Raw genomic sequence first — 57,671 nt, 5'->3', positions numbered from 1 at the left:
GGTGTACGAGTTCACGGTCCGCTACCCGAGCGCCCCGACCGACGGTTTCGAGGCCTTCGCGGCGCGCTTCGCCGCCGCCGTGCGGGCGCTGTGGCACGGACGGACCGAGCCGGACGCGCTCGGCGAACTGGTGGCCCGCGCCGGACTGCACTGGCGACAGGTGACCGTGCTGCGCGCCTGCGCCGAATACCTCCGTCAGGGCGGACTGCCGTACAGCAGCGCCTACGTCGCCGACGTCCTGCGCCGTCACCCGGACATCGCCGCGGGGATCGTCGGGTACTTCACCGCCCGGTTCGACCCGGCCGCCGCGACCGGCGACGGGGGCGAGGCCGCGGCGGCCGAGGTATCGGCGCTGATCGAGACGGTGCTCGGTCTCGACGAGGACCGGATCCTGCGCGCATTGGTCGACGTGGTGCGGAACACCGTGCGCACCAACTACTTCGCCACGCCCGAACGCGAGGCGCTGGCACTCAAACTCGATCCGCGCGCCATCGCCGAACTGCCGCAGCCGCGCCCGCGACACGAGATCTTCGTTCACTCACCGTCGATGGCGGGTGTGCACATGCGGTTCGGGGCGGTCGCCCGCGGCGGGCTTCGCTGGTCGGACCGGCGTGAGGACTTCCGCACCGAGGTCCTCGGTCTGGTGAAGGCACAGGCGGTGAAGAACGCGGTGATCGTTCCGGTCGGAGCGAAAGGCGGGTTCGTGCTGCGCCGCCCGCCCGCCGCGACCGGTGACGCCGAAGCCGATCGTGCGGCGCTGCGCGCGGCGGGCGTTGCCGGTTACCGCCTGTTCATCCGCTCGCTGCTCGACGTCACCGACAACGTCGACCGTGCCACCGGTGCCGTGATTCCGGCCGCCGGCCTGGTCCGGTACGACGGTGACGACGCCTACCTCGTGGTGGCCGCAGACAAGGGCACTGCGTCGTTCTCCGACATCGCCAACGAGGTGGCCGCCGAATACGGCTTCTGGCTCGGCGACGCCTTCGCCTCCGGCGGCTCGGTCGGCTACGACCACAAACAGATGGGCATCACCGCCCGCGGGGCGTGGCAGGCGGTGACCCGCCGATTCCGCGAACTCGGCGTCGACGTCGGTGCCGAGGACTTCACGGTCGCGGGGATCGGCGACATGAGCGGCGACGTCTTCGGCAACGGGATGCTGTGCAGCGAACACATCCGGCTGGTCGCGGCCTTCGACCACCGGCACATCTTCCTCGATCCCGACCCGGACGCCGCGTCGTCGTACGCGGAGCGGCGGCGGCTGTTCGAGCTGCCGCGGTCGTCGTGGGCCGACTACGACAGTGCGCTCATCAGCGCGGGAGGCGGGGTGTGGGAGCGCGGCGTGAAGTCCGTGCCGGTCAGTGCGCCGGTGCGCCGGGCACTCGGCCTCGACGAGTCCGTCACCGAACTGACCCCGCCGGAGCTGATCCGGGCGATCCTGCGCGCACCCGTCGACCTGCTGTGGAACGGCGGCATCGGCACCTATGTGAAGGCGGGCACCGAGTCTCACGCCGACGCGGGGGACAAGGGCACCGACGCCGTGCGCGTGGACGCCGGCGACCTGCGCGCCCGTGTGATCGGGGAGGGCGGCAACCTCGGCCTGACGCAGGCCGCCCGCATCGAGTTCGCGCGCGGCGGCGGCAAGGTCGGCACCGACGCCCTCGACAACTCCGCCGGCGTGGACTGCTCCGACCACGAGGTGAACATCAAGATTCTGCTGGACGACCTGGTGGGCGCCGGTGAGATCGACGCCGAAGCGCGGGCGCGGTTGCTCGCGGCCATGACGGACGAGGTCGCGGCATTGGTACTGGCGGACAACGTCTCCCAGAACGCGGTGATCGGTACCGCCCTCACCGAGGCGCCGGCGCAACTCGGAGTGCACGCCCGGCAGATCGCGGCACTGGAGGCCGCAGGCGCGCTCGACCGCGCATTGGAAGTGCTGCCGGACCGCGCCGAGATCGCCGCCCGCAAGCGGGCGGGGGAGGGCCTCGCCGCCCCCGAACTCGCGACGCTGATGGCGCACGTCAAACTCGAACTGAAAGAGCAACTGCTGGCAGGCGACCTCGTCGACCACGGCGTCTGCGTGCCGATCCTGCGCGAGTACTTCCCCCGGCCGCTGCACCGCGCGCACGCCGACGCGATCGATCGGCATCGGTTGCGCCGCGAGATCATCGCGACCGAACTGACCAACCGCGTGGTCGCGGGCGGTGGCCTCGCCTACGTCTTCCGGCTCGCCGAGGAGGTGGGGGCGTCCACGGACGACGCCGCGCGGGCGTTCGTCGTGGTGACGGAGGTGTTCGGGTTGCCGGAGCTCTGGTCGCGCATCGGTACGGCCGATGTCCCCGCCGCGGTCGCCGACGAACTCGTGCTGGTCTCCCGGCGGCTGCTCGACCGGGCGGCGCGCTGGATGCTGAATCGTCGTCCCCAGCCGCTGGCGGTCGGTGCCGAGATCGCGCGGTTCCGCGAGCGGATCGCGAGGGCGTCGGAACTGCTCGGCGGCTGGCTGGTGGGCGCCGACCGCACCAACCTGCACGACCGTACGCGCGCGATCGCGCGCCGCGGTGCGCCCGAAGAGCTGGTGCGCGACGTGGAGTTGGTGCTGGATCGGTTCGGTCTGCTCGACGTCGTCGAGATCGCCGACCGGTCCGGATGCGAACTGTCCGTCGCGGGGGAACTGTACTTCCGACTGTGCGAACACGTGGGCCTGGTTCCGCTGCTCGGCAGGGTGTCGGCGCTGCCGACGGAGAGCCGGTGGGACACGCTGGCGCGGCTGGCGCTGCGGGATGAGTTGTACGACAGCGTGCGCGTCCTGACCCTCGACGTTCTCATGCACTCGGTGGCCGGCGACGGTCCCGAACGGATGATCGCGGACTGGGAGGAGCGCAACGGGTCCCGGCTGAGCCGGGCGCGGGCCGTGCTCGACGAGGTCGCCCGGATACCCGTCTCCGCCGACCGCGGGCTGGCCGCGCTGTCCGTCGCGTCGCGGCAACTGCGACGGATGGCCGGCTGAGGTCGGTAGACTTCGTGGGCCGGTGAGATCTCGAGGAACAGGGGCGGTCGATGGCAGTGGTCGAACTCGACGCGGACCTCGCGGCTCTGTTCGACGAGCCCGGCGGCGAGTCGCTTCCCGCCTACGAGCGCGTCAAGCGGTTGGTCTCGGCTCAGATCCGGTCGGGGCGGTGGTCCGAAGGCGATCAACTGCCGTCCGAGAACCAGTTCGTCAACGCGCTGGGGCTCTCCCGGATGACGATCAACCGGGCACTGCGCGAACTCACCGGCGAGGGGCTGATCGTCCGGATGATGGGCGTGGGTACCTTTGTGGCGGGAACGAAGGCGCCGTCGCCGCTGTTCGAGGTGAAGAACATCGCCGACGAGATCCAGCAGCGCGGGCACCGGCACCGCACCGAGGTGGTGCTGGTGCGCGAAGAGAAGGCCACTACCGCATCGGCGCCGTTGAGCGACGCCGTCGGGGTCGCCACGGTGTTCCACTCGGTGCTGGTGCATTTCGAGGACGAGACGCCGATCCAGGTCGAGGACAGGTTCGTCAATCCTGCCGAGGCGCCCGACTACCTCGCGCAGGACTTCACCGAACTCACGCCCAACGATTACCTCAGCCGTGTGGCTCCGCTGGTCCGGGGAGAGCATGTGGTGGAGGCGGTGCTGGCCAGTCCCGAGGAATGCCGGCTGCTGCAGATCGAACGGTCCGAGCCGTGCCTGCTGATCCGGCGCCGGACCTGGTCCGAGCACGGACTGGTGAGTGTGGCCCGGCTGATCCATCCCGGCTCACGCAATCGGCTGGAGGGCTCGTTCACCCGCTGACCGTTCGGCTGTGGGGACCACGGTGGAGAACCCGAGCGGGTACGCCGTCCGAATGGTCGCTCTCGCGGCGAGAGGTCCGTCCCGATTAGGTTCGGATCACCGCGATCGGCTACCCACCGGAGACTCGATGACTGAACCACCGCCCGGCGGCCACCCGTCGTGGGGACCCGGCCCGTCGCAGCTTCCGCGGCCGCTCGCATTCGGAATGCTGCCGCAGGGGCCGTACCTGAGCGAAGGGGTGGCGATCATGTGCGGCTTCGCGATCTTCAATCCCGTGCTCGCCTCCTCGGCGATCAGCGTCGAGGTCGACGGATACGAAATGGCACCGGTCAAGTGGGGCCGGATCGAAGTCCCCGTGGTTCCCGGAACGCATCGTTTCCGGGTGTTCATCCGACGCGGCGCCGAACGCAAGCACCTCGCCGAGTGCACCGGTGAGGTCCGTGCGGGCGAATTGCTGGAGCTGACCTACATGTTCCCCCGGTTCGGTGGCGTGCAACTGTATTCGACGCCGACCGCGGCGGAGTCGCGGCGTGCGCTGCTGGTGTACTTCGCTCTGGTGGCGGTGATCTGGGCGCTGCTCTGGGGCGTCACGCTGCTGTGAGTTGCTGCGAGACAGGCGCGGACACCGGGCGGTTCGGCGATTCTCTGCGCCTGGTCCGCCGCGCGTGGTGCGATTGATTCGATGAACGATTCCGGCACCGCGCCCCATCGAACGAGCCACGTGGCCGCGGCGTTGCTGCGGCCGCTCGGAGCCGCGGCGGTCCTCCTCGCGGGCTACTTCCTGCTGCCGATCGGCAGCGACAGCACCTGGCGGGTGCCCGGGATGATCGTCGGCGTCGCGCTGCTCGGCGGCTTCTGCGTATGGGAGGTCCGGCACTTCCTCCGGTCCGACCACCCGGTCGCGACGGCGATCGAGATGCTCGCCGCCGTGATCTGCTTCTACATCGTCTCGTTCTCGGCGACCTACTACCTCTTCAGCGAGTACGCGCCCGGTTCGTTCAACGAGGACCTGAGCAGAGTCGACGCCCTGTACTTCTGCCTGACGGTCTTCACGACCACCGGATTCGGCGACCTGGTCGCGGTATCGCAGAATGCGCGGATCGCCGTATCGGTTCAGATGGCGAGCAGTTTGATCGTGCTCGGTCTCGGTATCCGCTTCGTCAGCCTCCTGGTGCGCGACCGAGTCTCCGGCGGTCGCCGGCTCGACGAGTACCGGCGCCGGCAGCGGGACGAGCAGTGACGTCACCGCCGCCCGGTGCGCTCCGCACTCCCGACCCTCGATGAACTCGGCCTTCATGCTCTAGTCTGAGGAATCGTGCTGCTATCAGACCGCGACATCCGTGCCGAGATCGATGCCGGGAACCTCGGCATCGACCCGTTCGACCCGGGCCTGGTCCAGCCGTCGAGTGTGGACGTACGACTGGACTCGCTGTTTCGCGTCTTCAACAACACCAAGTACACGCACATCGATCCCGCGAAGCGGCAGGACGAGTTGACCACCTTGGTCGAACCCGCCGAGGGCGAGCCCTTCGTGCTGCATCCGGGCGAGTTCGTCCTCGGCTCGACCCTGGAGGTGTGCTCGCTGCCCGACTTCCTCGCGGGCCGTCTGGAGGGCAAGTCGTCGCTCGGCCGATTGGGCTTGCTCACGCACTCCACCGCGGGCTTCATCGACCCGGGCTTCTCCGGCCACATCACGCTCGAACTGTCGAACGTGGCGAATCTGCCGATCACGCTGTGGCCGGGAATGAAGATCGGCCAGCTCTGCCTGTTCCGGTTGACCAGCCCCGCCGAGAGCCCGTACGGCTCCGCGTCGGTCGGGTCGAAGTATCAGGGGCAGCGCGGGCCGACGCCGTCGAAGGCGTACCTCAATTTCCAGAGATGAGCCGGAGCCGGCACCGGCGGCACCGGTGCGGGTGACGGGTTCGAATCACCACTAGGAGAGTCGTCGTGACGGGTCCGCTCAGCCGACCGCCGGCCTGGCTGGCGGACTTCGACCTGCCCGGCGACCCGACGGGTGCGGTGATCGCCCTCGATCTGCGTCCCACCGGACTGTGGGCCGCGCGCATCGAGAACGGTGCGGTGATCGCGTCCGAGGTCGAGGAGCGCATCCACCCCGACGTGCTCGACGCCAGAATCGCCGCGTACCTGCGCGATACCGGTCGCGTCGACGCTGCGGCCCCGGAGGTCTTCGCCGAGCTCGTCACCCTGGTGGGCCGGGCCCGCGCCTCGCTCGCCGGACGCGACAGTGCGCTCATCCTCGGAGACGAGCACATCCGGGTGCTCACGCTGACGCTCGACGACGTCGTCGAGGCCACCGTCCCGGAGGCGAATCGCGCCCACGGAATGGTGGTGGAGCTCGCGGGCGCCCTGCCGGTCGATGCGATCGCGCTGGGGCCCGGCGACACCGCCTGGCCCGGGTTGTCCGAGTCGCTCACCGAACGCGGCTTCTCGGTGATCGCACCGGGCGACGACTTCCCGGCGACCTTCGGCGGTGACGACGAGCCGACCGAGACGCTCGCTCCCGTCCCCGCACCGCCGCCGATCCGCGCGTGGGATGCCGGCGCCGCGGACCCCGGGCTGATCGACCCGGCCGACTACGGACTGGATCGCTTCGGCAACGCGCTGCCGGACGTGTACGACGATGCCGAGGGCGCCGAGGAACCACCTGCCGAGGAGCCGGCGCCCGCGGACGCGGCCGTCGAACCGCAGCCGGGTATGAGGGGCCGGATGATCGTGGTGGCGGCGCTGGCGCTGCTCGCGATCGGGGGCGGCGGCGTGGCGCTGGCGATGAATGCTCATGAGACTTCGGGGCCCGACCGGAGCGCAGCGGAATCGGCGACCCGGCCGACTGCCCGGACCTCGAACACCGCGTCCGAGCCGGTCCGGGTGCCCGGCTCGGTGGATCCGCGCGATGTCGCCGCGGCGCGGGCGCCGCTGGCCAGGTACACCACGCCTCCGCCGCCTCCGCCGCCGCCCAAGACGACGCGGCGCACGCCGACGGAGGCGCAGACCGGCCCTGCGCCGCCGGCTCCGCCCCCGGAGAACCGGCGTCGGACGATCCCGAACCCGATACCGGGTCTCCCGCCGATCGTGATCGGGTAGCGCGGTCTCACGCGGCCCGATCCGAGACGGTCGCCTTCAGCTCTCGCGCTGGTCCCGGCGTTCGCGGGCGACGGCCAGGTAGTCGTCGAGCTGTCGTGCCAGTTCGCGGTCGAGCGCGCGGTAGAGCGTGTTGTGCGCCGCCACCCGGCCGGTGACCTTCAGCTCGCCCAAGAAGGTGGACGCCCAGTCCGACTCTGCTCCGCTCTCCGGGATCCAGCCGTCGAAGCGGCCTTCGGTGATGGCGCGGCGGCCGGCGCTGATCAGCGTCTTTGCGGCACGGTCCATGTCCTCGTCGAGCTGTCGCTGCAGGTCGAGGATGTACGGCAGCGGTATGCCGATCTGCATCAGACGCTGGTAGGCGTCGATGGTCTCGACGTCCTTGATCATGTACTGGCGGGGCGGGTCATCGTCGCCGATCGGCTCGATGAGCCCGAACTCGCGGACCCGGCTCAGCAGCTTCGGATCGCTGGTGTTGAGCTTGGCGTGCAGCTCGGCGGCGGTCACGGTGTCGGTGGGGGTCTGCGACCACGGCCGCGACACCACCTCGCGCAGCCCGAGCGACTCGGCGATGTCGTCGCCTGTCTGCACGCGCTTGAAGAAGTCGCCGATGTGCGTCATCGTGAAGCCGCGAGCCAGCAGATCGTTGATGACGCGCAGCTTCGCCAGGTGCTCGTCGCCGTAGATCGCTATCCGGCCGCGGCGGATGGGACGCGGGATGAGTCCCCGATCCTGGTAGCCGCGGACGTTGCGGGTCGTCGTTCCCGCGGCCCGTGCCAGATCATCGATTCGGTACTCGGTCATGGGGTGCATTGTTCCAAACCCCGGACCGGTGCCGGAGCCGTCCTCACATCTCGACGGTCAGGGAGTCGGAACGGCACCGGGACACGCACGGGAGGAACCAGCCATCCTCCCGTTCGGGTCCGGTCAGCAGCGTGTCACGATGATCCACCTCGCCCGCGCTCGTCTTGAGTCGGCAGGTGCCGCAGAATCCCTGCTGACAGGAGTACGGGACGGCCGGATCCACCCGCCGCAGCGCGGTGAGCACCGACTCGTCGGCCGCGACTGTCTCTGTGCGTCCGGTGGAACCGATCCGGACTGTGAACTCGGTGCCGTCGAGGATCGGCGGCGGCGAGAAGCGCTCGAAGTGCAGCTCGATATCGCTGCGATCGGCCAGATGCGTACGCAGGCGCTCGAGCATCGGGACCGGACCGCAGCAGTACACCGACAGCCCCGCGTCGCCGGCCGGGACCGGTCCCACCAGTTCGGCCATGCCCGGCAGCCCGTCGACGTCGTCGGTCCGGACCGTCACCTTGTCGCCGTACCGGCTGAGCTCGTCGATGAACGGGATCGAGTCGGCGGAGCGGCCGGAGTAGATCATCGACCAGTCGAGTCCGTAACGGTCGGCCATCGCGATCATGGGGAGGATCGGGGTGATGCCGATGCCCGCGGCGACGAAGCGCAGCGTGCGCGCCGGCGATCCGTAGCCGGGCAGAACCAGCGGGAAGGCGTTGCGCGGTCCCTTGATCTGGATCGAGTCACCGACCCGCAGGCCGTCGTGCACCTCGATGGAGCCGCCACCGCCGTCCGGGATGCGCCGGACCGCGATGCGGTAGGTGCGCCGATCGCCGGGATCGCCGCAGAGCGAGTACTCGCGCATGCGGCCCGACGGCAGGAGCAGATCCAGGTGCGCGCCGGGATGCCACTCGGGCAGGATCGAGCGATCCGGCGCGGCGAAAGTCAAGGCGATCACGTTCTCGTCGACGGCCACCACCTCGCGGTCGACGATGTCGAGGGTCATGACGCCGTCGTTCGCGGCCGGATCGCGCAGCGGCGAGATCGGTCGCCAGAACGGGAACCAGACCTTGCCGACCCCGGTGAGCAGCCTCATCAGCGGGTCGCGGCGGAACCGGCCGTACAGGTGCGGCGGTTCGGTGGAGAGGTCGGAGATGGGTCGTGCGGAGCCGTTCGTCATGATCGTCATGCCGCTCGACGAGCTCCGGGCGAGGAGGCCAGGAAGGCCACCGCCTGGGCGGTGTCGCCGATGTCGGTCGGCGCGAAGCCCGGTTTGAAGTAGGTGAGCGTCGCGAGCGCGAGCTTCGAGAGCTTCGGGAACACTCCGGCGCGTGAGTCGCGCACGTAGCTCCGGACGTACAGGCGGGTCTTCGCCACGACTGACTTGTCGGCGACCGTCGGATCCTGACTGTTGATGAACCGGAAACCGCGAGCCATCAGCCAGATCAGGAAGGGGAAGGCCAGCGCCATCGCGCGAGCGCGGCGGAGCGGACTGTCGGCGAAGTACGCGGCGGCGTCGTGCGCCACCGCACGGTGCTCCACCTCTTCGGCTCCGTGCCAGGTGAACATGTCGGTCATCGCGGGGTCGGCGCCGTTCTCGGCCCACGTGCAGTTCAGCGCGAAATCACCGAGGATCGCGGTGTAGTGCTCGATGGCGGCGATGAGCCACAGGCGTTCGATCAGGTGCTTGCGCTTCTGCTCGGCGTTCCCGTCGCGAGGTCCGAGCACCCGCCGGAAGATCCACTCCATCTGCTGCAGGTAGCCGGTGGGGTCCACGCCGTGTCCGCGCAGCCAGTTCTCGACGGCCCGGTCGTGGACCTCGGCGTGCATCGCCTCCTGCCCGACGAATCCGCGCATGTCGGCGGCGAGCGCCTCGTCCTTGATCAGAGGCAGCGCCTCGTTGAAGGTCTCGACGAACCACCGTTCGCCCTCGGGCAGCAGCAGGTTGAGGACGGTGATCATGTTCGACGACATCGGGTGGCCGGGGATCCAGTGCAGCGGAGTCTCCGACAGATCGAATGCGACGTTGCGCGCGTGGAGTTCGATCTTGCCGGGATCGGTGTCGGCGGTGGAGTGTGTGTGCCCGGTGTTCATCTGTCCCTCCGGTTCTAGAGAAGAGTCCTGTTCGAGGTGGATCAGCCTGCGATCTTCTGACGGGCGCCGATGCGCGCCGCCCACGGGAAGAAGCGGTAGACGCGGTAGCCGAACTCGGCTTCGGGCGTCACCGGCACCACGGCCTTGTTCTTCGCGATGGCGGCGACGATGTCGCGCGCGACCCGGTCGGGAGTGAAGTTCCGCTTCTGGTAGAACTTGTCGACCTTCTCGCGGGTCGCCGACTCGTCGGCGGCCCCGGCGTACTCGGTGTTCGCGGTGATGTTGGTGTGCACGATGCCCGGGCAGATCGCGGTGACTCCGACGCGGTGCTCGGCGAGTTCTGCGCGCAGCGACTCGGAGAACATCAGCACACCGGCCTTGCTCGCCGAGTACAGGCCGAGGTCGCGGGAGAGGGTGAAAGCCGCGGCGGAGGCCAGGTTGACGATGTGTCCGCCGACGCCGCGCTCGGCCATCTGCCTGCCGAAGGCGCGGCTGCCGCTGATGACCCCGCGCAGGTTGATGGCGAGGAGTCGGTCCACCTGTTCGTCGGACGCGGCCAGCGCCGATCCGGCGAGGGCCACGCCCGCGTTGTTGACGACGATGTCGGCGACGCCGTGGGCAGCGCGCACATCGTCCGCGAAGCGGGTCACCGCGTCGGTGTCGGAGACGTCGAGCCGGTAGGCGGTGGCCGGGACGCCCTTGGCCTTGCACGCGATCGCGGTCTCCTCGGCCGAATCCAGGTCGATGTCGGCGAGGACCAGTTCGGCGCCGAGATCGGCCAGGGCATACGCCGTCTCACGTCCGATGCCGCTGCCCGCGCCGGTGACGACGGCGAGTTTGCCGATCAGTTCGCGCGCCGGCCCGTCGACGCGGGCACGGTCGATGGTGTTGGGGGACACCGGTGCGCCGCCGGCGATGGTCTCGATGAACTCGATCGCCGTGTCCGCCAGGTAACCGGGGTTGGTGTACGGCAGCCAATGGCCGGTGGCGGTCCGCTTACGCCAGAGCCTGTCCGCGTGGGTGTGCGTGCGTTCGTAGATCGCCGGACGCAGCGCGATGTCGCGATCGTTCACGACCTCCAGCACCGGCACTCGGGTCGGCCGGGGCTCCGGATTCGCCAGCTTGCCGCGGATATTGGCGCGGTACAGCTTGAGCCCGCTGATCATGTCCTCTCGCAGCGTCGGGCCGAACCGCGCGTTCTCGCGCGGGGTCCCCTCCACGAGGTGGAGGAACTCCGTCCAGACGCGGTCGGATCCGAAGGTCCGGAAGAACAGGTCCGATGCGCCGGGGACCTGGAAGAACGCGGTGTACGCCGACGAGGCGACCTGGGAGAGCGCCTGTGCGACGCCCCGGGGCGTGGGCCGTGCCATCTTCGCGCGAGCCCACTCGCCGAGGTAGTCGAGGTTCGGTCCCGACACGGAGGTGAACGAGGCGATCACGTCATCGGCGCCGGCGGTGGTGACCGTCTCCCAGGCCTGGACCGAACCCCAGTCGTGCGCGACGACGTGTGTCTCGCCGTCGGGGTTCACGGCGTGGCACACCGCGAGCATGTCCTGCGCCAGGGCGTCGAGACGGTACGACTCCACCGCTACCGGACGTGTGCTGTCGCCGAACCCCCGGGTGTCGTATGCGTAGACGCGGAAATGCTCCGCCAGCCGCGGCGCCACCAGGTCCCACAGGTGGTGAGTGTCGGGCCAACCGTGCACCAGCAGCACGACCGGCTTGTCGGGCGTGCGCTCGCCGGGTGTGCCGTACGAGAAGGTCGCGAGATCGACGTCGCCGTTCGTGACGTTGAAGCGGTGCCAATCGGCCATGGGCGTCTCCATCTGTCGGTGTGACAGATTTGACGTTACCAGGTGTCACATCTAACTGCTAGCAGCAGTTAGCGTCTGTTTTTCCGCTGGTCAGGGCGCCGGAGCCGGTCATTGTCGGTACGACGAGAGGAAGTTGCCGATCCGTTCGATGGCCTCGGCCAGGTCCTGGGCCCACGGCAGTGTGACGATTCGGAAGTGATGGGTGTCGGGGAGATTGAAGCCCGAACCCTGAACCACCAGGATCTTCTCCTGCAGCAGCAGATCCTGGACGAACTGCTCGTCGTCGTGGATCTCGTGCACCTCCGGATCCAGGCGCGGGAACGCGTACAGCGCCCCCATCGGCTTCACGCAGCTGACGCCCGGGATCTCGTTGAGCTTCTCCCACGTCACATTGCGCTGCTCGAACAGCCGGCCTCCGGGGGCGGTGAGCGCGTCGATGCTCTGATAACCGCCGAGCGCCACCTGGATCGCGTGCTGTGCGGGGACATTGGCGCACAGTCGGGTGGAGGCGAGGATCGACATACCCTCGATGAAGCCCTTCGCGTGGTCCTTGGGGCCGGTGCGGACCACCCATCCCGCGCGGTAGCCGCACACCCGGTAGGCCTTCGACAGGCCGTTGAAGGTCAGCACCAGCAGATCGGGGGCGAGGCTCGCGATGTTGATGTGCTCGGCGTCGTCGTACAGGATCTTGTCGTAGATCTCGTCGGCCAGGATCAGCAGCGAATGACGGCGTGCCAGATCCACGAGGCCCTCGAGGACCTCTCTGGAGTAGACCGCGCCGGTCGGATTGTTCGGGTTGATCACGACGATCGCCTTGGTGTTCGGCGTGATCTTCGACTCGATGTCCTCGATGTCCGGATTCCAGCCGTTGTCCTCGTCGCACCGGTAGTGCACGGGCGTGCCTCCGGACAGTGCCGTCATCGCCGTCCACAGCGGATAGTCCGGTGCCGGGATGAGCACCTCGTCGCCGTTGTTGAGCAATGCCTGCATGGTCATGGTGATGAGCTCGGAGACGCCGTTGCCGAGCAGGACGTCGTCGACGTCGAAGTAGGGGAAGTCCGGGATGGTCTCGTAGCGCGTGACCACCGCACGCCGTGCCGAGAGCACGCCCGCCGATTCGGAGTAGCCCTGCGAGAACGGGAGGGCGTGGATCATGTCGCGCATGATGACGTCGGGCGCCTCGAAGCCGAACAGTGCGGGGTTGCCGATGTTCAGCTTCATGATCCGGTGTCCTTCGGACTCCAGACGGGACGCGTGCTCGTGCACTGGCCCGCGGATCTCATAGCAGACGTTCTGCAGCTTCTCGGACTGTTCCAAGGGGCGCAGGTTCAGATTCTGGTGCGACACGTGGGGGCGGCTCATGGACTCATTCTGTCAGCCCCGGGCAACCGAATAGAATTCCGCGCCCGGGGGCGGCGGATGCCGCCCGCGGAGAGCTCGGGCATTCTGGGGTCGTGGCATCCGAGGAACTGACCGTGGTCTCGTTCAACGTCAACGGCATCCGTGCGGCGCGACGCCGCGGCTTCGACACGTGGCTGGCGGAGCGGGCACCGGATGTGGTGGGACTGCAGGAGCTCCGCTGCCCGCCCGAGGAGATCGGCGAATTCCCCGGCTACACGGTGTCTTTCGACACGGGGACCATTCCGGGGCGCAACGGCGTGGCGATCGCGACCCGGCAGCCGCCGGCGTCGGTGCGGAGCTGGGCCACCGACCCGCCGCGGGCCCGCGGGCTGTCCGCGCACGCCTCGCACGGACGCTATCTGGAAGTCGACCTCGCCGATGAGCCGATCACGGTGGCCTGTCTGTACTTGCCGAAGGGCGGCTTGCCCGCGGAACTGCAGCGTCCCGGGAACGTCCGGGAGAAGCCCGACGGTGGTGCGAAGTACCGGCGCAAGATGGCGTTCCTGGCCGGCTTCGCGCGCGAACTGGAGCGCAACCGACTCGCCGCTCGCCGCGCCGGCCGGGAGTTCCTGCTGATCGGCGACCTGAACATCGCCCACTGCGAGCACGACGTCACCAACTGGCGCGCCGCACGCAAGATGGAGGGGTTTCTGCCGGAGGAGCGCGAGTGGCTCGATCGGCAGCTCTCGCCGCGCAGGCTGATCGACGTGGTCCGGACACTGTACGGCGACCGGCCCGGCCCGCTCACCTGGTGGAGCTGGGCCGGGCAGTCGTTCGTGAAGGACGTCGGATGGCGCATCGACCACCAACTCGCGTCACCGGGGCTGGCGTCCCGGGCGCGATGGGTGGCGGTCGACAAGGAGCCCTCGCCGGACGAGCGTCTGTCGGATCACGCGCCGCTGGTGGTCGGGTACCGGCGGCGGGCCTGAGACCGACACGCCGGCGCCGTGACGCGTCAGTCCTGCGAGGCCACCGCCGCATGCGCCGTCCGGAGGTCCTTCTTCAGGATCTTGCCCGACGGGTTCTTCGGCAGGGCGTCGGCGAAGATGACGTACTTCGGCCGCTTGTAACCGGCGAGGACGCCTTCGAGGTGGGCGTTCACGTCGTCCTCGGTCAGCTCGACGCCGTCCTTGCTCACGATCACCGCCGTCACCGCCTCGATCCACTTGGGATGGGGAACACCGAACACCGCGACCTCGGCGACGCCGTCGAGCAGGTAGATCGCCTCCTCCACCTCGCGGGAGGCGACGTTCTCACCGCCGGTTTTGATCATGTCCTTCTTGCGGTCGACCACCGAGAGGTAGCCGTCGGCGTCGATGATCCCGAGGTCGCCGGAGTGGAACCAGCCGTTTCGGAATGCGGCCGCGGTCTTCTCCTCGTCGTTGAAGTAGCCCAGACAGGCGTGCGGACTGCGGTGAACGATCTCGCCGACCTCGCCCGTCGGCACCGGATTGTCCTCGTCGTCGACCACGCGGGTCTCCACGTTGAGCGAGGCGCGGCCGGCCGATCCGGCGCGCTCGATCTGCTCGTGTGGTTGCAGGATGGTGGCCAGCGGACTCATCTCGGTCTGGCCGTAGAAGTTCCAGAGCCGGACGTCGGGCAGGCGCCGGCTCATCTCCCGCAGGACCTCGACGGGCATCGGCGAGGCCCCGTAGTAACCCTTCTTCAGCGAGGAGAGGTCTCGGGTGTCGAAGTCGGGATGGCGCAGCAGTGAGATCCACACGGTGGGCGGACAGAACAGTTTGGTGGCGCGGTGCGTCTCGATCGCGGCCAGCAGGGCCGCCGGTTCCGGGCTCGGCAGGATGATGCTCGTGGCGCCGAGGTAGACGTCCACCGACAGGAAGCAGTCGAGCTGGGCGCAGTGGTAGAGCGGCAGGGAGTGCACCTCGATGTCGTCGGCCGACATGCCGCCGTCGATGATGCACGAGACGTACTGGGACACCAGTGATTTCGAGGATAAGAGCACGCCCTTGGGACGAGACTCGGTCCCCGAGGTGAACATCATCCGCACCGGGTCATCGTCTTCGACGAGAACGTCGGGGACCGAGGCGTCGTCGTGGGCGATCCAGGAGGCGACATCCTCCCAGCCGGCTGTCGTACCGCCGGCGAGGTTGATGACGCCGCGCACCGCGTCGCCGCCGGAGGAGGCGTCGACCGCCGCGCCGACGGTCTCCGTGAGCGCGTCTTCGGAGACGACGATGCGGGATCCGGAGTGCGAGAGGATGAACGCGATCTCGTCGACGCCGAGGCCGAAATTGATCGGCACCAGAATCGCGCCGAGCCGGGCCACCGCGAAGTTCAGCACGGCGAACTGCCAGCAATTGTGACTCACCAGAGCGAGGCGGTCGCCCTTGCCGAGTCCGCGGGCGGTGAGGGCGTTGGCGCAGCGGTTCACCGCGTCGTCGAACTCGGCGAAGGTGAGCGTGGTGTCGCCGTTGACGACGGCGGTCTTATCCGGGCTGCGCAGGGCGGTGCGGCGGAGCAGTCCGCCGATGGTGTGCGAGCGGGCGACGTCGATCGCCCGCGTGGTCTCGACGCTGAAACCAGTGGTCACGTGTACTCCTCGGGAGGGTTACTGGGCATTCCCAGTAAGTGTCGCCCAGAAGTGACACGAATTACTAGGGCTTCCTACTAATTGTCTCGATCGCGGCGCTCGGCGTAGGCCTCGAGTTCGGCGACCTGCTGAGGATCCAGCGACGGCCGGACCGCTCGCCGGGCGGTCGCGACGTCGTCGGCGGTCACCGTCGCCGCGTCGATGTCCCGGCGCATGGCGGCCAGTGCCGACTCCCGCAGGACGGCGGCGCAATCGGCTGCCGAATACCCCTCCAGTTCGGCGGCGAGAGCCTCGAGGTCGACGTCCGGCATCGGAATGCTGCGGGCCGCGGCGCGGAGGATGTCGGCGCGGGCGGCGGCATCGGGCGGCGGCACGAAGACGAGGCGTTCGAGGCGTCCGGGCCGCAGCAGTGCGGGGTCGACGAGGTCCGGCCGGTTGGTGGCGCCGAGGACGACGACGTCGGTGAGCGGCTCGGCCCCGTCCAGTTCGGTGAGCAGCGCGGCCACCACCCGATCGGCGACGCCGGAGTCGGTGGACCCGCCGCGGCGGGGCGCGAGGGCGTCGACCTCGTCGAGGAAGATCATCGACGGCGCGCTCTCGCGGGCGCGGTCGAAGAGGTCGCGGACGGCGCGCTCGGACGATCCGACCCACTTGTCGAGCAGTTCGGCGCCCTTCACGCTGTGGACCGACAGCCGGCCCGACGCGGCCAGTGCCCGGACGACGAAGGTCTTGCCGCAGCCGGGCGGTCCGTACAGCAGGACGCCGCGCGGCGGCTGCACACCCAGGCGGGTGAAGGTGTCGGGATGCTGCAGCGGCCAGAGCACCGCCTCGGTGAGGGCCTGCCGGGTCTCCACCATGTCGCCGACGTCGTCGAGCGTGATGGATCCGAGTGCCACGTCGGGGGATTCGAGTCGGGACGCCGGGCGGATCACGCCGAGCGCGGCATCGAGGTCGTCCGTGCGCAAGGCGGCGGGAGAGCCGTCGCGCGTGGCGCGCGCGGCCGCCCGCAGCGCGGCGTCGCGGGTCAGGGCGGCGAGGTCTGCGGCCACGAAACCGGGAGTGCGTGCGGCGACGGAGTCGAGGTCGAGGCGGCCGTCGGTGGGTGCCTGCGAGAGGATCGCACCGAGCAGTTTGGCGCGTTGGGCGGCGTCGGGCAGACCGATGGCGAGTTCGCGGTCGCACAGATCGGGCTCGCGGACCCGGCTGTCGAGGCCGGACGGGTCGGACGTGGTGGCGACGAGCGCGACGGCACCGTCGGCGACGGCGGCGCGCAGGTCCTGCAGGATCAGCGTCGACACCGGGTCGGCCTGTGCGGGCAAGAGCTTGTCGATGTCGGTCACCAGCAGCACACCGCCGCCGGTGAGCCGGCTCAGAGCGCCGGTGACGGCGGCGCGTCGGTCGTCGGCGGCGAGAGCGCCGGTGGAGGGCCCGTCGACCTCGACCAGCGGGCGGCGGGCGCACACGGCCCGGACCACCGTCGCCTTTCCGACTCCGGCGGGCCCCGAGACGAGGACGCCGAGTCGAGGCTGTGCGCCGAGGGCGCGCAGCACGTCCGGATTGTCGAGAGTCACCTGGAGCCATTCGCTCAGCCTGGCGACCTGCGTGTCGACCCCGACCAGTTCCGACACCGGTCGGACGTGCGCGTCCGGCTCCGCGGCGGTCGCGCTCGGGGCAGTGAGGGTGCTCGGAGTGGCCGGCGTCGCCGCGGCGGTCGGGGCCGGAGGCACCGCGCCCGGAGTCCGGGCGTCCGTCTCCCACAGGACCGCGGTGTTGGTCTGCACGCTCACCGTGCCGGCGGGGGCGGTGGCCGTCACGGTCAGCAACTCGTTGGTCCAGGTGATCCCCACCGAACGCGCGAGGGACCGGGTGGCCTCGGCGGCGGTGAGTTCGGGACCCAGATCGCGGGGCAGCAGCGAGACGGTGTCGCCGACGCTCACGACCTTGCCGAGCAGAGCCCGGCGCAGCGTCGCCTCGCTCACCGATGCACTCGCCAGCCGTGAGCCTCGGACACTCATGCGCGCGGCGCCGTGCACCACCACCGGTGCCACCGCGACCCCCGAGTTCTCGCGGATCCCCAGATTCGACAGCGTCAGGTCGTCGAGCAGGACCAGACCGGTGGGGGAACCGGGCGGCGCGGCGGCGACGACCGCCGCGCTCGTGCGCGCGCCGACCAGCGAGACAGCGTCCCATTCACGCAGCGACAGGGCGGCGAGCACCTCCGGATGCACCCGTACGATGCCGCGGCGCGAGTCGGCCGCGGAGGTGTTGAGCCGGGCGGTGAGCGTCAGCGTCGGGTTCACCGTCAGTCCTCGCGCCGCGCCGGGGGTCGGCGCAGACCCAGCCGCGCATTGGAACGCGCGGGGATCACTCGCCTGCGGGTGCCGTCCGCGACCGCCTGCCGGCGCTCGTCTCGGCGCTGGAGCCTGCGGTCGCGGGCGGGGGCCTCCCAGTGCTCCGGGTGCGCCGCCACCCAGCGCTGCGTGCGCCAGGCGAACGGGATGTGGATGAGGTAGGCGGCCACGCCGATCACCATCAGCAGATACGGGAACGTGAACAGCAGCGCTCCGGCCGCTGCCACCAGGAACAGCAGACCCGCCAGTGAACTCGGCCTGATCTTGACCGACTTGAGCGACAGGGTCGGGATGCGGCTGACGGCGAGGAACCCGATGAACAGCAGCCAGGCGCCGACCGCGGGCACCGACACCCACCATCCGTGACCGAAGTGCTGCTGCAGCCCGATCGGCAGCAGCGCCATCACCGCCGCCGCCGGCGCCGGCACACCGACGAAGTAGTCCTTGGTGTAGCTGGGCGCGCTGTCGTCGTCGAGAAGGGTGTTGAACCGGGCCAGTCGCAGGACCACCGCCACGCAGAACAGCAGCGCGAGCACCCAGCCGAAATCCTGCGCCGCGGAGCCCGCGTTGTCGCGCAAGACCACCGAGTACACGATCAGCGCGGGGGCGACGCCGAAGTTGATGGCGTCGGCCAGTGAATCGATCTCGGCACCGATCTTGGTCGAGGCGTCCATCATGCGGGCGACGCGACCGTCGAGTCCGTCGAAGACGGCGGCCAGGACCAGCAGACCCATCGCGAGGTCGACCTGGCCGGCATCGGCCGAACGCACGGCGGTGAGGCCGGAGCAGATCGCGAGGATCGTGAGCGTGGACGGGACCAGCATGCGTCCCGCGCGCGCCGACCGGGCGGCACGGGAGGCCCGGGAGCGGGCCTCGGGGTCGGACGACGGCGTCGACGTGCGGCGCCGCAGTCGTCTGCCGGACTTGTTGGTGGGATTACGGTGCGGACGGCTCCTGGCCATCAGGGCAGCTCCGCGACAACGGTCTCGGCGCCGACCGCGCGCTGGCCGAGCGCGACCCGGACGTCGCTGCCCTCGGGGAGGTAGACGTCCACACGCGAGCCGAACCGGATCAGTCCGTAGGTGTCGCCGAGACTCAGGACCTCGCCCGGGGCGGGTTCGCAGACGATGCGGCGGGCGAGAAGTCCGGCGATCTGCACCACGCCGACTCGCGGACCGGTTCCGTCTGGGCCGGTGGCGATGGTCATCGCGGTGCGTTCGTTCTCACTGCTCGCCTCCGGGAGGTCGGCGGACAGGAACTTGCCGGGGGTGTGCTGCACGGACAGCACCCGGCCGGCGATCGGAACCCGCTGGACGTGGACGTCGAAGACCGAGAGGAAGGTGCACACACGCGGTACGGGCCGGTCTCCGAGCCCCAGTTCGGGCAGCGGCACGGCCTCGTCGACGAGGGCGATGGTGCCGTCGGCGGGCGCGACCACCAGCCCGTCGCCGGTCGGAGGCACACGGTTCGGGTGCCGGAAGAACAGCGCGGAGGCGCCCGCGGCGGCCCACGCAGGTCGCGCGATCCAGCGGTGCCTGCGGCCCAGCAGCGCGAGGGCGGCCGGGGCGGCGACGAACGGCACGCCCGCCGGATGCAGCGGTGGAACCGTTTCGCGGATCAGGTCCACGATGTGGGCGAGGCCTTCGCGGTCGTCGGGTCGGGCGGGACGTCGGGCCACCGGTTCTGCGCTCCTAGTTCGAGGTCGCTGCGTCGGGTCATTCAGGTCGCAGCGCAAGTGCTTTCAGCTTAATCGTCCGCGGGCCGCGGGTCGCATCTCGTCGAGCACGCACACGGATCCCCGCTCAGCGGGCCGCCGCCGGGATCGGCGGGCGGTGGCTGAGCGGGGATCGGTGGGTTCGGTCCATGCGCGCCCGAGTGCGCGCAGATGGCGGTGGTCAGGCGGTCTGCGCAGCGCGCTTGATCTTGCCGAGGGTCTCGCGGATTCCCGCGGCCAGTTCCGCCTCGAACGACTTCTCGCCGCCCATCACCTTGTCGACGAGGGTGGAGGAGATCTTGGTGGTCTGCCCGCCCGGCACCGTGCGGCTCTCCGTGAGTCGCACGCCCGAGTCGGTCGGCTCGATCCGGAACGACCACACGGTCCGGTTGTCGAGCACGCGGAAGGCCAGCTCCTTGTTGGGCTCGAAGGTGACGACCTTCGATCGCGTGGGCCACACGAGCGGGCCGCGGCGGTTCACGTTCAGGGTGGTGGTGCCGAGCTTCACGTCACCGCCGAAGATGATCATCTTCTTGCACTGGGGGCTCCATTCGCCCATGCGGCGCAGATCGCTGACGACGGACCAGACCTTCTCCGGGCTGGCGTCGATCTCGATGGAGTCCTCGATGAGGGGTGCGGCCATTGTTGCCTCCGTTTCGATCGCGCCGAGCGGCTCGGCGCTGGGGTTTCGGTCACCTTAGTACATGTGACCGACGGTCACAGATTCGGTGGCCCGCCGTTCGGGCCGGGCGCAGGCTCAACCCACGGTGACCATGTCCCACTCGCCGATCGACGCCGAAAGCCGCTGGAGATGACTGTCGGCGTCGCCCAGGGTGTGCCCGATCGCGGTGAGCCGGCTGACGTAGTGCGCCACCGGATACTCGGCCGTCATTCCGATGCCGCCGTGCATCTGGATCGACTCCTGCCCGATGTGCCTGCCCGAACGGCAGATCTGCAGTTTGGCGCGGGAGGCGATGACGGGGTCCACGCGGCCCTCCGCGAGCGCCGCCGTCGCGTAGACGCTGAGGCTGGTCGCCAACTCGAGCGAGACGTACATGTCGGCGGCGCGGTGGGTCAGCGCCTGGAAGGTCGCCAGCGGAACGCCGAACTGCTTGCGGGTCTTCAGATATCCGGTGGTCATCTCCAGCGACGCCCGCATGGCTCCGACCGCCTCCGCGCACAGGGCGGTCTGGGCGAGCACCTCCACCTCGGCGATGACGGCGGTGGCGTCGCCGGAACCGAGGCGGGTGGCCGGCGCACCGTCGAATTCGATCTGTGCGCCACGGCGGCGGTCGTGGGTGCGGTAGCCTGTGCGCTTCAGGCCCTCGGCCGTCCCGTCCACCAGGTAGAGACCCACCTGGCCGGCCTCATCGCGGGCCGAGACCACCAGGGTGTCGGCGCAGTCGCCCGCGGCGACCAGCGACTTGGTGCCCGTCAACCGGCCGTCGGCGAAGGACGTGGCGATCGCGAACGCCGGCCAGCGATCACCGTTCTCGTGGTGGGCGAAGGCGCAGAGCCGCTCGCCCGACGAGAGGCCGCCGATGAGTTCGGCTCGGGTCTCGGGGTCGGCGGTACGGGTCACCAGCAGTCCGGGTACCACGACGGCGTCGAGGAACGGTTCGGGTGCGATCGTCGCGCCGAACTCGCCCATCACCGGTGCGAGTTCCTCGGGTCCGGCGCCGGTGCCGCCGTCGGCCTCGTCGAATACCAGACCCAGGATGCCGATCTCGGCGAGCGCCGACCACACGTCGCGGCTCCAGCCCAGTTCGGTGTCGGTGACCGCGCGCAGGTTCTCGATGTCGCCGTATTTTCTGCCCAGTACGTCGCGGACGGTGTCGCGCAACAGGACCTGTTCCTCAGAGAGTTCGAATTCCATTGTCTTCCTTGTGAAGTGGTATCGGAGTCGGGGTGTCTGCGCGATCAGAGGCCGAGTACGGCCTTGTCGATGATCTGCCGCTGGACCTCCGAGGACCCGCCGTAGATCGTCACCTTCCGGTGGTTGAGATACGCCGGGACGGTCAGCTGGGCCCAGTCGGGGCTCAGGATCTCCGCGGGGTCGCCCTCCGCGGCGGAGTCGATCGCCGACACCGGAAGCGAGTCGGGTCCGGCGATGTCGGCGAGCAGTTCGGTGGCGTCCTGCTGCAGCTGGGAGCCGCGGAGCTTCAGCAGCGACGACGCCGGATTCGGCTTGCCGTCGGCCGATCCGGCGACCACCCGGAGCTGGGTGATCTCCAGCGCCAGCAGCTCGTTCTCCAGGTTCGCGAGCCGCGCGGCGAAGAGCGGATCGTCCAGCAGCGTGCCGGCGGCGGTGCGAGTCCGGGCGGCGAGCTTCTTGGCCCTGGCGACCTTGGTCTTGGTCCATCCGACGCGGGCGATGCCCGACCGCTCGTTGCCGAGGAGGAACTTCGCGATCGTCCAGCCGAGGTTCTCCTCGCCGACCAGGTTCTCCGCCGGGACGCGGACGTCGGAGAAGAAGACCTCGTTGACCTCGTAGCTGCCGTCGATCAACTGGATCGGCCGGATCTCGACACCGGGCGTGTCCATGGGGAAGAGGAAGAAGCTGATGCCCGCCTGCTTCTTCACGTCCGGGTCGGTCCGGGCCAGAGCGAAGATCCAGTCGGCGTACTGCCCCAGCGTGGTCCACGTCTTCTGTCCGTTGATGACGTAGTGGTCGCCGTCCCGGACCGCCCGGGTCTTCAGCGATGCGAGGTCGGAGCCGGCCTCGGGTTCGGAGAAGCCCTGACACCACCAGATGTCGAGGTTCGCGGTGGCGGGCAGGAACTTCTCCTTCTGCTCCTGCGACCCGAACTGCGCGATGACCGGGCCCACCATGCCCGCGTTGAAGGGGAGCAGGTCGGGCACGAAGTTGAGAGACATCTCCTCGCGCCAGATGTGATGCTGGATGGGCGTCCAGTCCCGACCGCCCCACTCCACCGGCCAGTGCGGCACGGCGTAGCCCGCCTTGTTCAGAATCCGGGTGGTGGTGACGATGTCGTCGGGGTATTTCAGCGCACCGGCCTCACATCTCTGGCGGATCTCGGCGGGGATCTCGGTGGTGAAGTAGTGGTGGAGTTCTCGGCGGAAGGCTTCTTCCTCAGGAGTGAATTGCAGCTGCATCTCTGTAGTCTTACCCGCTCGGCCGGGTCGGGAGAAGGGCTCGCGCGAGTTGACTCGGGCAGGGGCCGGAGGCGGGCGGCCTCGGCTAGCGTGATCGGCATGAAACACGTTCACTCATTCGCCGACGACTGCCTCGGTGACCTCGACGCGGTCGGGCTGGCCGCGTCCATCGCCTCCGGAGCGATCTCGGCCGCCGAGGCGGCGCGTGCCGCGCTCGCCCGGATCGACGCGGTGGAGCCGCGACTGTCGGCGGTGGCCGTCGACGATCGGGAACGCGCGTTGGCGCGGGCGGAGGCCGACGACTTCACCGGCGTGTTCGCCGGTGTGCCCTCGCTGATCAAGAACAACACCGATTTCGCCGGGATCCCGACGCTGCACGGTTCGGCGGCGGTGGCGAACGTCCCCGCTCGCGCGGACGAGGCCGTGACGCGTGAACTCGTCGGCACGGGGCTGAACATCCTCGGTGCGTCGACGATGCCGGCCTTCGGTCTCACCGCGACCACCGAGTTCGCCGACCGGCCGCCGACCCGCAATCCGTGGGACACCGACTACTCCTGCGGTGCGTCGTCGGGCGGTGCCGCGGCGCTGGTCGCGGCGGGGGCGGTGCCGATCGCGCACGCCAACGACGGCGGCGGCTCCATCCGCATCCCCGCGGCGGCGTGTGGGCTGGTCGGTCTCAAACCCACGCGGGGGCGGGTGGCGCAGGCCAAGCAGATGCACGGCCTGCCGATCGACCTGGTGAGCAACGGCGTCGTCACGCGGTCGGTTCGCGACACCGCGCACTACTACGCGGATCTGGAACGGCAGCGGGAGGTCGCCTCGCTGCCGCCGATCGGCCTGGTCGAAGGTCCGGGCCGGGCGCGGCTCCGCGTCGCACTGATCAACACGCCCCTGACCGGCCGGCTCCTGGACGACGACACCGATCGCGAGCTGGCGGCGACCGTCGAACTGCTCGAATCGCTCGGGCACCGCGTGGAATCGGTTCCGATGCCCGTCGACCGCTCGTACATCGCCCAGTTCACCGACTACTGGGCGCTGCTGGCGTTCGGCATCGATCGCATGGGCGGCAGGTCGGTGGGCAAGGGATTCGACCGCTCGCGACTGGACCCGTTCACCAAGGGGCTGTCGGCGGCCTTCCTCAAGCACTTCTACCGCCTGCCGGCGTCGGTGATCGGGCTCAAGCGGGCGACGGCGAGATTCCGCAGCGCGTTCGAGGGGTACGACGTCATCCTCTCGCCGACGCTCGCGCACGCCGTGCCGGAGATCGGCTACCTGGCGCCGGACGGCGACTTCGACGAGATCTTCGCCCGGCTCGTCGACTACGTCGCCTTCACCCCCGCGAACAACAGCAGCGGCACCCCGGCCATCACGCTGCCGCTCGGCCGGAGTGCGAACGGTCTGCCGCTCGGGATGCACTTCTCGGCCGACCTCGGAGGCGAGCGCACACTGCTCGAACTCGCCTTCGAACTCGAGGCCGCCCGGCCGTTCGCCCGCATCCAGGACTGATCCACCGGGCGTCTCCGCCCACGCCGAACGCACTGTGCCCCGCCCTTGCGGACGGGGCACAGTGCGTATCGGGGGTCAGTGAGCGAGTGCGCCTTCGGCGCCCACTCCGGTGAGCGAACGGACCTCCATCTCGGCGTTGCGGCCGGGCCGGCCGCGGTCGGGCGACGTCAGCGTCCCGACGATGCCGAGCACGAAGGCCAGCGGGATCGACACGATGCCGGGATTCGACAGCGGGAACCAGGCGAAGTCGGCTCCGGGGATCATCGCCTTGGCGCCGCCGGAGACGGCGGGGGAGAAGACGATCAGGACGATGCACGAGATCAGGCCGCCGTACATGCTCCACAGTGCGCCGCGGGTGTTGAACCGCTTCCAGTAGAGCGAGTACACGATGGTCGGCAGGTTCGCCGACGCCGCGACCGCGAACGCCAGCGCGACGAGGAAGGCGATGTTCTGACCGTTGGCGAGGATGCCGAGGATGATGCTGACCACGCCGAGCACCACGATGCAGCGACGCGAGACTCGCACCTGATCGTCCTCGGATGCCTTGCCGCGCTTGATGACCGACGCGTAGATGTCATGGGCGAACGATGCAGAGGCGGTGATCGCGAGCCCGGCCACCACGGCCAGGATGGTCGCGAACGCGACGGCGGAGATCACACCCAGCAGCACCGTTCCGCCGAGTTCGAGGGCCAGCAGCGGAGCGGCGGCGTTCTCCTTGCCCGCGGCGGACAGGATCCGGTCCGGGCCCACGAGCGCGGCGGCGCCGTAGCCGAGGATCAACGTGAACAGGTAGAAGGCGCCGATGAGGGAGATCGCCCAGACCACCGAGCGGCGGGCCTCCTTGGCGGTCGGAACGGTGTAGAAGCGCATCAGCACGTGCGGCAGACCGGCGGTGCCGAGAACGAGGGCCAGGCCCAGCGACAGGAAGTTGACCTTCGACATCGTCGATCCGCCGTACTGGGCACCGGGCGCGAGGACGTCGCGCGAGGCGACGGCCTTGTCCGCCGAATCGCCCATGGCGTTCTGCGCCTGACCGAGGATCTCCGAGACGTTGAAACCGAACTTGCCCAAGACCAGGAAGGTCATCACCGCGGCACCCGCGATCAACAGGACCGCCTTGATGATCTGCACCCAGGTGGTGCCCTTCATGCCGCCGATCAGCACGTAGGCGATCATCAGCACGCCGACGACGGCGATGACGATGGACTGTCCGGTGCGGTCGTGGATGTCCAGGAGCAGTGCGACCAGGCCGCCGGCTCCCGCCATCTGCGCGAGCAGATAGAACAGCGACACCACCAGGGTCGAGAGTGCGGCGGCCATGCGGACCGGCCGCTCTTTGAGCCGGAAGCTCAGCACGTCGGCCATCGTGAACCGGCCGGTGTTGCGCAGCAGTTCGGCCACCAGCAGCAGCGCGACGAGCCAGGCCACCAGGAAGCCGATGGAGTACAGGAATCCGTCGTAGCCGTAGACGGCGATCGCGCCGGCGATGCCGAGGAAGCTGGCGGCCGAGAGGTAGTCGCCCGAGATGGCGATGCCGTTCTGCGGGCCGGAGAACCCGCCGCCGGCGGTGAAGAACTCGGAGGCCGAGGCGTTCTTCCGGTTGGCGCGGATGACGACGATCATGGTCACCGCGACGAATGCGACGAAGATCGAGATGTTGATGGCCGGGTTGCCGACGGTCTCGGCGGCGAGCACGTGGTTCATCGCTGAGCCTTTCCGGCCGTCGAGTAGGTGCCGTCCGCGAAGTTCTCGCGGATGGCCTCCGACTGCGGATCCAGATCGCGGTTGGCGAACCGGACGTACAGGAATGTGATGCCGAACGTGGTGACGAACTGCAGCAGTCCGAGGATGAGGCCCACGTTGATGTTGCCCCAGACCGGGGTGGCCATGAAGTCGTGCGCGAAGGCTCCGAGGATGACGTAGCCCGCGTACCAGAGGAGGAAGAAGGCGGTCATCGGGAAGACGAAGCGGCGCAGCGCGGTGCGCAACCTCTGGAACTCTGGGCTGGCCTGCGCGACGAGGAACTCGTCCTGGGAAGGACTGACGTCCTTCGGCGCGGCATGATCGGTGACGGTCACGATCACTCCTTTGCTGGTGTGCTGCGGGGATGTAGCTGCACAAAGCATGAGTGAGACGACAGTCACGGGTAATGTCGTCTGTGACCTGAGCGACGAGCCATGGCGGCCGTGCGGTGAACGGTCGCCGCCGCCCGATGAACGGTAGCGGTCAGTCCTGCGCCGACGGGGTCCGTTCCACCCCGAGCCCGAGCCGTTCGGGCACGTGCATCCGAGCGAAGGCCGCGCCGGTGACCGCCGGGATCCGCGACCTGGTGGCCAGGCTGACGAGGACCATCGTGGCGAAGGTCAGGGGAACGGTGACCGCCGCGGGGAACCCGGCGATCACCGACAGCCAGCCGGCGCCCGCACCCTCGTCGATCGCCCCGGTCACCGCTACTCCGACCGCCAGCGCGGACGTGGTCGCGCCCACGCAGAGTCCGGCGATCGCACCGGCGGCGGTGAGTCCGCGCCACCAGATTCCCAGCACCAGCAGTGGGCACAGCGTGGACGCCGAGACCGCGAAGACCAGGCCCACCGACCGTGACAACTCCAGTGTCCCGGCGTTGAGGGCGATCACGATCGGCACCGCCCCGCCGAGCAGAGCGCAGATGCGGAAGCTGCGGACTCCCGGGGGCATCAGGTCGGTCGACATCACGCCGGCGATGCTGACCAGCAGTCCGGACGAGGTGGCGAGGAAGGCGGCCATGGCGCCGGCGGCCACGAGCGCCGACAGCCCGATCGCCCAGGCCCCGTGCAGCGCGGAGGCGGGCAGCAGCAGGACGGCGGCGTCGGCGGTGCCGGTCGCCAAGACCTGCGGGACCCACGCGCGGGCGAGTGCGCCGAGGACGGTCGGGAAGAGGTAGAAGACCGCCAGCGCCGCGATCACGTTCAACGCCGTCCGCCGCGCCGCACGGCCGTCGGGATTGGTGTAGAACCGCACGAGCACGTGCGGCAAGCCCATCGCGCCCAGGAAGGTCGCCACGATCAGCGAGAGCACCTGATAGAGCGGATGGCCCCCGCCCAGGCCGCCGCCCGATTCCATCCAGGCCGACCCGGTCTGCGGCGCGTTCGCCACCACCGGGGTCGCGGCGCCCTCGGCGAGGTCGATGACCGCGCCGCGATCGAGACGGTGCGTGCCCGCGCTCAACGGCTGGTCGACGACCGCGACGCGGTCCACGTCGCCGGTCGCCCGAACGCCCGCCGGGTCGGTCACCGTCACCTCCACCGGGGTGTCGACCCGGACGGTGGTGTCCGCGGACACCCGCGGTGGCAGCGGATCGCCGAGGCGCTGCGGGCTGTTCAGAAACACCGCGGCCAGCACCAGCGCGGGGATCGCGACGGCGGTGAGCTTGAGCCAGTACTGGATCGCCTGCGCGAAGGTCACCGATCGCATGCCAGCGCCGACCACGTTCACGATCACCAGCAGTCCGGTCGCGGTGACCCCGACCCACGGCGGCACGTGCAGCAGGATGTTCAGGGTCAGCCCGGCGCCCTGCAACTGCGGCACCAGGTACAGCACGCAGATCACGATCACCACGACCATCGCGGCCTTGCGCGCCCGAGTCGAGGCCAGCCGGAACTCGGCGAAGTCGGGCACGGTGTACGCGCCCGACCGGCGCAGCGGAGCGGCGACGAAGAGCAGCAACGAGAGGTAGCCGGCGGTGAATCCGATGGGATACCAGAGCGCGTCGGCACCGTACTTGGCGACCAATCCGGCCACGCCGAGGAACGACGCCGCCGACAGGTACTCGCCGGCGATCGCCGCGGCGTTCCATCCCGCGCCGATGCTGCGCGAGGCGACCAGGAAGTCGGACGTCGACCGCGAGCCGCGTCCGCCGTAGGCGCCGACCGCGACGGTGCCGAGGGCCGCGAGTAGGACGGCGGCCACCGTCAGTGCCGCGACGTGCTCGGTTATCATCGCGTACCGCCGCCCGGGTCGTCGCCGCTGTCGGAGTCGGCGTCCACCAGCCGGACGAAGTCGCGTTCGGCCTGCTCGGCCAGCCGGATGTACAGGCGACCCGCCAGATACAGGAGCGGAAGGGGCAGCAGGCCGAGGATCAGCCAGTTCAGGCGCAGACCGAAGACCGTCGCGTCGGCGAACGGTTCGACGGTCGCGCCGATCAGCGGGATGGCGACGAAGATCGCGAGGACGGCCACGCCGAGCCGCAGCGCCAGCGCCAACTGGGCGCGGACCAGTCCGCGGACCAGATGCTCGCCGACGCCGGTCTGCTCGGCCACCTGCACTCGGGTGCGGACCATGCGCGCGCCTCGCCGCTCGGACAGGACGACGCGTTCGCGCTGTGGGGTCGGTTCACGGGCGGAGTCGGGCGCCACGGATCAGCCGTCCCGCCCGGAACGGAAGGTCCGCATCGGGTCACGGACCAATCGGTCCTTCAACTCGCGCACCTGCCTGCGGCTCACCGGCAGTTCCACCGCGGGCGAGGCGCCGTTGGCCCGGACCCGGACCATGGTCGACGCCCCGGTGGACCGCAGGCCGGTCACCATTGGCAGCGCCACCAGGTACGAACGGTGAACGCGTGCGAAACCTGCTCCTCCCCAGCGTGATTCGAGGGTCGAGAGAGTGACTCGGACGAGGTACGAGCCGGTGTCGGTGTGCAGTCGGGCGTAGTCGCCGACCGCCTCGATCCACGAGATGGAGTCGCGCTGTACCAGCGAGGTGATCCCGCCCGACTCCACCGGAATCACATCGTCGGCGGGTTCGTCCGGCTCCTCGGTCCGGACCGGACCCTCGCCGCCGGCGAGGGACGCGAGGATGCGGCCCACCGCTTGATCGAGCCGTTCGGCTCGCAGGGGTTTGAGCAGATAGTCGACGGCACCGACGTCGAAGGCCTCGACCGCGCGGTCGTCATGCGCGGTGACGAAGACGATCGGCGGCGGCGCCGAGTAGTTGGCCAGGACCGCCGCCAGCTCCATGCCCGAGAGTCCCGGCATGGAGATGTCGAGGAACACCGCGTCGATCCGGCGCTCGGCGAGTTCGCGCAGCGCCTGGGTCGCGTCGGACGCCTTGTGCACCGCCGACACCGCGTCGTGACGGTTCAGCAGGTAGGTCAGTTCGTCGAGGGCGGGGATCTCGTCGTCCACGGCGAGCACGGTGAGGTCGGTCATCAGCTGCTCTCCTCCCGTCCGTCAAACCGTAGCGCGGCGGCCGGGCCTCCGGCGTGGATGCCCGCGGCGAACTTCGGGATGCGCATGCTGACTTTGGTTCCCGCTCCCACCGCCGTCTCGACGACCAGGCCGTAGTCGTTGCCGAACGCCGCGCGCAGCCGCTGGTCGACGTTCGTCAGTCCGACGTGTGCGCCGTCGGACTCTCGCGGTCCGGCCGGGTCGAGCGCGTCGATCGCACCCGTGCGCAGCAGTTCCGGATCCATGCCGACGCCGTCGTCCTCCACGCTCAGCAGACAGTCGGGTCCCGCGTTGCGCGCGACGATCGAGATGGTTCCGTCCCGGCGCCCGGCGAGGCCGTGCCGCACGGCGTTCTCCACCAGCGGCTGCAGTGCGAGAAAGGGCACGACGACGCCGAGGACCTCGGGTGCCACCTGAACCTTCACCGTCAGCCCGGGCCCGAAACGCGCTCGTTCGAGCGTGAGGTAGCGGTCGATGTTGCGGAGTTCGTCGGCCAGTACCGTGTACTCGCCCGCGGCGCGGAAGGAGTAGCGCGTGAAGTCGGCGAAGTCGAGGATCAGCTCGCGTGCGCGGTCGGGATCGGTGCGGACGAAGGATGCGATCGTGTTCAGTGCGTTGTAGATGAAATGCGGGCTGATCTGTGCGCGGAGGGCGAGGACCTCGGCGCGATCCAGTCGCGCGCGGGAGGCGTCGAGCTCGGCGAGCTGCAGTTGGCTGGCCGCATAGCGTGCGACCTCGGTGATGGCGCCGATACGGCCGGGGCCGGGCTCGGTCACCGATGCCACGACCAGTGCGCCGATGCCGATGCCGTCGGCCATCAGCGGCGCGGCCAGGAGACTGCGCAGGGGACCGACGCCGTCCGCGGGATCTCGCTGCACGCAGTGGCGGCCGTTCGCGAGCGTGTCGGCGGCCAGCGCGGCGGCCGCCGAGCGCATCGGCGGGGTCCACAGCTGTTCGTCGCCGTCGAAGGTCAGGAGCGATCCCTCGGCGTCGTAGAGCGCGAGTCCGTCGGCGCCGGTGAGCGCCCGCAACGGGCCGGCCGCCTCTGCCGCCGACTCGGCGGTGAGACCGCGGCGGAGCGGCCGGGCGGCCAGCGCCGCCGTGTGCAGGGTGTCGTGCACGGCGCGCTCGTGGGGTGTGCTCACCACTCGGCGCGTGCGCAGTGCGACGACGATCAGGACCGTCGCCAGCGCGACGCCGAGAACGGCGATCGCGATCAACTCACCCGACATGCGCAATCACGAATCGACGCTAGCAAGCGTGTCTCGCGGTCGACGCCGGATCGCCGGGCCGCAGGCGGATTCACCGGGCGTTCGCCTCCGGTACGCCGGATCGACTCGGGCGGGCACCCGCTCGTCGAATGGAGTTCGGTTCGAGGCCGACGGCCGTTCATATGCGACTGTTGGCATACCTTTCATGGCTCAGAACCTGGAGAAGAAGGCCCGCAGAGCGGGCGCACTCGCGGCAGCAGCTCTCGGACTCACCGGAGTGCTCGGCGCGTGCTCGGTCGGCGTCGACGGCGACAAGGCCGCAGACGTCGACATCTCGCGCGCGGCCACCGGCGACATCACGGTGCACGGCGGTGCCCGGCGGCTGGCGGAGGATCAGACGCAGGCGATCGCCGATTCGATTCAGAAGTCGGGAGCCAAGAACGTCATCCTGATCATCGGTGACGGCACCGCGAACCAGGAACTGACCCTGGCTCGCAACTACCAGTGGGGTGCGGCCGGCGCGATCCCCGGTATCGACGAGCTTCCGCTGAGCGGTGACTACACCACGTACTCGTTGAACAGGGACACCCACAAGCCCGATTACACGACCGACTCGGCGGCCTCCGGCACGGCGTGGTCGACGGGGACGAAGACGTACAACGGCGCTGTCGGCGTCGACGTGAACGGGGTGCCGCAACGCACGATCCTGGAGATCGCCCGCGCCAACGGTCTGCGCACCGGAGACGTCACGACCACCGAGCTGCAGGATGCGACGCCTGCCGTGCAGGTGGCCCACGTGACTCAGCGCAAGTGCTACGGCCCGAAGGAGACCACCGAGAAGTGCCCGGAGAACGCGCTCGAGAACGGCGGCGCGGGATCGATCACCGAACAGCTCCTGGCGGCCCGCCCCGACGTCACGTTCGGCGGCGGGTGGGCCACCTTCGCGCAGACGGCCACGGCGGGCCGATACCAGGGGAAGACGCTCGAGGCGCAGGCCAAGGAGCGCGGCTATCAGATCGTCCGCTCGGCGGACGAGATGCACGATGTGACCGTAGCGGACCAGGACAAGCCGGTGCTCGGTGTCTTCGCCGACGGCAACCTGCCGCGCATCTGGGACAAGGCGACCGCCGTCAAGGACGGCATCGAGCAGCCGCCGGTCCGGTGCGCGCCCAATCCCGCGTTCACCTCGGCCACGCCCAAGCTCGGAGACATGACTCAGAAGGCGATCGACCTGCTGAAGAACGACAAGGGGTTCTTCCTGCAGGTGGAGTCCGGGTCGGTCGACAAGGCCAACCACGACGCCGATCCGTGCGGTCAGATCGGCGAGACGGTGCAGTTGTCGGATGCGGTGAGCAAGGCGCTCGACTTCGCGAAGAAGGACAAGAACACGCTGGTGATCGTCACCGGCGACCATGCGCACACCAGCCAGGTGGTGGAACCGCATCCGGAGCTGCCGATGCCCGGACTCACCCGGCTGCTGACCGGTCGCGACGGCGACCCGATCGCGGTCAACTACGGGACCTCGCTCGAGCCGGGGGAGGAGCAGCACACCGGCGGGCAGGTCCGGATCGCGGCGTACGGTCCGGGTGCGGCCAACGTCGTCGGCCTCAGCGATCAGACCGATCCGTTCTTCTACATCACCGACCAGCTGGGACTCGACCGCACCAAGAGGTAGCGGCCCGGGACGTGGTTGCTGACCTGCTTATACGCGCCGAAGCGGCGGCCGTCGAGCTCCGGGGCCAGACCTTGCACTCTCACCATGCGAGTGCTAAAACGGAGTCTGGCACTCACGGAGTGTGAGTGCCAGGTCGGAACGGTGAGATCGGTCCAACAGACACCCCGGTCGTCCGTCGCGGGCATCGAGTCCGGCCCAGAAGACTTAGTGTCACCCCCTACCGGAGGATCACTTACCAATGGCAAAGCAGATTGCTTTCGACGAAGAGGCCCGTCGCGGACTCGAGCGCGGCCTGAACAGCCTCGCCGACACCGTCAAGGTCACCCTTGGACCGAAGGGTCGCAACGTCGTCCTGGAGAAGAAGTGGGGCGCCCCCACCATCACCAACGACGGTGTCTCGATCGCCAAGGAGATCGAACTCGAGGACCCGTACGAGAAGATCGGCGCTGAGCTGGTCAAGGAAGTCGCGAAGAAGACGGACGACATCGCCGGCGACGGCACCACCACCGCCACCGTTCTGGCACAGGCGCTGGTCCGCGAGGGTCTGCGCAACGTCGCGGCCGGCGCGAACCCGCTCGGCCTCAAGCGCGGCATCGAGAAGGCCGTCGCGGCCGTCACCGAGTCGCTGCTGAAGTCGGCCAAGGAGGTCGAGACCAAGGAGCAGATCGCTGCCACCGCGGGCATCTCCGCCGGCGACCAGTCGATCGGCGACCTGATCGCCGAGGCGATGGACAAGGTCGGCAACGAGGGTGTCATCACCGTCGAAGAGGCTCAGACCTTCGGTCTGCAGCTGGAGCTCACCGAGGGCATGCGCTTCGACAAGGGCTACATCTCGGGCTACTTCGTCACCGACGCCGACCGCCAGGAGGCCGTCCTCGAGGATCCGTACATCCTGCTCGTCTCGAGCAAGGTGTCGACCATCAAGGACCTCCTGCCGCTGCTGGAGAAGGTCATTCAGTCGGGTAAGCCGCTGGTGATCATCGCCGAGGACGTCGAGGGCGAGGCTCTCTCGACCCTGATCGTCAACAAGCTCAAGGGCACCTTCAAGTCCGTCGCCGTCAAGGCCCCGGGCTTCGGTGACCGCCGCAAGGCCATGCTGGCCGACATCGCCATCCTCACCGGTGGCGAGGTCATCAGCGAAGAGGTCGGCCTGTCGCTGGAGAGCGCCGGCCTGGAGCTGCTGGGCACCGCCCGCAAGGTCGTCGTCACCAAGGACGAGACCACCATCGTCGACGGTGCCGGCGATGCCGACGCCATCTCGGGTCGCGTCGCACAGATCCGCGGCGAGATCGAGAACAGCGACAGCGACTACGACCGTGAGAAGCTGCAGGAGCGTCTGGCCAAGCTGGCCGGCGGTGTCGCAGTCATCAAGGCCGGCGCTGCCACCGAGGTGGAGCTCAAGGAGCGCAAGCACCGCATCGAGGACGCCGTCCGCAACGCGAAGGCTGCCGTCGAAGAGGGCATCGTCGCCGGCGGCGGCGTGGCCCTGCTGCAGTCGGAGCCTGCCATCGACGGTCTCGCTCTCGAGGGCGACGAGGCCACCGGCGCCAACATCGTGAAGGTCGCTCTGGAGGCTCCGGCCAAGCAGATCGCCGTCAACGCAGGCCTCGAGCCGGGCGTCGTCGCGGACAAGGTCCGCAACTCGCCGCTCGGCACCGGCCTGAACGCGTCGACCAACACCTACGAGGACCTGCTCGCCGCGGGCATCAACGACCCGGTCAAGGTCACCCGCTCGGCGCTGCAGAACGCGGCTTCGATCGCCGGTCTGTTCCTCACCACCGAGGCCGTCGTCGCCGACAAGCCCGAGAAGGCCGCTCCGGCCATGCCGGGTGCCGACGAGATGGGCGGCATGGGCTTCTGATCTGATTCAGAATCCCCTGCGATTCCACGCAGAACGAAGGCCGGTCACCCGAAGGGGTGGCCGGCCTTCGGCGTCGCGGGGTCAGCTCCGGTTCAACAGGCCGAGCATCGAGTAGGCGGCGACCTTGGCGCCGAAGGGGATGGCCGACAGGTCCACCAGGTAGTTCGGGTTGTGCGGAGCGAACGGGAACGGCTCGCCCTGCGCCTGGGCCGCCGCGAAGGTCTCATGGTTCGCGATGCCGACCAGGAGGTAGTTGAACGGCATCTCCGGGTACGGGCCCTTCAGCAGCTGGACGTCCTCCGAACCGGTGGCTCGCGGCATGTCAGTGACGATCTGCTGGTCGCCGAGGACCGCCGCGAGCGTTCGGGCCATGCGTTCGGACAACTCGAGGTCGTTCACCAGCGGACTCGACCCGCCCTTCAGGGTGATCTCCGGCAGCTTGTCCTCGGGCATCCCGTACGTCCTGGCGATCCCGTCGGCGACCGACTCGACCGCTGACAGCATGATCTCCCGGACCGCGGGGTCGTACCAGCGCAGATTCGCCTTGAGCAGGGCCTGTGTGGGGATCACGTTGTTGTCGGAGCCGGCGTGGACGGCGCCGACGGTGAGCACGGCGGTCTGCTGCGGATCGATCATCCGCGACACGATGGTCTGGAACTCCACGATGGCCATCGCGGCCATCAGCACCGGGTCCTTCGCCTTCTGCGGCATGGAGCCGTGGCCTCCGACACCGTGGAAGAGGATGTCGAGCTGATCGGTGCCCGCGAGCCGCGGACCCGGAGACGAGACGACCACCCCCACCGGGGCGGGCGCGGTGTGCATGCCGATGAACACGTCCGGTTTGGGGATGAAGTTGTACAGACCGTCGTCCACCATCGCCTTGGCTCCGGTGATCGGCTCCTCTGCGGGTTGACCGATCAGGACCAGGGTCCCGGACCAGCGGTCCTTGAGTTCGATCAGTGCGTGCGCCATCCCCAGCATCCAGGTGACGTGCGCGTCGTGGCCGCAGACGTGGGCCACCGGCACCTCGGTGCCGTCCTCGCGCGTGACCCGCTTCTCACTCGCGTACTCGACGCCCGTCTCCTCCTGCACCGCCAGTGCGTCCATATCGGCGCGGTACATCACCACCGGACCGTCGCCGTTGCGGTAGATGGCGGCCACCCCCGTGGTACCGATCCCGGTCGTGATGTCGAAGCCGAGGTTCTGCAGGGCCAGCTCGATGATGCGGGCGGTCCGGACTTCGGCGAATCCGAGTTCGGGATCGCGGTGGATGTCCTTGAACGTCTCCACCAGCCGGTCGGTGTCGGCGTCGATGATCCGGTCCACGTCGGCGACGAGGTCTGCGGGGAGGGAATCGGTCAGCGGCTCGCCGTCGTGGGCGTCTGGGAGAGTGCTCACATCCGCCATGTTAGACAGCGTGCCGAGCCTCGGCTGAGCATAATGAGACTTCATGACCGACCAGCAGACCCGGGTCCCCGGCGCCCCCAGTCCGTTCCCCGTGCTCCCCAATCTGCGTGATCTCGGCGGATGGGTCGGAGTCGACGGGCGGCCGGTCCGCCACGGAATGCTGTTCCGGTCCACCGATTTCCGGACCATCGTTCACGACTCCTCGGCGGTCGCCGAGATCGCCGCGACTCTCGGCCTCCGCACCGTCTACGATCTGCGGTCGGCCGGCGAGACCGAAGCGATGCCGGACCCGGTGTGGGCCGACGTCGCCGAAGTGCACCTGGACGTCCTGGCCGATGCGCAGACCGCCGTACCCGCCAACCTGGCGACCGTCCTGACCGATCCGGCGGGTGTCGCCGAGATCAATCGGGTGCTCGAGAGCGGCGGCGCCATCTCGACGATGGCGGGCACGTATCGCCAGATGATCACCCTCGACAGCGCGAAGACCGGTTACCGCCGCTTCTACGAGGGGCTCCTCGGCGAGGACCGATCGCCGGCCTTGTTCCACTGCACCACCGGCAAGGACCGCACCGGCTGGGCCTCGGCGTCCTTCCTGTCGCTGATGGGCGTCGCCCGCGACGACGTCTTCAGCGACTATCTGCTCACCAACGACCGTCTGGTTCCGGCCCTGGCCCCGGTGTTCGAGAAGTTCACGGCTGCGGGCGGCGACGCGGATGCGCTGAGGCAGGTCCTGGGTGTGCGGCCGGAGTATCTCGCGGCGGCGTTCGACGAGGTGGATCGGGTTCACGGCGGCATGGAGGCGTATTTCGCCGAGGCTCTCGGAATCGACTCCGCCGCGCAGTCCGAACTGCGAGAGCGGTTCCTCGAGGCCTGAGGCTGTGAGATCGCCGGAGCCGGACTCGCCGCGGGCCGCGATGGTTCGGTGCGCGGCCGACCTCATCGCCCGCCACGGAGTCGCGGGTACCTCGATCGGCGACGTACTGGCAGCTGCCGACGCCGCCCGCGGATCGGTCTACTACCACTTTCCGGGCGGTCGCGCTCAGCTGATGGCCGAGGCCGTCTACTTCGCGGGCGAGGTACTCGGGGCGGAGCTGAATCGCGCCCGTAGGCGGCCGCTTCCCGACGCGGTGGCCGCCGTCGCCGGCATCTGGCGCCGGAGGCTGATCGAAACCGACTTCGAGGTCGGCTGCCCGGTGGCGGCGGGTGCGCAGGCACGCGAGCGCGACCCCGAGGCGGCCCAGGCCGGCGAAGAGGTCTTTCTGCAGTGGACGCATCTGCTGGCGGCCCGGTTCCGTGAGGAGGGCTTCGACGACCGGCGCGCGGACGAACTCGCCGATGCGGTCCTGTCGGGCATCGAAGGCGCGGTGGTTCTGTGCCGAGCGCGGCGCAGCGTCGAGCCGCTCGACCGCGTCGTGCTCACGCTGAACGAGCTGGTTCGACGCCCCGTTCCCGAAACCGTGACCGATGCGGAACCGCGCTGAGGAGAGTGAAGATTCCGGCGGCGGCCGGGTCCATCGTCACCGGCTGGGGTAGGTTCTGTCCATGGCTGTCTCTGCATCAACAGAATTCGACCTCAAGGCCCCGCTCGCGCTGGTGATGGAGGTGCTGCTCGACGTCGAGTCCCTGCCGGAGTGGTCGGGCCCGCACAAGTCGGCGAAGATCCTCACCGAGGACGCCGACGGGCGGCCCGCTCGCGTGGAGGTCTCGGTGAGTGCGGTCGGCATGACCGACAACCAGACCCTCGACTACTCCTGGACCGACAACACCTGCACCTGGGATCTGGTCGAGAGCGATCAGCTCAGCGAGCAGCACGGCGTCTACACGCTCACCGAGAACGGCGATACGACGCACGTGAAGTTCGACCTCACCGTCGACCTGAAGATCAAGCTCCCCGGACTCATCGTCAAGCGAGCCCAGAAGATGGCGGTCGACACCGCCAAGAAGGGACTCACCGAGGAGGTCAAGCGCCGCAGCTGAGCGCGACTCGGACTCGAGACGCTCACAGTAGACGCGAACTTCGACGACAGAACCCCCGTCCCGGACGGGGGTTCTGTCGTCTCGCGTCGCGCCTGCGGGTGGGGCGACCACGGCCCGATGCCACGGCAGGAATCAGTCCGGTCACGATCGGCTGTGAGGAACCTGGAATCGCGAAACTCGCGAGTAGGGTGGCGGCTGCATCGTGCGCCGGTGAGCGGCCGCACAGTCGCGTCTTGTTGAGAGGGACAGTCATGCGAATCGGGTCGTTGTTCTTTCGTGTCGTGTTCGGGATCGCCGCCGTCGCCGCGGCGTTCGGACTGACGTCGTTGCTGGGCGGTGGTCACGCCGCGGCGTCGACCAACTGCACCGCGAACGACAACCAGCGCGTCGAGCGCGCCAACGGCCAGAGTCATTGCATCGCGAACGCCGGTCCGGGCAGCCGCGCCTCGGCGCAGGACACCACAAACAACGGTGCGGCGCTCGCCGTCGCGACGACCGGAGGGACGGCGACGGCGCAGAACAACGGCGTCAATTCGTCGGCGCTCGCGAGCGGCATCCACCGGGGCAACGGTTACGCGTACACGATGGGCCCGTACTCCACGTCGGTGGCGCAGGGCCGCAGCGGCGGTACCACGGTCGCGGTGTCCGGAGCGGCGGGCGGAGCGTTCGCCACCGGCGACGGCGTCGCGTGCCTGGGCAGCATGGCCGCCACCTACGACACGACCACCGGTCGGGGCTGCTTCCGGTGGGGCGAATTGTACGTGCACTGAGACGAAGTCGGCCGATCCGGCTTATGCTTCGCGAATGACGGTAGTGCGGATCGGTTCCTTCACTCTCCCTTCCTCTCTGCTCAGGCCCGCGCGGGCGGATGATCCGTCGGCGGCGCGGCCGTGACCGCCTCGACGGACTCCCGGCCGGGACCGGTGCGCCGTCTGCAGGCCCTCTGGGGCGGACTGTCGGCGCGCGACCGCCTGTCACTCGGCGGTATGACCGCGGTGGTGGTGCTCCTGCACGTGGTGGGCATCGGTATGCTCGTGGGTCTGGCGGCGCCCGAGCACTTCCAACTCGGGGGTGCCCACACCGAGTTCACCGTCGGCGTGGGCATGCTGGCGTACACCTTCGGCCTCCGGCACGCCTTCGACGCCGATCACATCGCCGCGGTCGACAACGCCACCCGGAAACTGCTGGCGGACGACGCCGATCGCCAGGCCGACGGACTGCCCGCCCGGCCGAAGCCCCTCTCGGTCGGGTTCTGGTTCTCGCTGGGGCACTCGACCATCGTCTTCGAGCTGACGGTCCTGCTGGCGGTGGGCGTTCGGGCACTCGCCGGGCAGATCGAGGACGATTCGTCGACCCTGCATTCGATCACCGGTGTGATCGGGGCGTCGGTGTCGGGAGTGTTCCTGTGAATCCTCGGGGCGGCCAACCTCGTGGTGCTCATCGGCATCGTCAGAGTGTTTCGCGAGATGCGGCGCGGTGAGTTCGACGAGGAGGCACTGGAGGAGCAGCTCAACAAGCGCGGCTTCATGAACCGACTGCTCGGCGGGCTGGCGAAGTCGGTGCGCAAGCCGTGGCACATCTATCCCGTCGGCGTGCTGTTCGGTCTCGGCTTCGACACCGCCACCGAGGTGGGCCTGCTGGTGCTCGCGGGCGGTGCGGCGGCGTTCTACCTGCCGTTCTACGCGATCCTCGTGCTGCCGATCCTGTTCGCCGCCGGGATGTGCCTGATGGACACCGCTGACGGGGTGTTCATGAACGCGGCATACGGCTGGGCCTTCGCACGGCCGGTGCGGAAGGTCTACTACAACATCACGATCACCTCGATCTCCGTGGCGGCGGCTCTCGGGATCGGCACGGTGGAATTGGCCGGGGTGCTCGCCGACGAGACTCACGTCGAGTCCGGGCCGCTGGCGTGGGTCGCCGGAATCGACTTGGACTACGCGGGATTCGTGATCGTCGGGGTGTTCGTCGCCGCATGGGCCGCGGCACTGGCGATCTGGCATTTCGGCGATATCGAGAACCGCTGGAAGCAGGAGGTCCGCAGTGAGTGACGTCGAGACGCGGACGGACGCTCCGGCCGAACCTTTCGGGTCGCCGCGCGACGCGGCGGCCACCGCACTCAACGGGATCGGTCAGATCTACTTCCAGCCGAACGTGTGGTGCGGTCTGCTGATCCTGGCGGGATTCGCGGTCGCGGACTGGGGAATGGCGCTGCTGGGCGTCATCGGGCTGGCGGCTTCGACCGCCGCGGGGGTCGCCCTGCGCGACCGCTTCCCCGGGTCGCCCGACGGTTCGGCGCTGCGCGCCGGAATGCACGGCTTCTGCGGGATTCTCGTGGGTGCGGCGGCCTTCACCATGCTCGGAGCGGGCTGGGCCGGTGTGATCGCCACGGTGGTCGGCGGATTGCTTTGCGGTCCGATCACCGTCGCCTTCGTCGCGCTGTTCGCCGCCCGCGGATTCGCGCAGTTCGCGCTGCCCGCGACGACGGCGCCGTTCTGCCTGGTGGCCGAGGCCGTCCACTACGCCACCGAGCCGCTGCAGGAGCCCGCGGGCGCGCTGGCGGAGATCGACGGCAACCGCTTCGAGGTCGCCGTGCACGCGATCCTCAGCGGGATCTCGCAGGTGGTTCTGATCGACGATCCGATCTCCGGTCTGCTGATCCTCGTCGGCCTGACCGTCGCGGGCTGGCGGGTGGGTCTGGCGGCGCTCCTGGGCAGCGCGCTGGCCGCCGGTTTCGCCGTCGCGATCGGATCCTCGCCGCTGCGCGACTATCACGGACTCGACGGCTACTCGTCGGTGCTGGTCGCGATCGCGATGGCGTGCGTGTTCCTCTCTGGACGGTGGATGCCGTGGGTGATGGCGGTGATCGGAGCACTGCTGGCGGTCTTGCTCGAGCGGCTCATGCTCGGAACCCAGGTGCCGCTCTTCACGTGGCCGTACGTCCTGATCACCTGGATCCTGCTGGTGATCGTCCGCTTCGTGCCGGGTGTGCACCGCGCGCCGGGCTGACCCCGACACGCTGCTGGTGCCGGAGCCGCCGAACCGGGCTAATCTGACGGACGTGGATGGAATCACCGGCGACAGCAACCCCGTTCAGCACGTGGGACCCGACCTCAGCCTGGTCTCCGGGCGCGAGGCTCTGCAGCACCTCGTGGACCTGCGGAACACCGCCGGGTTCGCCGTCGTCGACGATGACGACGACGATCCCATCCTGCTGACGCTCCCGACCCGGAACGTGGTGGACACCTGGCGCGAGGACTACCCGTACGACGAGCGGATGAGCCGCCGCGAGTACGAGGTCACCAAACGCCGTCTGCAGATCGAACTGCTGAAGCTGCAGAAGTGGACCAAGCAGACCGGGCAGCGGCATCTGCTCGTTTTCGAGGGGCGCGACGCGGCGGGCAAGGGCGGCACCATCAAGCGGTTCAACGAGCACCTCAATCCCCGCGGTGCCAGGACCGTCGCCCTGGAGAAGCCCACCGAGCGCGAAGCCACCGAGTGGTATTTCCAGCGGTACGTCCAGCATCTGCCCGCAGCCGGAGAGATGGTCTTCTTCGACCGCTCCTGGTACAACCGGGCCGGCGTGGAGCGGGTGATGAACTTCTGCACCGACGCGCAGTACGCGCAGTTCATGCAGCAGGCGCCCGCGTTCGAGAAGATGCTGGTCGACGATGGCATCCACCTGGTGAAGTTCTGGTTCTCGGTGACGCCGCTGGAACAGCGGACCCGGTTCGCGATCCGGCAGATCGACCCGGTGCGCCAGTGGAAGCTCTCGCCGATGGATCTGGCGTCGCTCGATCGCTGGGACTCGTACACCGAGGCCAAGGAGCAGATGTTCGCCGACACCGACACCGATTTCGCGCCATGGACCGTCGTGAAGAGCAACGACAAGAAGCGGGCCCGCATCAACGCCATGCGGTACGTGCTGAGTCTGCACGAGTACGACGGCAAGGACGAGGCGCTGGTGGGAGTCCCCGATCCGGCGATCGTGGGCCGCGCGCGCGATGTGATCGGTGAATGACCCCGGCCTCGTCGGCTTGGCAGTCCGCCGCGATCACCCGGTAGCCTCGGCACCGTGCGAAGCGTAGTTTCCGGCCTGTTCACCGTGGTCGCGATGATCTGCATGATCGTCGCGGTGCCGAGCATGTGGCTGTCACAGAGAGTCGTGTCGTCGGACGGGTTCACCTCTTCGGCGGCGGAAGCCGCGCACAGTTCCGAAGTGCAGGACTACTTCGCCCAGAAGGTCGCGGCGTCGGTGGAGGAGAACACCGGATCCAAGGTCGCGAGCGACCTGGTACTGCCCGCCGCGAAGAACTACGCGCGCAGCGACGGCTTCGTCGAGGACTTCTCCGAGGTCGCGAGGCAGCAGCACAGTTGGCTCTTCACTGCTCCGGCACCGGACGCCGACCTGCACATTATGGAACTCGACATCAGTCCGATGATCAATCGGGTGATCGCGTCGGCCCCCATCCCGGTGCCCGTGTCCATCGGTCATCCGGTGATCGTGACGATCGATCAGAGCCAGATCACGGCGGGGTCGCTCGAAGACAGCGGAAAGATCATCGACGTCGTGTCGTGGGTGACGGTGATCGGCGCCGTGATCGCGGCGGTCATCGCACTGCTCGTGGCCAACCGCCGCAGCACCGTCCTCGCGTGGCTCGGCGTCGGTGCGGTCCTGGCGGGCGTGGCCGGCTGGGGGCTGGCGGCATTCACCAAGCACATCGTGAGCGAGCGGCTGGCCGACACCGAGCAGGCCGCGCGCTCCACCATCGAGGTGGTGGTCGGGGTGATCGCCGATCACCTCACGACGGTGTCGTTGTTCGTCGGGGTCGCCGGCGCGGTGGTGGCGGTCGTGGGCGTCATCGCGCGCGTCGCGGCGGGACGACGCTACGCGTAGCGGTACCGGGGTCGGTCCGGCGGTTTCGACTCGCTCCGCTCGCTCAACCAGCGGAAAGGCGAGCCCGTGTCAGTCGAGTCGAGCCAGCCGCATCCCTTCCATGGGGTTGAGCGGGTCGTGTTTTGTTATTTCAGGCTTGTTGAGCGAGCGGAGCGAGTCGAAACCCCCGACCCCCCATCACGATCGCGGTCGCACGCCCATGAGTTGCGCGAGCTGAGTGGCGAGGGGGTTGAGGTTCAACTTGTCCGGGTCCTTCTTGGCCGTGTGATCCCACGGTTGCGCGTAGGCGGGATCGGCGAGTGCAGCGTTGTTCGCGCCGCGGACCGCCGTCGGGCTGCCGGTCGGCACCGTGCAGTGCACATCGGTGTTGAACGGGAAGTCGTCGTAGCGCTGGTCGAAATCCGGGTTCTTGCGCTTGATCTCAGCGATCATCTTCGCGGTGCTCTCGTAGCCGCGCGTGCACGACGGCGGGTTCCCCGTTTCGAGCACGATTCCGAATCGGATCGAACCGTCGGGCGAGGCCGCCGTATGGCTGCCCGCCGACAGTGCCGAGAGCACCCAGAACGTCGGCTCGGCGGCATAGGACGCCGGAGCGATCGCGTGGACCGTCCCGCCGAGCCGGCCGATCAGTTCGGTGGCCTCGTCGCCGGTCTCGTCGAGGAGACGGGAGAGCGCCGACGCAGCGCGCGGACCGTCGGTGAGGATCCGGCGGACCGCCGGATCCGATGACGCCAGCGTCGCGGTGACCGCGTCGAGATTCTTCGACCAGCGCAGAATCTCGTCGGACTGCTCGTTCTGGGTCGCCAGAACCGAGTCGGCGGAGGTGATGAGCCCGATCGTCTCGTCGAGGCTCTCGACGCCCTCCTTCGACAGACGGTCGAGGGAGTCGACGAGCCGGCTCATGTCGTCTCCGCGGCCGTTGAACGCCGCGCCCAGTTCGGTGACGGTTCTGCGCAGCGCATCGACGGGGATCGTGTCGGTCAGGTCGATGGCCGACCGCACCACTTCGTCGAGCCGAGGCGGCAGCCGGTTCTCGTCGATCACCGAGCCGTCGCGCAGGTACGGTCCCGCGTCGGAGGGCGGCTGCAGATCCAGGAACTGTTCTCCGATCGCCGATCGGTCGGAGACGACGGCGACCGCCGAGGCCGGAACCTTCGCCTCGCTCGAGTCGAGGGCCAGAGTGACGTCGATCCCGCCCGGGACGAGCGACATCTTCTGCACCCGGCCGATCTCGACGCCGCGGTAGGTGACCTGCGCTTGCTCGAACAGTCCGCCGGAGTCGGGCATGCGCACGGTCACGTGGTACACCCCGACGCCTGCCGCCTGATCGAGGCGCGCGTATCGGATGCCGCCGTAGACCGACGCCACCAATCCGATCAGCAGCACGACGATCAACTGGGTGCGCACGAGACGACTGAGCGGCGGCATGCAGTCCCTTTCCGGTCGGGCGAGTTCGAACGCCCGTGATTCATCCAGGAGCGTAGGAATTGACGGCAGAAGAATGCCGACGATCTGCGATGACGTCGTGACCGTCGGTGCTTGCTGATGTTAAACGCAGGGGTCGGAAGCGAGGCAAGCCCGGTATGTCGGGAGTGGGGCGGGTAACAGTGGTGATTCGGAGTGAGGCGGCGGGAGGAGAGGGCAGGGGGCGGGGTGTGTCACGGTGGGTGGGCATGCGGGTGCGGATGGTTTCGACTCGCTGCGCTCGCTCAACCAGCGGGCGGGAAGCTCGCTCGGTCGGCGGGGGAGAGGTTCGGTCAGCCGGCGGGCGGAGGCTCGACCGCCGGACGCTGCGACGAACCGTCCTTCACCTCGAAGACGAATCTGTCCGGGTCGAAGCGGAGCCGGCCTCGGTCGAAGGCGGCGGAGACGGCGCCGGAGGAGGCCACGTCGAGCGGGGTGCCGGTGTGCATCACGCCGCCGGGGGCGAGGAGCCAGATCGCGTCCGAGAGGCGCATCGCCAGCTCCAGTTCATGGGACGACACCAGGACGGTGAGACGCTGCTCGCGGGCCAGCGTGCTCAGCAGATCCAAGAACTCGACGCGCGACGGTGCGTCCAGGTGCGAGGTCGGCTCGTCGAGCACGAGGAGTTCCGGATCCTGCGCGAGGGCGCGGGCGGCGAGGACGCGCTGCGCCTCGCCGTCGGACAGGTCGTGGAAGGGGCGGTCGGCCAGCGCCGCAGCGCGAACGGCCTCCAGCGCCCAGTCGACGCGCAGGCGATCATGGGCGCCGAGCCGGCCGGTGGCGCCCAGGTAGGGAGTCCGGCCCAGCTCCACCACTTCTCGCGCGGTGAGCCGGCCCGGGTCGACGATCTGGGTCCCGACGGTCGCGATCCGGCGAGCCAGCCGGGCCGGCCTCATGCGTGTGACGTCGGTGCCGTCGGCGAGGAGAGCCGATCCCGACAGTGGTCGCTCCAGACCGCAGACGGTCCGCAGCAGTGTCGACTTTCCGGCGCCGTTCGGACCGATCAGCGTCGTCAACCGGCCCACCTGCGCCTCGGCGGTCAGATCGGAGGCGATGGTGACCGGCCGTCGGCCCCGGTAGCCGATGGTCAGCCCGGCGAGGGTGAGACCGGCCGTCATACCGCACCGCCGTTTCCACGACCGCGCAGCAGAACGGTGATGACCACCGGCGCGCCGATCAGAGCGGTGACCGCGTTGAGGGGCAGCGAACTGTCCTTACCCGGCAGATCTGCGACGATGCCGCACCAGATCGCGAGCAGCGCTCCCACGAGGACGCATCCGGGCAGAATCACCCGATGATTCGAGGTGCGGAACACTCCGCGCGCGAGATGCGGAATCACGAGACCGAGGAATCCGACGGGTCCGCAATACGCGGTGACCACACCGGTGAGAACCGCGGCCGACAGCAGCGTGACGGTGCGGGTGAGACGCAGGTCGACGCCCATCGACCGCGCGTACTCCTCGCCGAGCAGCAGGGCGTTGAGCGCTCGCATCGAGGTCGACGACAGCAGGACGGCACCGAGGATCACCGGTGCGGCGACGCGCAGGTCGGACCACGACGTCGCGGAGAAGGTCCCCAGGCCCCAGATCATGTACTTCTGGACCGAGTCGGGATCGGCGTAGACGATGAGGACTGCGACGAGCGAGCCGGTGACGGCACCGATCATCACGCCGATCAGCAGCAGGGTCACCGCGCTGCGGACCCAGACAGCGAACAGCAGGATCAGTCCCAGCACCGCCGCGGCACCGAAGGCGGCGGCCACCACGCTTCCCGCTCGTCCCCAGCCCGCGAGGCCGCCGGCGAAGGTCGCGGCGCCGGTGACTCCGCCGCCCAGTGCGACCAGCGCCACGCCCAGGCTGGCGCCGGAGTTGGCGCCGAGCACATAGGGATCGGCGAGGGGGTTCCGGAACAGGGTCTGCATCTGCAGCCCGGCCACTCCGAGCGCGGCGCCGACCAGCGCGGCGGTCGCGATCCGCGGCAGCCGCACCTCGCGCAGAATGAAGTCGCTCCCCGCGTCGAGCGCGTGACCGCCGGTCAGTACCCGGAGCGTCTCCGCGGGCGGGATCGCGACCGATCCGACCGCGGCGGCCACCAGCAGCGACGCGAGGAGTGCGACGGCGAGTCCGACCCAGACCCCGGATCGGGCGCGTGGTCGCCGGGCGGCCGCCGAGGTCCGGACCGGTGTCATCGCTGCGGCAGATGGATGTAGAACTCGAAGGCATGGCCCGGGAAGAGATCCGGGTGCGCAATTGCGGCGATGTCCGCCAACACGAGGTCCGGGCGCAGCACACCCGTCTCCCAGTAGTCGTTGCCGCCACCGGAATTGACGGCCTTGGTGCTGTTCCACGCTTGTTTCGCCGGACCGGCGAAGGCGCGGTACCGCGGATCCTGCTTGTCGAGATCGGCCACAGAGTTCACCGTCGGGTCGCTCAGCAGCCACACGGCGGAATCACGGGCGCGGGCGATGACCGATTCGATCGACAACTGCAGGCTGCCCGCGGCGCGATCGTCGATCCACGGATAGGTGGCGCCGGCGTCGGCGACGAGCTTGCCGAAGTAGCTGCCCCCGGAGGGCATGGTCCACGAGCCGTTGGCGATCGAGCCGAGCAGGACCGGCGTCTTCGGTACTCCCGACAGCCGGTCGGCGACGCTGCGGTACTGGGACTTGATGCTCTGGTAGACGCTCGAGGCCTGCTTCTCGGTGCCGGTGAGGGCGGCGAAGAACTTGAGCCATTCGGCGCGGCCGAGTGGGCTCTCCTCCAGCCAGTCGGCGTCGGCGAGGACGGGAACGCCCGCGTCGCGGATCTTGCCGAAGGCCGGACTGTCGTTGCCGTCGGTCACGAGCACGTCCGGGCGTCCGGCGATCACCTTCTCAGCGTTGACGGCGCCGGCGTCGGTGAACTGCTGCACCTTCCCTGCGTCGATCCGCTCGACGATCTCGGGAGTGGAGACGAAGCCGGTGGTCGCGACCCCGGTCACCGCATCGGCCGCGCCGAGAGCGGCGAGTCCCGGCAGATGCGTCGTCGAGCCCGCGTAGACGGTACGCACGGGAACCTCGACCTGAGGCGCGTCCGCGAGTTCTCCGGTCAGCTTCGGGGCGGGGGCGCCGCATCGCACCAGAACGTACGACGCCGGCGGCGCTCCCTGCGCCGGATGCGCCACGGTAACGACCTGGTACGAGCGGTGATACTCGATGGTCAGGCCGGTGGCGTCCTCGATCGTCGACTTCTCCGGGAAGTAGTCCTTCGACGGGTCGAAGTCGGTGATGCAGTCGCGGGCGGCTCCCGCGGAGTGGGGCGCCGGCGACGAGCAAGCGCTCGCACCGAGCGGAATGAGGACGGCGATGCTCGCGAGCAGGGCGCCGATGCGTGGTGATCGCACGTGCAGACCTCCCTCGGGGAGGCTCCGCCCCCGGGATATCGGTGGCGCGACGCAGGAGGGTCTGGCTGCCGCCCGCGGGGATCGTCTCCTGCCGGGCAGACCACAGTGGCGGGACCGCACCGGAATCGCACCGGATTTCCTCGTCTGGCATCGCGTGCTGGACGGCGCAAATCTAACACGCGCGGTTCTCGGGCAGATCTGGCGCGCGGTGGTCGGCGGGCCTACCGTGAGACGGTGACCAGCGTTCGGAGCAGGTGGCGCCGCGGCCTCGGCGCCGTCGCGCGATGGATTCGGAGCGCGCCGGTCACCTACGCGTGGCTGGTGATCCTGCTGGCCACCACCATCGTCGCGCACCGGGTGTCGCCCCAGCGGCTGGACCGGATCCTGGGCAAACGGTCGACGAACATCGACAACCTGCTGCACGATCCGGTCCGTGCGATCTTCGGCAGCCTGTTCTGGCTCGACGGCGCGTACTGGATTCCGTACGTCGTCGGATTCACGGTCTTCCTGGCGCCCGCGGAACGCTGGCTCGGCAGTCGGCGGTTCGTCGTCGTCGGCCTGAGCGGACACATTCTCGCGACCCTGGTCAGCCAGGGGCTCGTCGGCGCCGAGATCGCGCGCGGCGACGCCAATCCGTCGCTCACTTACGCCATCGACGTCGGGGTCAGCTACTTCATGGCATCGGTGATCGGCGTCCTGGCCTACCGGTTTCCGCGGCCGTGGCGGTGGGTGTACGTCGCCGGGGCGACGGTCGCCTTCTGCGCACCGCTGGCGGTGGCTCCCGTGACCTTCACGGCGATCGGTCACGCGAGCGCGCTGCTCATCGGTTTCGCGTGGTATCCGACGGCCCGGGGACGGCCGATGCTGGATGTCGAGGCGACGGTGCGCCGGCTCCGTCAGCGCTCCGGAGCCGCGGCTCCGACTGTGCGCCACAGGAACTCGTAGGCCAGCGCCGATTTGAACGCCGCCTGGCGGTTGTCGGCCGCGCCGCCGTGCCCTCCCTCGATGTTCTCGTAGTACCGGACCGGGTGACCCTGTTCCTCCATCCGCGCCGCGAACTTCCGGGCGTGGCCGGGGTGCACGCGGTCGTCCCGAGTCGAGGTGGTCACGAGCATCTCGGGCATGGCGGCGTCGGCACGCAGCCGCTGATACGGCGAGTACTTCGAGATGAACTCCCACTCGTCCGGATCGTCCGGATCGCCGTACTCGGCCATCCACGACGCTCCGGCGAGCAACAGGTGGTACCGGCGCATGTCGAGTAGGGGGACCTGGCACACCAGCGCGCCGAACAGGTCCGGATAGGTGGTGGCCATGACCCCCATCAGCAGACCGCCGTTGGAGCCACCCTGCGCGGCCAACCGGGCCGGGGTGGTCAGTCCGCGCCCCACGAGGTCGCGGGCCACCGCCGCGAAGTCCTCGTACACCAGGTGTCGGCCGGCCTTCTGCGCCTGCGTGTGCCAGGCCGGGCCGTACTCGCCGCCCCCGCGGATGTTCGCGATCACGTAGATGCCGCCCCGGCTGATCCAGCTCCGCCCGGCGATACCGAGATAGCTGGGCGTCATCGAGTTCTCGAAGCCGCCGTATCCGTAGAGCAGGGTGGGACCGGACGCCACGTCGTCGCGTTTGACGACGAAATAGGGGACGGCCGTGCCGTCGTCGGACGTGGCGAAGAACTGTTGCGCCGACACGGCGGACGCGTCGTAGAACTCGGGGGACGATTTGATGACCGACACCCCCTCGGACGTGGAACCCTGGAGCAGGCTCGGGGCCTGGACGAAGGTGCTGGCCGACAACCAGATCTCGTCACTGTGATCGGGGTCGGTGTCGAGCACGCCGATCGTCGCGAGGTCGGGCAGCCCGTTCAGCGGCTCGGACTCCCAGGTGCCCAAGCGGAGAAGCTCGACGCGGGTGGCCACGTCGTGCAGCGTCACCATCACCAGGTGCGAGCGGGTGTACGCGAGGTCCTGCAGGCTGGTGTGCGCGTCGGGAGTGAACAGCACGCGGTGGGTGCGGTCGCCCGACAGGTACGAGGGGTAATCGAAGAGCAGCAGCGCTCCGGCCGGATGCTCCTGGCCGTCGACCGTCCACGGCGACCGCGTCAGGACGGTCAGCCAGTCGTGCCGGACGTCGAAGTGCGAGTCGGTCGGCACGTCGATGCGGAGGAGTTCGTCGCCGCGCAGTTCGTAGGCGATCTCGTTGAAGAAGTCCACCGACCGGGAGACGAAGTGCCGCACATGGCCGGGCGTCCGGTCGCAGGCTGCGCCGACGGCGACGTCGGACACCTCGCCCGCGAAGACCGTCGGGGCGTCCGCCACGTCGGTGCCACGCGACCAGCGCCGGACGGTCCTCGGATAACCGGAGGAGGTCAGCGCGGGCAGCCCGTCCGGAGTCTCGCCGAAGTCGGTGCCGACGTACACCGTGTCGCGGTCGATCCAGCTGACGGACGACTTGGCCTCCGGCAGGACGAAGCCGTCGTCCACCCAGTCCCGCGCGAGTACGTCGAATTCCCGCACCACTGCCGCGTCGGCGCCGCCTCGCGACAGCGAGATCAGCGCGCGGTCGTACTCGGGCCGGTTCATGGTGGCGCCCGACCACACCCAGTTCTCACCCTCCGCCGCGGCGAGGGCGTCGACGTCGATCAGGACGTCCCATTCGGGTTCGGCGGAGCGGTAGCTGTCGAGAGTGGTACGCCGCCAGAGACCTTTCGGGTGCGCCGAATCGCGCCAGAAGTTGTAGAGGAAGCCGCCGCGCCGGCGCACGTACGGAATGCGTTCGTCGTTGTCGAGCACTTCGAGGGCGCCGGCTTCGAGTTCGGCGAAGCGCTCCGAGCCGGTCAGCTCGGCGACGGTGGGAGCGTTGTGCTCACGCACCCACCGCAGGGCGTCGTCGCCGGTCACGTCTTCGAGCCACAGGTACGGATCGTCGTCGGTCACGGTGTCCAACGTACCGGCGCCGGCGCGGCGGCCTTCCGGTGGCGGGCTACGCGCCCACCCGCGAGGTCTCGACAGCGTCCTCGACCGGCTCGGCACCCGGAGTCTTGGTTCCGGCGATCGAGCAACCAGCGGTCTCGCGCAGGAAGCTGAGGGCGATACCGCCCACCACGCACGCGGCCATCATGTACACGGCCGGGAAAAGGTTCCAGCCGGTCTGGTCGACGACGGCGTCGTTGACCAGGGGTGCCGTACCGCCGAAGGCGGCGGTGGACAGGTTGTATGAGATCGCGAAGCCCGCATAGCGCACGTGAGTGGGGAACATCGCGGGGAAGGTCGCCGAAATGGTCGCCAGCTGCGGGATGTAGAGGACGCCGAGCACGACGAATCCGACGATCGCCCATCCGAAACCCTGGCCCATCAGCCAGTACATCGGCAGCGCGAAGACGAACAGACCCACGAGGGAGACCCGCCACATCGGTTTGCGGCCGGTGCTGTCGGACCACATGCCGAACACCGGGATGAGCAGCATCATCACCACCTGGCCGATCAGGACCACCACCGAGGCGGTGTCCTCGCTCAGGCCGATGGTGCCCTTGAGGTACTGCGGCTGGTAGGCCAGCAGGGTGTAGTTCGCGATGTTGAGCGCGACCACCATGCCGAACATGATGAGGATCGGCTTCCAGTAGTGCACCAGCGTCTGACGCAGCTGACCGGTGATTCCGCCCGGATCGGCGACCTTCTTCTCCACATCGGTGTACAGCGGCGGATCGTCGAGCTGCGACCGCAGGTAGAGGCCGGCCAGACCCAGGGGGAGAGCGATCAGGAACGGGATGCGCCAGCCCCATTCCTGCATCTGCGACTCGCTCAGGCCGAGGTTCATCAGCAGGACGATGGCGGTTCCCGAGGCGAAGCCGGCCATGGTGCCGAACTCGAGGAAGCTGCCGTACCGTCCGCGCTTGTCGGCCGGCGCGTACTCGGCCATGAACGTGGCCGCGCCGCCGTACTCGCCGCCGGTCGAGAAGCCCTGCACCACTCGCAGTGCGATCAGCAGGATCGGAGCCCAGATACCGATCGACGCGTGGGTCGGCAGTACGCCGATCAGCGCGGTGGCCAGCGAGATCAGCAGGATCGTCAGCGCCAGGACGTGTTTGCGGCCGAGGCGGTCGCCGATCGGTCCCCAGACGAAGCCGCCGAGCGGCCGGAGCACGAAGGAGACGGCGAAGCCGAGCATGGTGCCGATGGTGCCGAGGTGGCCGGGGAAGAACGCCTGGGTGAGGTAGGTGGTGGTCGCGGCGTAGACGCCGTAGTCGTACCACTCGGTGGCGTTGCCGATCGCGGACGCCGCGATCGCCTTCCGGAGCGTCGCCGTGGAGGTGGCGTCGGTGGAGACGGTCGAGTCAGTCATCTGACCTCCGAATTGTCGATAGTCGTTTCTCGGGTCGGGCGAACTGGATTCATTCGACGGCGGCGACGTGGAGCGCCGCGGATCTGACTACCACTTCCCCCGGCCGGTAGGGCCCATCGACTCTCGGGTCAGTGACCCGAACGGACTAATCCTGCCTATCACGTTTCGCGGACCAGTGGAAACCGCGCGGACCGCGGGGCGGGTGGTCCCGCGGTCCGCGCGACGGCCGGAATCAGCCTGCGGCGGTCAGCGGATCGGGGACCTCTCCGGTCCGGATCGGGCAGCGGGTGTGGGAGTAGATGGTCGGCATGCAGAGGTTGCAATGCACGCACTTGCTGCGGGTGGACGGGTCCGCCTCGATGAGGTGCGGCAGATCCGGCTCGCGCAGCAGCGCGCGGCCCATCGCGACGAAGTCGAAGCCCTCGTCCATCGCCGTCCGCATCGATGCGTGATCGGTCACGCCGCCGAGCAGGATCAGCGGCAGGGACACCGCCCTGCGGAGTTCGCGGGCGAGCGGAAGCAGGTAGGTGTCGGTGTACGGATAGTGCTTCAGGAACAGGCGGCCGCCGAGCTTCATACCGGTCTTGACCGGTCCGGCCATCGCCTCGGCGAACGATTCCAGCGGCGGCTCGCCGTGGAACAGGTACATCGGATTCAGCAGCGAACTCCCTGCGGTGGGCTCGATGGCGTCGATGAACCCGTCGCTCTCGAACAGTTCGGCGTATTTGATCGCATCGTCGAGATTGGTGCAGCTCCAAGGTCTGCCACCGCGTCCGCGGGCGGGTTTGCCGAGGCCGTCGAACATGTTGAGCTTGGCCCAGACAGCGGCCTCGTCGCCGACCTCGTTGCGCACCGCTTCGAGGACTTCGCGGGCGAACCGGGCGCGATTCACGGCCGAGCCGCCGTATTCGTCGCGCCGGTGGTTCAGCAGCGGTGACATGAATGCGCTGAGCAGGTAGTTGTGGCCGCAGTGGATCTCCAAGCCGTCGAACCCGCTGTCGACGGCCAGCCGCGCGGCGGTGGCGAACTTGCGCACCAGTCCGGGGATGTCGTCGCGCGCTACCTTCGCGGTCAGCGACATGCCCATCGGCGCGGGGATCCGGCCCGGACCGAGCGCCGGAAGCCTGTTGGACACGGCGTTCGCGACCGGCCCGGCGTGCCCGAGTTGAGCTGCGGCCAGAGCGCCTTCGGCGTGGATCGCCGAGGTGAGCCGCTGCAGGCCCGGGACCGCCTCGGGCCGCATCCAGATCTGATGGCGGTCGGTGCGGCCTTCAGGCGCGATCGCGCAGTAGGCGACCGTCGACATCGCCGCGCCGCCCGCGGCCACCTCGCGGTGGAACTCGATGAGCTCGTCGGTCACCAGTGCGTCGGGCGTCATGGCCTCGAAGGTCGCGCACTTGATGATCCGGTTCCGGAGCGTGAGCGGTCCGAGCACAGCTGGGCTCAGCGGGTCGTTCCCGGCTCTCGGTGCGGGATCTTTCGGATTCGGGCTGGTGGTCATCGAATGCCTTTCGGTAGGCCGGCGAGGCCGGCGATGAGGAAGTCGGACAGGGCTGCGACGTTGTCGGGGGAGATCTCCCGGGGTGCGGCGAACTCGGTCATCATCAGGCCGAACGCGAAGCGCCAGCGGCGTCGTGCGACGTCGGGGTCCAGGCCGGGCACGGTGGCGGTGAGCAGTTCGGTCCACACGTCGAGCTGGAACCACCGGCTGTCCCACGGCGCTCGCGGATGAGTGAGCACGAATTGGGCGAGGGTGCGGACCAGGGGTGCGGTCTCGGGGGCGGCCTGCAACGCGATGAGCGGGTCGAGAATCGCCTCGACGATGTCGGTGACGGTGCGCGGACCCGCTTGGAGTGTGTCGAGCTGGTCGGACCATTCCGGTTCGAGGCGGTCTTGGAGCAGCGCGGCGACCAGCGACTCCTTCGATCCGAAGTGGTAGTGCACGGCCGCGGGGTTGGCGCCGGCCTCGCCGCACACCGCCCGCACCGACAGGTCGTCGTAGGGCACGGCGGTGAGGAGTCGTTCGGCCGCGTCCAACAGGCGCGAGCGTGTGGTGGCGGCAGTCGGGTCGACGGGCATCTGTTGAGCAGATCACATTTCAATCAGCGTTTCAATCACTGATTGAATTGTGATGCGTGACTGAGCGTGACCGGACACCTGCGTGGCACACAGGGGAGAAGTACGCTGAACTGCGTGGCTGAACATTTTCAAACAGTTGTCCTGGGAGCCGGTCCCGGTGGGTACGTGGCCGCGATCCGGTCCGCCCAGCTGGGCATGAAGACCGCCGTCATCGAAGAGAAGTGGTGGGGAGGTGTCTGTCTCAACGTCGGGTGCATCCCCTCGAAGGCGTTGCTGCGCAACGCCGAACTCGCACACGTCTTCAATCACGAGGCCAAGACCTTCGGTATCAGCGGTGAGGTGAGCTTCGACTTCGGAGCCGCCTTCGACCGCAGCCGCAAGGTGTCCGACGGCATCGTGAAGGGCGTTCACTTCTTGATGAAGAAGAACGGCATCACCGAGATCGACGGATACGGCGTCTTCCGCGACGCTGAGACGATCCTCGTCGGAGATCGGGAGATCACCTTCGACAACGTCATCATCGACACCGGTTCCACCGTCAAGCTGCTCCCGGGCGTCGCGCTGAGCGACAACGTGGTGACCTACGAGACGCAGATCCTCACCCGCGATCTGCCCGGCTCGATCGTCATCGTGGGTGCCGGCGCCATCGGCATGGAGTTCGGGTACGTACTCGCCAACTACGGCGTCGACGTCACCATCATCGAGTTCATGCCGCGCGTGCTGCCGAACGAGGACGCCGACGTCTCGAAGGAGATCGCGAAGGCCTACAAGAAGCTCGGCGTCAAGATTCTCACCGGCACCGGTGTGCAGAGCGTCGACGACAACGGCGACAACGTCACGGTGACGTACAAGGACGCCAAGGGCGCCGACGGAAGCATCACCGTCGACAAGGTCCTGATGTCGGTCGGCTTCGCTCCCCGGGTGGAGGGCTACGGCCTGGAGAACACCGGTGTCGCACTCACCGACCGCGGCGCCATCGCGATCGACGACCACATGCGCACCAACGTTCCCGGCATCTACGCGATCGGCGACGTGACCGCCAAACTGCAGCTGGCCCACGTGGCCGAGGCGCAGGGCGTCGTGGCCGCCGAGACCATGGCCGGCGCCGAGACGATGACGCTGGGCGACTACCGGATGATGCCGCGCGCCACGTTCTGCCAGCCGCAGGTCGCGTCGTTCGGTCTCACCGAGGAGCAGGCCGAGGCCGAGGGCTACCGGATCACCGTCTCCAAGTTCCCGTTCAGCGCCAACGGCAAGGCTCAGGGCCTGGCCGCCCCGGCCGGCTTCGTGAAGCTCATCACCGATGCCGAGACCGAGGAACTGCTCGGCGGCCACCTGGTCGGCGACAACGTCTCCGAGATGCTGCCCGAACTGACGCTGGCGCAGAAGTGGGACCTCACCGCTCGTGAACTGGCCCGCAACGTCCACACCCATCCGACGATGAGCGAGGCTCTCCAGGAGACCTTCCACGGCGCGATCGGTCACATGATCAACCTGTAGCGACACCCGCTCAGATCCGCTCGGCGAGGGCGCCGCACCGACACCCGGTGCGGCGCCCTCGCGTCTGCGGTCCGCGCGCACAATGGGTGGCATGCTGCAGCGCGAGTGGACGCCCGGATGGCGTGTTCCGGTGCGCGCGATGCTCTCACTGCACCGCCGGGGGCGGGCCGATCCGGCGTACCGGGTGGCGACCGACGGATCCGTGTGGCGCGCGGTCCACACGCCCGACGGTCCCGGCACGCTCGCGGTCGCGGGCCGCGCCGACGGTTCGGTGCTCGCCCGGGCGTGGGGGCCCGGCGCGGGCTGGCTCGTCGAGAACGTGCCGGCGATGCTGGGTGCGCACGACGACCCCGCGGCGCTGACCCCCCTCGATCGGGCGGTCGCACGTCTGGCGGAACGGGTTCCCGACCTCCGCATCGGGCGCACCGACCGCGTCTGGGAGGCCCTGGTGGCGGCGGTCTTCGAACAGAAGGTGGTGGGCGACGAGGCCTACCGGGCCTGGCGCTATCTGCTGACCCGATACGGCGACCGCGCGCCCGGGCCGGTCCCGGCCGACATGAGGGTGCCGCCGCCGCGCCCGAGGTGGCGGGAGATCACCGAGTCGGACTGGCACCGGAGCGGGCTCGAACCGGTGCGCGCTCGGACCGTCAGAGCCGCCGCGACGGTCGACGTGGAGCGGAAGGCGGACCGCCTCACCGCCCTTCGCGGCATCGGCCCGTGGACCGCCGCGCACACCCGGATACGCGCGGTCGGTGACCCGGACGCGGTCCCGGTGGGCGACTATCACACTCCGTCGGTCGTCGGACTCGCATTGATCGGCGAGCGGGTCGACGACGACGGGATGCTGGAGTTGCTGGAACCGTATGCGGGCCAACGCTATCGGGTGATCCGGTTGTGCGAGCTGGGTGCGGGGATGCCGGCCCGTCGCGGACCGCGGATGCCGGTGCGCGACTACCGCTCGTTCTGACATCCGAGTCAGCGTGCAGGGGTGCGAACTTCAGGTGGTGCGAACTGCAGGGGTGTGAACTCCGGACAACCGCAGCACGAGTTCGCAGTCGCCGGCCGAATCGGGCGAGACGTCGACGGCATAGGCGCCTCCCAGTGCCGGCGACGCCTGCTCGAGTGCGAACTCCACCGCGCCGCGGACGATGCCGTGGGCGATCTCGGGATTACGTGACGCGATGCTCTGCAGCGGGCAGCCGCAGACCGACAACTGGTGCTCGCCGAATGCGCTGAGCGCATCGGTCACCCGGAAGCCGAGCCGCGTCAGCATCGCCTCGACCACCGTCACCGGGTCGGGGACAGCGACCGCATCGACGTCGGCACCACGTCGGCCGCGTGCCCAGAGTCGGCCGGTCTCCGCGGCGACCCGTTCGCGTTCGGCCTCGGTCTCGCCGATGCGGCGCAGCAGCAGGTGCACGAGTTCGTCGGCGGACGGGGCGGGCACGATGCGGTAGACCACGCGCGGCCGCCCGACGCCGCGGGGTTCGGTGGTCTCGGTGACGGCCGAACCCTCGTCGACCAGGTTGTTCAGGTGGAACCGGGCGGTCGTGACGTGAACGCCCAGCGAATCGGCCACCTCATGCGCGTCCATTCCGTCCGGGGCGTCGGCGAGGAGCGCGCGGGCTCGGTCTCGAGGGCGCACGGGCATGGCGACCCCCTCCTGATGTCAGCTTCCGTGGATCATCACCAGTGTTACCGCACCGTCGGTGACCGCGTGCAGCGAGTGGGTCACCCGGGCGTCGACCCGGATCGCGGTGCCGGGTTCGAGCCGGACGGTGGCGCCCGCGACCGTGAAGTCCACGGCGCCCGACTGGCCGAGCACCACGATCGGGTGGGCGGCGAGGTGGTCGGGCATCTCCTGTCCCTCGCGGAAGGAGAGCCGAACGACGGTCTCGGTATCGCTCCGATGGATCCGCTTCACCGCCGGCTTCGACCCGGTGTCCCCCGTGTTGGGTGCGTTCAGTCCGGTCAGATAGGTGAACGGCGCCGCCGCCGTCTCTCTGCCCGCTGTCTCACTGCTCGACATCGGGTTTCCTCACGATCACTTCGATGGCGGCCATCTGGTCACGGTACTTCGCGAACACCTTGCGCATCCCCAGGATCCGCTTGCGCGCCGACCGGTTGCGGGCCACGTTGAAGGCGATCCTCAGTGTCCCGGCCACACCCTCGTCGGCGATCATCCGTGCGGGTTCCAGGAGCGCCATCGGCGCGAACCGCACGCGCTCGACGACGAACCCCGATCGCTCCAGAGCCTCGCGCCACTCGGCCTCGGTGAGCGGGCGGGCGTTCACCTTGATCGAGCGTGCCAGCGCTTTGCGGATCTCGGTCTTCGCGTCGTCCGGCAGGGTGTCGGGATGCAGCGACAACTCGTGCACGGCGTATCGGCCTCCGGGACGCAGCACTCGGAACGCCTCGT

The 57,671-nt window shown here is 69.1% G+C and carries 50 protein-coding genes, 1 pseudogene and 1 riboswitch (2 of these 52 running past the window's edge); of the genes and pseudogenes, 21 read left to right on the top strand and 30 right to left on the bottom strand.

The genetic code is table 11. The features are described 5' to 3' along the window. The 6 genes from ABFX36_RS12975 to ABFX36_RS12950 all read left to right on the top strand — a co-directional run. On the top strand, positions 1-3,007 hold the 3' portion of the coding sequence (locus tag ABFX36_RS12975) for an NAD-glutamate dehydrogenase domain-containing protein (protein ID WP_346076665.1). Its footprint begins 464 nt before the window's first position; only the last 3,007 of its 3,471 coding nucleotides appear in the window; its start codon lies beyond the left edge, outside the window; it ends in the stop codon at positions 3,005-3,007. A gap of 50 nt (positions 3,008-3,057) precedes the next feature. Continuing rightward, positions 3,058-3,816, top strand: coding sequence for a histidine utilization transcriptional repressor HutC (gene hutC, locus ABFX36_RS12970; protein WP_346076664.1), 759 nt, complete (start codon positions 3,058-3,060; stop codon positions 3,814-3,816). Between the two features lie 127 nt (positions 3,817-3,943). Then, the gene (locus ABFX36_RS12965; protein WP_346076663.1) at positions 3,944-4,417 is read left to right on the top strand and encodes a hypothetical protein; all 474 of its coding nucleotides are present in this window, start codon (positions 3,944-3,946) and stop codon (positions 4,415-4,417) included. An 81-nt stretch (positions 4,418-4,498) separates the two neighbouring features. Continuing rightward, a complete protein-coding gene (locus ABFX36_RS12960; protein WP_045539376.1) occupies positions 4,499-5,056 on the top strand; it encodes a potassium channel family protein in 558 nt (185 codons plus the stop codon). 75 nt (positions 5,057-5,131) lie between these two features. Then, the gene (gene dcd / locus ABFX36_RS12955; RefSeq protein ID WP_006896972.1) at positions 5,132-5,698 is read left to right on the top strand and encodes a dCTP deaminase; all 567 of its coding nucleotides are present in this window, start codon (positions 5,132-5,134) and stop codon (positions 5,696-5,698) included. Positions 5,699-5,763: 65 nt separating this feature from the next. Beyond that, complete coding sequence (locus ABFX36_RS12950; RefSeq protein ID WP_346076661.1) at positions 5,764-6,918, top strand: hypothetical protein; 1,155 nt, start codon at positions 5,764-5,766, stop codon at positions 6,916-6,918. A gap of 36 nt (positions 6,919-6,954) precedes the next feature. Here the strand turns inward: ABFX36_RS12950 and ABFX36_RS12945 are convergent, their stop codons facing one another. The 5 genes from ABFX36_RS12945 to ABFX36_RS12925 all read right to left on the bottom strand — a co-directional run bounded on the left by ABFX36_RS12945 (position 6,955) and on the right by ABFX36_RS12925 (position 12,980). Continuing rightward, positions 6,955-7,719 (bottom strand): MerR family transcriptional regulator, encoded by a 765-nt coding sequence (locus ABFX36_RS12945; RefSeq protein ID WP_039867658.1) that lies wholly within the window; start codon positions 7,717-7,719, stop codon positions 6,955-6,957. 43 nt (positions 7,720-7,762) lie between these two features. Further along, entirely contained in the window at positions 7,763-8,899 is a 1,137-nt protein-coding gene (locus tag ABFX36_RS12940; protein ID WP_411815729.1) for a PDR/VanB family oxidoreductase, read from the bottom strand. Beyond that, positions 8,896-9,804 carry a metal-dependent hydrolase gene (locus tag ABFX36_RS12935; RefSeq protein ID WP_006896968.1) on the bottom strand — a complete coding sequence of 303 codons (909 nt, stop codon included), beginning with the start codon at positions 9,802-9,804 and terminating at the stop codon, positions 8,896-8,898. The genes ABFX36_RS12940 and ABFX36_RS12935 overlap by 4 nt, the downstream gene beginning before the upstream one ends. 41 nt (positions 9,805-9,845) lie before the next feature. Continuing rightward, positions 9,846-11,618: an SDR family oxidoreductase gene (locus tag ABFX36_RS12930; protein ID WP_346076658.1), complete on the bottom strand. Its 1,773-nt coding sequence runs from the start codon at positions 11,616-11,618 to the stop codon at positions 9,846-9,848. A 108-nt stretch (positions 11,619-11,726) separates the two neighbouring features. Continuing rightward, positions 11,727-12,980, bottom strand: coding sequence for a pyridoxal phosphate-dependent aminotransferase (locus tag ABFX36_RS12925; protein ID WP_278125960.1), 1,254 nt, complete (start codon positions 12,978-12,980; stop codon positions 11,727-11,729). A gap of 92 nt (positions 12,981-13,072) precedes the next feature. Between ABFX36_RS12925 and ABFX36_RS12920 the strand changes: the two genes are divergently transcribed. Further along, complete coding sequence (locus ABFX36_RS12920; protein ID WP_346076655.1) at positions 13,073-13,948, top strand: exodeoxyribonuclease III; 876 nt, start codon at positions 13,073-13,075, stop codon at positions 13,946-13,948. A gap of 26 nt (positions 13,949-13,974) precedes the next feature. Here the strand turns inward: ABFX36_RS12920 and ABFX36_RS12915 are convergent, their stop codons facing one another. The 7 genes from ABFX36_RS12915 to ABFX36_RS12885 form a co-directional block, all read right to left on the bottom strand. Next, the gene (locus ABFX36_RS12915; RefSeq protein WP_346076653.1) at positions 13,975-15,573 is read right to left on the bottom strand and encodes an acyl-CoA synthetase; all 1,599 of its coding nucleotides are present in this window, start codon (positions 15,571-15,573) and stop codon (positions 13,975-13,977) included. Positions 15,574-15,650: 77 nt separating this feature from the next. Further along, a complete protein-coding gene (locus tag ABFX36_RS12910; RefSeq protein ID WP_428832058.1) occupies positions 15,651-17,873 on the bottom strand; it encodes an AAA family ATPase in 2,223 nt (740 codons plus the stop codon). A 2-nt stretch (positions 17,874-17,875) separates the two neighbouring features. Then, entirely contained in the window at positions 17,876-18,886 is a 1,011-nt protein-coding gene (locus ABFX36_RS12905; RefSeq protein WP_222110931.1) for a CDP-alcohol phosphatidyltransferase family protein, read from the bottom strand. Further along, complete coding sequence (locus ABFX36_RS12900) at positions 18,886-19,602, bottom strand: phosphatidylserine decarboxylase (RefSeq protein ID WP_006896961.1); 717 nt, start codon at positions 19,600-19,602, stop codon at positions 18,886-18,888. Before ABFX36_RS12900 ends, ABFX36_RS12905 begins: the two co-directional genes overlap by 1 nt. Positions 19,603-19,819: 217 nt before the next feature. Further along, complete coding sequence (locus tag ABFX36_RS12895; protein WP_006896960.1) at positions 19,820-20,281, bottom strand: SRPBCC family protein; 462 nt, start codon at positions 20,279-20,281, stop codon at positions 19,820-19,822. Between the two features lie 114 nt (positions 20,282-20,395). Beyond that, positions 20,396-21,514 (bottom strand): acyl-CoA dehydrogenase family protein, encoded by a 1,119-nt coding sequence (locus tag ABFX36_RS12890; protein WP_045540690.1) that lies wholly within the window; start codon positions 21,512-21,514, stop codon positions 20,396-20,398. Positions 21,515-21,558: 44 nt separating this feature from the next. Next, positions 21,559-22,755, bottom strand: coding sequence for an acyl-CoA dehydrogenase family protein (locus ABFX36_RS12885; RefSeq protein ID WP_346076649.1), 1,197 nt, complete (start codon positions 22,753-22,755; stop codon positions 21,559-21,561). Positions 22,756-22,854: 99 nt separating this feature from the next. On the opposite strand from ABFX36_RS12885, the gene ABFX36_RS12880 reads away from it, so the two are divergent. Then, the gene (locus ABFX36_RS12880) at positions 22,855-24,261 is read left to right on the top strand and encodes an amidase (protein ID WP_346076647.1); all 1,407 of its coding nucleotides are present in this window, start codon (positions 22,855-22,857) and stop codon (positions 24,259-24,261) included. Positions 24,262-24,336: 75 nt separating this feature from the next. Here the strand turns inward: ABFX36_RS12880 and ABFX36_RS12875 are convergent, their stop codons facing one another. From ABFX36_RS12875 to ABFX36_RS12850, 6 genes are all read right to left on the bottom strand, one after another. Continuing rightward, positions 24,337-25,965: a solute symporter family protein gene (locus ABFX36_RS12875; RefSeq protein ID WP_006896956.1), complete on the bottom strand. Its 1,629-nt coding sequence runs from the start codon at positions 25,963-25,965 to the stop codon at positions 24,337-24,339. Beyond that, positions 25,962-26,339, bottom strand: a complete 378-nt coding sequence (locus ABFX36_RS12870) for a DUF485 domain-containing protein (protein ID WP_006896955.1) — start codon at positions 26,337-26,339, stop codon at positions 25,962-25,964. Before ABFX36_RS12870 ends, ABFX36_RS12875 begins: the two co-directional genes overlap by 4 nt. 148 nt (positions 26,340-26,487) lie before the next feature. Next, complete coding sequence (locus ABFX36_RS12865) at positions 26,488-28,236, bottom strand: sodium/solute symporter (protein ID WP_346076645.1); 1,749 nt, start codon at positions 28,234-28,236, stop codon at positions 26,488-26,490. Further along, positions 28,233-28,577 (bottom strand): hypothetical protein, encoded by a 345-nt coding sequence (locus ABFX36_RS12860; protein ID WP_169317719.1) that lies wholly within the window; start codon positions 28,575-28,577, stop codon positions 28,233-28,235. Before ABFX36_RS12860 ends, ABFX36_RS12865 begins: the two co-directional genes overlap by 4 nt. 78 nt (positions 28,578-28,655) lie before the next feature. Continuing rightward, entirely contained in the window at positions 28,656-29,444 is a 789-nt protein-coding gene (locus ABFX36_RS12855) for a LytR/AlgR family response regulator transcription factor (RefSeq protein WP_062366212.1), read from the bottom strand. After that, positions 29,444-30,694 carry a sensor histidine kinase gene (locus tag ABFX36_RS12850; RefSeq protein ID WP_006896951.1) on the bottom strand — a complete coding sequence of 417 codons (1,251 nt, stop codon included), beginning with the start codon at positions 30,692-30,694 and terminating at the stop codon, positions 29,444-29,446. The genes ABFX36_RS12855 and ABFX36_RS12850 overlap by 1 nt, the downstream gene beginning before the upstream one ends. Before the next feature lie 184 nt (positions 30,695-30,878). Here ABFX36_RS12850 and phoA point away from each other — a divergent pair, with 184 nt between their 5' ends. Both phoA and groL read left to right on the top strand, forming a co-directional pair. Further along, positions 30,879-32,348, top strand: a complete 1,470-nt coding sequence (gene phoA, locus ABFX36_RS12845) for an alkaline phosphatase (RefSeq protein ID WP_346076642.1) — start codon at positions 30,879-30,881, stop codon at positions 32,346-32,348. Positions 32,349-32,586: 238 nt separating this feature from the next. Then, positions 32,587-34,209: a chaperonin GroEL gene (groL, locus tag ABFX36_RS12840; RefSeq protein WP_006896949.1), complete on the top strand. Its 1,623-nt coding sequence runs from the start codon at positions 32,587-32,589 to the stop codon at positions 34,207-34,209. Between the two features lie 81 nt (positions 34,210-34,290). Here groL and ABFX36_RS12835 read toward each other — a convergent pair whose 3' ends face one another. Next, positions 34,291-35,616, bottom strand: a complete 1,326-nt coding sequence (locus tag ABFX36_RS12835; protein ID WP_278125974.1) for an amidohydrolase — start codon at positions 35,614-35,616, stop codon at positions 34,291-34,293. 43 nt (positions 35,617-35,659) lie between these two features. Here ABFX36_RS12835 and ABFX36_RS12830 point away from each other — a divergent pair, with 43 nt between their 5' ends. From ABFX36_RS12830 to ABFX36_RS12795, 8 genes and pseudogenes are all read left to right on the top strand, one after another. Next, entirely contained in the window at positions 35,660-36,490 is an 831-nt protein-coding gene (locus ABFX36_RS12830; RefSeq protein WP_278125976.1) for a tyrosine-protein phosphatase, read from the top strand. 4 nt (positions 36,491-36,494) lie between these two features. After that, positions 36,495-37,097: a TetR/AcrR family transcriptional regulator gene (locus ABFX36_RS12825; RefSeq protein ID WP_341337452.1), complete on the top strand. Its 603-nt coding sequence runs from the start codon at positions 36,495-36,497 to the stop codon at positions 37,095-37,097. A gap of 61 nt (positions 37,098-37,158) precedes the next feature. Beyond that, positions 37,159-37,593 carry an SRPBCC family protein gene (locus ABFX36_RS12820; RefSeq protein ID WP_006896945.1) on the top strand — a complete coding sequence of 145 codons (435 nt, stop codon included), beginning with the start codon at positions 37,159-37,161 and terminating at the stop codon, positions 37,591-37,593. A 266-nt stretch (positions 37,594-37,859) separates the two neighbouring features. Continuing rightward, positions 37,860-38,363 carry a DUF6764 family protein gene (locus ABFX36_RS12815; protein ID WP_231650280.1) on the top strand — a complete coding sequence of 168 codons (504 nt, stop codon included), beginning with the start codon at positions 37,860-37,862 and terminating at the stop codon, positions 38,361-38,363. Positions 38,364-38,579: 216 nt separating this feature from the next. Beyond that, positions 38,580-39,644: pseudogene (gene nicT / locus ABFX36_RS12810) on the top strand (Nickel transporter NicT). Then, entirely contained in the window at positions 39,637-40,602 is a 966-nt protein-coding gene (locus tag ABFX36_RS12805) for an urea transporter (protein ID WP_006896941.1), read from the top strand. Before nicT ends, ABFX36_RS12805 begins: the two are co-directional and overlap by 8 nt. 61 nt (positions 40,603-40,663) lie before the next feature. Continuing rightward, positions 40,664-41,614, top strand: a complete 951-nt coding sequence (gene ppk2 / locus ABFX36_RS12800) for a polyphosphate kinase 2 (protein ID WP_039867673.1) — start codon at positions 40,664-40,666, stop codon at positions 41,612-41,614. 54 nt (positions 41,615-41,668) lie between these two features. Beyond that, complete coding sequence (locus ABFX36_RS12795) at positions 41,669-42,490, top strand: hypothetical protein (RefSeq protein ID WP_006896939.1); 822 nt, start codon at positions 41,669-41,671, stop codon at positions 42,488-42,490. A gap of 177 nt (positions 42,491-42,667) precedes the next feature. On the opposite strand, the gene ABFX36_RS12790 is transcribed toward ABFX36_RS12795, so the two are convergent. The 4 genes from ABFX36_RS12790 to ABFX36_RS12775 all read right to left on the bottom strand — a co-directional run bounded on the left by ABFX36_RS12790 (position 42,668) and on the right by ABFX36_RS12775 (position 47,335). Further along, positions 42,668-43,918 (bottom strand): MCE family protein, encoded by a 1,251-nt coding sequence (locus tag ABFX36_RS12790; RefSeq protein WP_222110938.1) that lies wholly within the window; start codon positions 43,916-43,918, stop codon positions 42,668-42,670. Between the two features lie 329 nt (positions 43,919-44,247). Then, positions 44,248-45,072, bottom strand: a complete 825-nt coding sequence (locus ABFX36_RS12785) for an ABC transporter ATP-binding protein (RefSeq protein ID WP_222110939.1) — start codon at positions 45,070-45,072, stop codon at positions 44,248-44,250. Continuing rightward, complete coding sequence (locus tag ABFX36_RS12780; RefSeq protein WP_006894174.1) at positions 45,069-46,142, bottom strand: FecCD family ABC transporter permease; 1,074 nt, start codon at positions 46,140-46,142, stop codon at positions 45,069-45,071. Before ABFX36_RS12780 ends, ABFX36_RS12785 begins: the two co-directional genes overlap by 4 nt. Next, positions 46,139-47,335: an ABC transporter substrate-binding protein gene (locus tag ABFX36_RS12775; RefSeq protein WP_222110940.1), complete on the bottom strand. Its 1,197-nt coding sequence runs from the start codon at positions 47,333-47,335 to the stop codon at positions 46,139-46,141. Before ABFX36_RS12775 ends, ABFX36_RS12780 begins: the two co-directional genes overlap by 4 nt. Before the next feature lie 83 nt (positions 47,336-47,418). Next, positions 47,419-47,475, bottom strand: a riboswitch (cobalamin riboswitch). A gap of 94 nt (positions 47,476-47,569) precedes the next feature. On the opposite strand from ABFX36_RS12775, the gene ABFX36_RS12770 reads away from it, so the two are divergent. After that, positions 47,570-48,280 carry a rhomboid-like protein gene (locus ABFX36_RS12770; protein WP_222110941.1) on the top strand — a complete coding sequence of 237 codons (711 nt, stop codon included), beginning with the start codon at positions 47,570-47,572 and terminating at the stop codon, positions 48,278-48,280. On the opposite strand, the gene ABFX36_RS12765 is transcribed toward ABFX36_RS12770, so the two are convergent. The 4 genes from ABFX36_RS12765 to ABFX36_RS12750 all read right to left on the bottom strand — a co-directional run bounded on the left by ABFX36_RS12765 (position 48,232) and on the right by ABFX36_RS12750 (position 53,752). Then, complete coding sequence (locus tag ABFX36_RS12765) at positions 48,232-50,277, bottom strand: prolyl oligopeptidase family serine peptidase (RefSeq protein WP_222110942.1); 2,046 nt, start codon at positions 50,275-50,277, stop codon at positions 48,232-48,234. The genes ABFX36_RS12770 and ABFX36_RS12765 overlap by 49 nt on opposite strands. A 37-nt stretch (positions 50,278-50,314) precedes the next feature. Continuing rightward, positions 50,315-51,673: an MFS transporter gene (locus tag ABFX36_RS12760; RefSeq protein ID WP_006894178.1), complete on the bottom strand. Its 1,359-nt coding sequence runs from the start codon at positions 51,671-51,673 to the stop codon at positions 50,315-50,317. Positions 51,674-51,905: 232 nt separating this feature from the next. Then, positions 51,906-53,174: an NADH:flavin oxidoreductase gene (locus ABFX36_RS12755; RefSeq protein WP_006894179.1), complete on the bottom strand. Its 1,269-nt coding sequence runs from the start codon at positions 53,172-53,174 to the stop codon at positions 51,906-51,908. Continuing rightward, positions 53,171-53,752 carry a TetR/AcrR family transcriptional regulator gene (locus ABFX36_RS12750; RefSeq protein ID WP_222110943.1) on the bottom strand — a complete coding sequence of 194 codons (582 nt, stop codon included), beginning with the start codon at positions 53,750-53,752 and terminating at the stop codon, positions 53,171-53,173. Before ABFX36_RS12750 ends, ABFX36_RS12755 begins: the two co-directional genes overlap by 4 nt. A 114-nt stretch (positions 53,753-53,866) precedes the next feature. Between ABFX36_RS12750 and lpdA the strand changes: the two genes are divergently transcribed. Both lpdA and ABFX36_RS12740 read left to right on the top strand, forming a co-directional pair. Then, the gene (lpdA, locus tag ABFX36_RS12745) at positions 53,867-55,252 is read left to right on the top strand and encodes a dihydrolipoyl dehydrogenase (RefSeq protein WP_222110944.1); all 1,386 of its coding nucleotides are present in this window, start codon (positions 53,867-53,869) and stop codon (positions 55,250-55,252) included. 91 nt (positions 55,253-55,343) lie between these two features. Further along, complete coding sequence (locus ABFX36_RS12740; RefSeq protein ID WP_006894184.1) at positions 55,344-56,219, top strand: DNA-3-methyladenine glycosylase family protein; 876 nt, start codon at positions 55,344-55,346, stop codon at positions 56,217-56,219. Between the two features lie 30 nt (positions 56,220-56,249). Here ABFX36_RS12740 and ABFX36_RS12735 read toward each other — a convergent pair whose 3' ends face one another. The 3 genes in view from ABFX36_RS12735 to ABFX36_RS12725 are tightly spaced (at most 18 nt apart) and all read right to left on the bottom strand, a layout consistent with a single transcriptional unit that may run on beyond the window. Continuing rightward, positions 56,250-56,903 (bottom strand): helix-turn-helix domain-containing protein, encoded by a 654-nt coding sequence (locus tag ABFX36_RS12735; RefSeq protein ID WP_006894185.1) that lies wholly within the window; start codon positions 56,901-56,903, stop codon positions 56,250-56,252. A gap of 18 nt (positions 56,904-56,921) precedes the next feature. Further along, positions 56,922-57,281 carry a cupin domain-containing protein gene (locus ABFX36_RS12730; RefSeq protein WP_222110945.1) on the bottom strand — a complete coding sequence of 120 codons (360 nt, stop codon included), beginning with the start codon at positions 57,279-57,281 and terminating at the stop codon, positions 56,922-56,924. Beyond that, a protein-coding gene (locus ABFX36_RS12725; protein WP_222110946.1) for a class I SAM-dependent methyltransferase crosses the window boundary here: on the bottom strand, positions 57,268-57,671 show its final stretch. It continues 409 nt past the right edge of the window; the window shows 404 of its 813 coding nt (coding positions 410-813); its start codon lies beyond the right edge, outside the window; its stop codon occupies positions 57,268-57,270. Before ABFX36_RS12725 ends, ABFX36_RS12730 begins: the two co-directional genes overlap by 14 nt.

Origin of the sequence: Gordonia cholesterolivorans (assembly GCF_039531975.1) — a bacterium.
GTDB lineage: Bacteria > Actinomycetota > Actinomycetes > Mycobacteriales > Mycobacteriaceae > Gordonia > Gordonia sihwensis.
Note: the sequence above shows the minus strand (reverse complement) of the source record. Positions and strands in the feature narration are given on the sequence as shown.

Bases quoted from the DNA above. Each gene is read 5' to 3' on its own strand.
- ABFX36_RS12855 (WP_062366212.1), bottom strand. From the start codon at position 29,444: ATGACCGACCTCACCGTGCTCGCCGTGGACGACGAGATCCCCGCCCTC.
- ABFX36_RS12930 (WP_346076658.1), bottom strand. From the start codon at position 11,618: ATGGCCGATTGGCACCGCTTCAACGTCACGAACGGCGACGTCGATCTC.
- ABFX36_RS12755 (WP_006894179.1), bottom strand. From the start codon at position 53,174: ATGACCACCAGCCCGAATCCGAAAGATCCCGCACCGAGAGCCGGGAAC.
- ABFX36_RS12965 (WP_346076663.1), top strand. From the start codon at position 3,944: ATGACTGAACCACCGCCCGGCGGCCACCCGTCGTGGGGACCCGGCCCG.
- ABFX36_RS12730 (WP_222110945.1), bottom strand. From the start codon at position 57,281: ATGTCGAGCAGTGAGACAGCGGGCAGAGAGACGGCGGCGGCGCCGTTC.
- ABFX36_RS12850 (WP_006896951.1), bottom strand. From the start codon at position 30,694: ATGTCGGGTGAGTTGATCGCGATCGCCGTTCTCGGCGTCGCGCTGGCG.
- ABFX36_RS12885 (WP_346076649.1), bottom strand. From the start codon at position 22,755: ATGCAGCTGCAATTCACTCCTGAGGAAGAAGCCTTCCGCCGAGAACTC.
- ABFX36_RS12860 (WP_169317719.1), bottom strand. From the start codon at position 28,577: ATGGTCCGCACCCGAGTGCAGGTGGCCGAGCAGACCGGCGTCGGCGAG.
- ABFX36_RS12940 (WP_411815729.1), bottom strand. From the start codon at position 8,899: ATGACGATCATGACGAACGGCTCCGCACGACCCATCTCCGACCTCTCC.
- ABFX36_RS12750 (WP_222110943.1), bottom strand. From the start codon at position 53,752: ATGCCCGTCGACCCGACTGCCGCCACCACACGCTCGCGCCTGTTGGAC.
- ABFX36_RS12790 (WP_222110938.1), bottom strand. From the start codon at position 43,918: ATGCCGCCGCTCAGTCGTCTCGTGCGCACCCAGTTGATCGTCGTGCTG.
- ABFX36_RS12925 (WP_278125960.1), bottom strand. From the start codon at position 12,980: ATGAGCCGCCCCCACGTGTCGCACCAGAATCTGAACCTGCGCCCCTTG.
- ABFX36_RS12760 (WP_006894178.1), bottom strand. From the start codon at position 51,673: ATGACTGACTCGACCGTCTCCACCGACGCCACCTCCACGGCGACGCTC.
- ABFX36_RS12820 (WP_006896945.1), top strand. From the start codon at position 37,159: ATGGCTGTCTCTGCATCAACAGAATTCGACCTCAAGGCCCCGCTCGCG.
- groL (WP_006896949.1), top strand. From the start codon at position 32,587: ATGGCAAAGCAGATTGCTTTCGACGAAGAGGCCCGTCGCGGACTCGAG.
- hutC (WP_346076664.1), top strand. From the start codon at position 3,058: ATGGCAGTGGTCGAACTCGACGCGGACCTCGCGGCTCTGTTCGACGAG.
- ABFX36_RS12880 (WP_346076647.1), top strand. From the start codon at position 22,855: ATGAAACACGTTCACTCATTCGCCGACGACTGCCTCGGTGACCTCGAC.
- ABFX36_RS12960 (WP_045539376.1), top strand. From the start codon at position 4,499: ATGAACGATTCCGGCACCGCGCCCCATCGAACGAGCCACGTGGCCGCG.
- ABFX36_RS12935 (WP_006896968.1), bottom strand. From the start codon at position 9,804: ATGAACACCGGGCACACACACTCCACCGCCGACACCGATCCCGGCAAG.
- ABFX36_RS12740 (WP_006894184.1), top strand. From the start codon at position 55,344: ATGCTGCAGCGCGAGTGGACGCCCGGATGGCGTGTTCCGGTGCGCGCG.
- ABFX36_RS12785 (WP_222110939.1), bottom strand. From the start codon at position 45,072: ATGACGGCCGGTCTCACCCTCGCCGGGCTGACCATCGGCTACCGGGGC.
- ABFX36_RS12875 (WP_006896956.1), bottom strand. From the start codon at position 25,965: ATGAACCACGTGCTCGCCGCCGAGACCGTCGGCAACCCGGCCATCAAC.
- ABFX36_RS12835 (WP_278125974.1), bottom strand. From the start codon at position 35,616: ATGGCGGATGTGAGCACTCTCCCAGACGCCCACGACGGCGAGCCGCTG.
- ABFX36_RS12735 (WP_006894185.1), bottom strand. From the start codon at position 56,903: ATGCCCGTGCGCCCTCGAGACCGAGCCCGCGCGCTCCTCGCCGACGCC.
- ABFX36_RS12865 (WP_346076645.1), bottom strand. From the start codon at position 28,236: ATGATAACCGAGCACGTCGCGGCACTGACGGTGGCCGCCGTCCTACTC.
- phoA (WP_346076642.1), top strand. From the start codon at position 30,879: ATGGCTCAGAACCTGGAGAAGAAGGCCCGCAGAGCGGGCGCACTCGCG.
- ABFX36_RS12780 (WP_006894174.1), bottom strand. From the start codon at position 46,142: ATGACACCGGTCCGGACCTCGGCGGCCGCCCGGCGACCACGCGCCCGA.
- ABFX36_RS12830 (WP_278125976.1), top strand. From the start codon at position 35,660: ATGACCGACCAGCAGACCCGGGTCCCCGGCGCCCCCAGTCCGTTCCCC.
- ABFX36_RS12895 (WP_006896960.1), bottom strand. From the start codon at position 20,281: ATGGCCGCACCCCTCATCGAGGACTCCATCGAGATCGACGCCAGCCCG.
- ABFX36_RS12945 (WP_039867658.1), bottom strand. From the start codon at position 7,719: ATGACCGAGTACCGAATCGATGATCTGGCACGGGCCGCGGGAACGACG.
- ABFX36_RS12905 (WP_222110931.1), bottom strand. From the start codon at position 18,886: ATGGCCAGGAGCCGTCCGCACCGTAATCCCACCAACAAGTCCGGCAGA.
- ABFX36_RS12890 (WP_045540690.1), bottom strand. From the start codon at position 21,514: ATGGAATTCGAACTCTCTGAGGAACAGGTCCTGTTGCGCGACACCGTC.